Origin of the sequence: Actinoallomurus vinaceus, from assembly GCF_039542055.1 — a bacterium.
Classification (GTDB): Bacteria; Actinomycetota; Actinomycetes; order Streptosporangiales; family Streptosporangiaceae; genus Actinoallomurus; species Actinoallomurus vinaceus.
In genome coordinates, this window is record NZ_BAABHK010000008.1 from 164,825 (window position 1) to 221,275 (window position 56,451).

Consider the following 56,451-nt stretch of genomic DNA (forward strand, 5'->3'; position numbering starts at 1 on the left):
AGCGCTCGTTCGTGTCGCCGAAGACGGAGTGGCTGCGGGTCACCGCCTCCTCGCTCAGCCGGTAGGCCTCGGCGAACTGGCCGATGGCGCGCAGGTCCGTGGGGTGGCTGATCGCCATCACCAGGGTTTCCTCATGGGTCGGCCCGAGCCGCTGCTCGGCCTCTGCCAGGGCCTCCGAACCGAGTTCGAACGCTTCGCGGTAGCGGCCGATGAACCGCAGCGCGATGCTCAGGTGGCGCTTGATCGCGCACAGGTCCCACGGCTCGGCCTGAGGGTCGGCGGACCAGAGGTCCAGACATTCGCGTCCGAGGGCGTACGCGGCCGGCGCGTCGCCGGACTGGTAGAGGTAGCGCACGACGGCCCGCATGAAGTAGCGGATGTCGTGGTCGGTCGCCTGGACCGCCTCGGCGGGCCGGACGTGCGGCAGCAGCCGCGCGTACCGCGGCCAGGTGCCGGCGTCGTCGGGGTCCTTCGGGGCCGCGGCGGCGAGGAGCCGTTGCACGCTGTGCCGGAACCGCCGGCGGTCGTCCTCGCTCACCTCCTCGCGGAGCAGGGCCTGGATGAGCCGGTGGACCTGAAGCGTCTGGTTCTCCCGGTCGATCTGCACGAGCGCGTAGCGGCCGAGGGCGCCGACGGCCCTGCTGAACCGCAGCGGGTCGGAGAGGATGTCCGACAGCGGCGACTCGAGCGTGCCCCGGCCGGCGCCGAGGACGTCGCGCGGGATCGGGTCGGACCCGAAGAAGGCCAGGAGGTACAGGACCTCCACGGCGTCGGGCTGCTCTTCGCGCAGCCGGGACACCGAGAGCGTCCACGTCGCCGTCAGCGGCACGTCGTACGCCATGGGCCGGCCCTCGGCGAGGAGCTTGCCGGTCTGGTGCTGGAGCAGCTCGAGGTATTCGTCGACGGGCATGCCCGTCTCGGACTGCATCGCGCCGGCCTGGTCGAGGGCCAGCGGCAGGTCGCCGAGCGCGTCGGCGAGCGCGTTCGCGTCGCTGCCGCCGATGCCCGGAACGCGCCGGTCGAGGAAACGGCGGCTCTCCTCGCGGGAGAAGACGTCCACGGTGAGCGTGCGGACGACGTTGCTCCACGCCACGTTGCGCGACGTGATCAGAACCTCGCCCGGCCCGTCCGGGATGAACTCCATGATCGACTCGGGATCGTGGGCGTTGTCGAAGATGAGCAGCCACCGGTCGTACGGATCGCCCTTGCGCAGGGCCTCGATGACGGCCTCGGCGGCCTCCGCCACGCTGGTCTCGCTGGCCTTCGGCAGGTCGAGGTGCGGCGCGAGGCGGGCGATCGACGAGGCGATCAGCAGGGGCTGGTCCGATGGGATCCACCAGACGAGGTCGTATTCGCCCTTGAAGCGATGGGCGTACTCGATGGCGATCTGCGTCTTGCCGACACCGCCGAGCCCGTGCAGGGCCGTCGGCAGGACGGCGGTGACGCCGCTGATCCCCTGACGGAGCTGCGTCAGCGCGTCATCGCGCCCGGTGAAGTCCTTGTTGCGCGGAGGAACGCGGCCCCACACCTGGGGTCTGTCGCCCGAGGCGGTCATATTCGCTCCAGGGAAATCAGCACATCTTCATGGTAGACGGGAATGCTCTCATCTCGAGCTCCCTGGACAGTAGTCAAGGCTTCCTTCATCGGTGATGATTGCCCTGGAGTGGGAAGGGGGGATAAGGCCGCGATGGCGCAATCTCCGCGCGACGTCGAGACCGAGGTGACCGATTTGACGGATCTATCTCTGTCCGAAATCGATACACTTGAGCCGTCTTGTCGGGCTGAGTCTCTTGCTCGGATTCTGGCCGCCGACGCGGATCCGGCCGATCCGCTGTACGGTGGCCAGCCTCCCGTGGGGGTCTTCGAGGCGCCGCCCGATCCGTGGTGATGAGCATGGAATCGCCCAAGCCGCCGTTCATGCCCTCGGTTCGATGCGGGGGTCGTCATAACCGGCGCGGCGAGGCGGCGCATTCCTCTATTGTTGCTGCGGTGACAACCGTGCCGAGGTTCCGGTCATGTCCGCCGACGATTTGACGGCGTCCGATACCTGGTGCCCGTTTCCGGGTATGCGTCCTTTCCGCGTGGACGAGGATCTGCTCTTCGCCGGCCGCGCGAACGAGACCACCGCCGTCACCGATCTCTGGCGCACCGAGCGGCTGACCATTCTCCACGGGCCGCCGGGCGTCGGAAAGACCTCTCTGCTGCAGGCCGGCGTCATGCCGCGTCTCGACCGGGGCGGCGCCAACGTTCTCCCCGTGGGGCGGGTCGCCCGCGGTCCGATCGTCCCCGACGCCGCGCTTCCCGCCGGGAACCCGTTCACCCGCACCCTCCTGCGCACGCTCGCGCCGGGCGCCTCCCTCCCGGCCACCGCGGTGGGCCGGTTCCTGCGCGACGCCGTGCGACGCTCGGCACCCGCCCTCGTCGCGATCGACCAGGCCGAAGACCTCTTCCGGGGAGAGCGCGCCGACGAGCGCCGGGAGTTCCTGGCCGCCCTGGCGGCCGCCCCGGACGTGCACCTGCTGATCAGCGTCCGTGACGACCGGGTCGACGCGCTGCTGGCCGAGCTCCATCCCCTCGTACCCGCGCGATTTCAGCTGGAGGGACTCTCGCCCGCCGCGGCGTCCGACGCGATCCGGCGCCCCCTCGACCGTACGGGCCGGACCATCCCCGCCGCCGTGGCGGACGCGATGGTGGAGGACCTCACCACCGCACGCTTCGTCGACGAGGCGGGCGCCCGTACGCACCGGCGCCTGCCGGCGGTGAGCCCATGGCAGCTGCAGGCCGTCTGCGCGCGCATGTGGCGGAACCGGCCCGCGGCCGGGCGATCGCTCGTCGACTCACCACCGGACGCCGACGACGCCCTCGAGGAGGCACTCTGGGCGGCCGTCTCGGCCGTCGCCGCGACGTTCGACCGTGACGCGGCACGGCTCTGCGCCTGGATCGCGCGGACCTTCGTCTCTCCGGACGGCACGCCGCGCACCGTGGCACCCGGTGACGGCGCCGACGTTCCGCACACCCTTCTCGACGCGCTGACCGACCGTTGGGTCCTGCGGACGAGCGGCGACGCCCGCCACTACACGCCGCACGGCGACCGCATCCTGCGACCGCTCGTACGGCTGGCACGACGCGCCGACGATCTCGATCCGCCGTTCGTCGCGCCCGCCGAACGGCTGCGCGCCGCCCTCGACGCCCTCGCGGACGGCGACCCGGAACGGGCCGAACACCAGGCCCGGCAGGCCGCCGAGTCCCCGGCCCGCGACGTGGGCGTGGAGATCGACGCGCACACCGTCCTGGGCAACATCGCCTTCGCACAGGGCGACCTCGCCCAGGCCCAGGACGCCTACCAGCGTGCCGTGATGCTGCTGGAGACCCGGCGCGACCAGGCGGCGGTCGGCGTGATGCTCGCCGCGATCGGACGGGTGTCCCTGCGACGCGGCGACTCGGCGGGCGGGCTGAGCCTGCTCCGGTCCGCCGTGGCACGCATGCCCGCCGACCGCACGATGAAGACCGAACTGGCCAGAGCCCTCGCGGACGCCGGCGACCCCGCGGCGGCGGCCGCGATGCTGGGCCCCGTCATGACGGCCGCCGAAGACGACGACGCACGCATCCTGCACGGCCGGATCCGCGCCGAGTTCGGCGAACGCTTCCCCTGATCCGCCCGGTCGGCCCGCCTCCGAGGACCGGGCCGGCTTCCGTACGTCGACGTCCGAGCCCTGGCCGGTCAGGTCGGTTGTCGTGTGTCGGCGTTCGCACACTGGCTCGGCGACGGCCGGGCAGCCGATCGTCGTGTACCAGGGGTCCGCGCATCGGGCGGCCGCAAGCACCGGCCGTCGGTGTCCCCGGCAGGGGCGGGTCGGTTCTCATACGCCGACCTCGCGCACCGGCCGGCCACAGACACCTGCCGGGTGGCAGCGTCCTTACCGCCGAGACTTGTCGGGGTCAGAACAACGAAAGGTCTCGGCGACGTACGGTCGGCGGGCATGCCCGACCGGAGCAGGCTCAGCCCGCAGCTCGTGTCAGGCGGCGCGGTGGACCCGGCCGTCGGTGGCCCTGGCAGGGGTGGGTCGGTTCTTCACGCCGACCTCGCGCACCGGCCGGCCACAGACACCTGCCGGGCGGGCCGGTTCGCCTCGGCGTCCGCGTATGGGCCGAAGCGACGGCTCATGTCAGGCGGCGCGACACACCCGCCCGTCCGATGGGCTTCGCGCCCAGCCGGTGGGCAGGCGGGCGGCGTCGGTCACGATCGCTCCGGTGAGGTCCAGGCCGACGAGCCGTACCCGGCCCAGGTCCGCGTCGCCCAGCTTCGCGCCGTCCAGCCTGGCTCCCGACAGGTTCGCCCCGGCGAGCTCCGCATCATGGAGATCGGCCTCCGACAGGCGGGCGTCGCTGAGGACGGCGCCGTCGAGCTTCGCCGTGGACAGGTCGGCGTTCTCCGCGCGTACCTGGGACAGCGTCGCCCCGCTGAGTACGGCCTTCGGCAGCAGGCAACTCCGCATCGTGGCCAGTGTCAGGTCGGCCGCGCTGAGATCCGCCGAGCTCAGGTCGGCCTCCGTCAGGTCGGTGCCGCGGAACACCGCACCCGCGCCCTGAACACCGCACAGCGTCGCACCCGTCAAGGTCGCCCTGGTCAGGTCCGCGCGGGTGAGGACGGCGTCGGTCAGGTCGGCCCCGGGTGACCGGGCTCCGGTGAGGACGGCGTCGGTGAGCACGGCTCCGCGCAGCCGCGCGGAGTCCAGATGCGCCTCGCCGAGCCGGCCGCGCGTCAGGTCCGCGCCCGTCAGGTCGGCCCTGGCGAGCTCCGCACCGGACAGGTCGGCACCGGCGAGGTCGGCCCCCGCCAGAGCGGCACCGGACAGGTCGAGCCGGGCCAGATTCGCATCCCGCAACGTGATCCGGCCCTGGTCGGCCGCCGGTGTCCGGCGCGCCAGCACGGTCATCGCCGCCTGCAGATCCTGCGGGACCTCTTCGCCGCGGGCCTTGGACGTACGCCGGACGAACGCCGCGAGAACCTCCATCACCGCGGGATGGTCACGGGGCGAGTCGCGGGCGATGCGTTCCAGCGAGTAGATGGCGCCAAGCCGGATGTCGATCGCCTCGCCGCCCAGTTGATCGATGGCCTTCGCGAAACGATCCGTGAGCTGGACCGCTTCGCTCTGCTCCAGGGCGCGACGGCTGTCCTCTTGCTGCCGCTGGGCCTGGAGCGTCGCCAGCTCCAATGTCATCCGGTTGAGTTCGCTCTGCTGGCGCGCCAGGGCGAAGTTGCGTGCCGTGTAGACGAACCCGCCGGTCGCCAGCAGCCCGGCGAGGATCTGGACCAGTCGGCCGCGGGCGGCGTCGCGGGCCGCCTCGAGCTTCTCCGCTCGCTGCGCCGCAGGTACGTGACGTGCGTCGTGCTCGGCGATCGCGTCGGCGAGCGGCCAGAACAGGAAGGTCAGCAGGGCGAGGATGGCGATGACGGCCGCGAGCGCGCCGGCCACCCGCCACGCCCGCCTCTTCGGCAGCGTTCCGCTCTGAAGTCCCTTGACCACATCCCGTACGGTAAATCGGCCTATCGAGCGGGATACGTGACTTTTGACGAATAGTGCCTGGGCGGCGGCGACTTTCGCCGTTTCCAGCGGTGCGGCACATGCGCGTCCCCGTGCGGCGGCAGGCGGTGTCCAAGGTCACGCGCTCCCGTGAGCCCGCGTGGCGGTCACTCGGCGGGGACGGCGTAGCCGGGGATGGACGGCCAGCGGACCGTCATCACGACCGACTCCTCCTCGGCGTGCCAGGAGTGGTCGACGCCATGGCCCCACACGACGTAGTCGCCCGGTTCGGCCAGTACGACGTCGCCGTCGGGGAACTCCATGCGGAAGCGCCCGCTGATCAGGACGAGCAGGGCGGTGCGCTTCTCCTCGGTGGCCCACCGCGCCCGCCGGTCGCCGCGCGGGTGCACGCCCCACTTGATCTCGACGTCGTCGCTGTGCCGGATGTCGCCGATCGGCTTGAAATGCCCAAGGAGCCAGCCTCGATCGCCGGCCGCATCCACGGCGGCCCTGCCCACGTACACGTTCTCCACGGTGCGCGACCGTAGCAGCACCGTTCCTAGGGACTGAGCATGAGTTGTGCATGCTCAGCCGGACGCTCCGAACGGTGTTGAGCGTCCTGGTTGCCCGCTTTCGCTCCGTTCCCGGGCGGCACGGATCGTGTCCGTGGTCCCGTGATGCGGGGGCGGGCTTCCTCACGCCTCGGGGCACCTGGTGCGGCCTGGACGGTCCGATGCCGCTGCTCATCGCTCTGGTGAGCAGGGGGCGGTGCCGTCCGTCGCCGGATCGGGTGTCCCAGGGCGCGTCGTCCGATCGCCACCGCCGCCGCGTCGTGGCGGGTGGCCTTTTCGGTTCTTGCTGGTGAGGGGTTTTTGCCAGTGTTGGGCCCCCCATTTGCTGGTGTAGGCGGGGTCGACGGCGACGATGGTGATGCCGAGTTCGGCCGCCATCGACACCAGCCGGTTCCGTAGCTTGGCCACGGGCATGCCGGAGATCAGCTTTCGGAACCGCTTGCGGCGCCCGTGTTTCTCCCGGGTCGTGTCCGCGGTGAAGTCCAGGTCTTCGATCGCGATCGCAAGCCGGTGCCGTGCGGCCCAGTGCAGGAGGCGGGTGAGGGCGTGCCGGACCTGGGCGTCGCGGTGCTGCGTGGTGCCGGACAGGTCGTAGTCGAATCGAACGGGATTACCGACGGGGTTGCCGTGGGAATCGAGTCTCCGGGCGGCAAGGTGGTCGGCGTTGGTGTCCACGCCGATCAGCCCACCGGCCCTGGCGGCTTGCAGGGGCATGATCTTGACGGGTGGGATGGTCCAGGACGCGGTCAAATACCAGCGTCCGCGTTGCCTCATGAACGCGGTAGGCCACAGCCCGGTTGGTGCTCACCCGGTCGCGCCATTGCTCGCCCCGGTGCGGGAACGACACCCTCGCGGCCAGGACGTACCGGCCATGTGCGGCGGTGGCCAAGCGGACCAACGGCGCCGGGAGCTTGATACTGACCTCACCCTCAGGCGTGACACGGATCGTCTCATTCCCATACCGCTTCCCGGACTCGCCATCAGCGGCCAGGAACCGGCGCGCGGCCTCCCACTTTTTACGCCATTCGGCCTTGGTGAGTTCGGCGGCGTCCAGGTTGTGTCGGGTGCGCAGCAGCTTCTTGCCGCCCCGCACGATACGCACGCGCCCGGCCTGCCAGTCCGCCCGAACGGCGGCCAACCGGTTCTGCAACACGCCCAGACGGCGGGTCTTGGCGAACCACTCCTCCGCGTCGCGGTAACCACCCGGTGACCGCTTCGTGCCCTTCTCACCCACCGGCAGCGACAGCCGGTGGGTGATCGTGGCGATCCCGGCCTCCAAGCTTTGAATGTGAGCGAGCCGGCCGCGCCGTGCCAGCGCCCACTGATCATGCGTGGTCTTCGTGATCGAACCCGCCCACCGCGACGACGACTCGGCGGTCAAAGCCCGCTTCCGATCCGCCCACTGGCCGGTGTCGTGATCCAGCCCCGCCGCACACCGCGCCTTCAAATCGCGGGAGGCAAGCGAGCCCAGGTGGTCACCCACCAGCCGCAGTACCTTCACATCGGCCGGCGTGAGACCTTTCAGCCGGTCACGAATCGCCACGCCCGACGGCCCGACCGCAACGAACGGCGCGGCGAACCCATGGGCAGGACCACCGGCCGGACGGGAAACGGGACGCGCCGCTGAACGCACGTTCGAAGGTTAACGATGCTCCAACCGCAACGTCAACCAATAGTAATCACTCAGATGCGATGGGCTACCAGAGCGTTGTCATCGTGTGCAGTCGGCCCGGACCGGCCGCCGTCCGCCGGATCCGCGCGTCGAGGACGGGGTCGTCATGACGGGACTCCTTCCCCAGGAGCGCCGTTTCCGCGAATTGAGGGCGGGGCCGTCATGGCGCGTCGCCTTCCCCGGTTGTGCCGGTTCCGCGCGTTGCTGGCCGGGTCGTCACGACCGGCCTTCCGCACCGGACCCGCTGCGCCGCATGAGCGTGCCCAGCCGGGTCTGGGGACCGCCGCCGGTCTCCCACGCCACCGGCTCCCACCCGCGGGTCTCGAGCATCTCGACGCACCACAGCAGCCGCGGGAGGTTTCCGTGAAAAGGCTGGAGCGAAAGGCCGGCTTTCGGGCGAGCGGCGACGAAGACGTACCGATGTGGGCAGCCGTCGAGAAGAGTCGGATCGTGGGCGAGGTCGTCGACCTCGATGTAGCGCTGCTCGAGAACACGCTTCTGCGGATCCATCATTCCTCACCTTCGCTCGTGGCGGGCGGGTCTCTGCCCGTCAGCCGGTGTCACCGGTGTTCGAGCGGGCCGCGACGAGGTCGGCGCGCAGGCCCTCGGCGGCCGTGGCCGGCTCCTTCTGGTCGAGCGAGGTGAAGGCGGCGGCCGCGCGCTCGGTTCCGGCGATCGCCTCGTCGAAACGCTCCAGCGCGCCGAGGATGCGCGCCTCGTCGAAGTCGACGAGGGCCGTCTCCCAGGTCAGGGCGGCCGGCTCGTCCTCGGGCAGGCCGGCCAGCGCGGACCGCGCGGTCACCATGACGGCCAGGCCGTCCTCCACCCGGCCGCTCCACATCACGCACAGGGCCTGCCGGCGCAGGGCCTGCACGGTCCCGTACGGGTCACCCCCTGCCGTGGACGCCTCGGCCGCCGCGGCGAAGCGTTCGGCGGCGGTCGCGTCCTTGTCGAGGCGGCTCAGCAGGTCGCCGGCCTCGACGAGGAGGCGGGCGGCCACGGTGGGCTGCTCGGCGCGTTCGTCCTCGGCGAGGCGGGTGAAGTTGCCGGCGGCGGCGTCGAGTTCGCCGAGTTCGCGCTGGGCGTTGGCGAGGAGGTAGCGGGCCCGGCGCTGGGCGTCGGTGTCGCCGTGCGCTTCGAACAGCGGCAGCGCCTCCTCGGCGGTCTCGGCCGCCTCCAGGAACCGGCCGGTGTCGAGGTAGGCGACGCACAGGTCCTGCCGCGCGTAGGCGGCCTGGTGGTGGGAGCCCTCGGCGGTGAAGACCGCGACGGCCTCGATCAGGTCCTCGGCGGCCTGGGCGGCGTCCCCGCGCGTCAGCAGGCGACCGCCCCGGACGGCGTACGCGCTCGCGCGGAACGCCGGCATGTCGGCCGGAGCGTGGGTGACGGCCTCGGTGAGCAGCGCGTCCGCCTCGGCGGCCTCCTCTTCGTTCTCGCTCGCGGCCAGCCGCTGACCGAGGAGGAGGGCGGCCTCGGCGAGGGCGGCGCGCTGATCGCTCCGCCGGTAGCCGTCGGCGGCTCGCCGGAGCGCGGCGATGACCTCCGGCTCACGCCGGGCCGGGGCGAGGATGCGGGCGCGCGTCATCTCCAGGTCGGCGAGCTCGTCGAGGTCGTCGACCGCGGGTGCGCCGTCCAGCAGGGCGAGGGCCTCGTCGGTACGGCCGGTCTCGCCGTACGCCGCGGCCAGCCGGCCTCGGGCGGCGAGGGCCCGCCGGGGGTCGGTCGCGTTGGCGTCCAGCCACGCGACGGCGGTCTCGAGCAGGGGCAGGCCCGCGTCGGCCTGGCCGGTCTGGCAGAGCACCGCGGCGTACCTGCTGCTCGCCGCCTGGGCGCGCTCCTCGTCCCCGCCCCGCGCGTACAGGTCCGCGGACCGCCGCCACACGTCCACCGCGCCCTGCGCGTCCCCGGCGAGGAGGCGTTCGAGGCCTTCGCCGTCGACCCGGCGGCCCTGCTGGACGAGGGTGAGGTCACTGGCGATCGCGTCGACGCGCCGCCAGGCGGCGAGCGCCGGGTCGGACTCGCGCCGCCTCCAGTGCTTCTCGGCCAGGTCGAGCAGCCGGTCGACGTCGTCGATGGCCGCGAGGTCGTCCTGGCGCGGCGCCGGGGCGGCGGGCGGCGGCGTGGCGCGGCGCGCGTACGGGGTCAGCGGGAGGTGCTCGACGAGCGGTTCGGCGTCGAGCAGTTCGCGGATGAGGCGGCTCTGCTCGGGCGTGCCGTTGCGGGCGTCGAACCGCGCGGCGACGTCGAGCGCGTGCCGGGTGAGCTCCTCGCGCAGTTCGGCGGCGGGCACCTCCCCGGCGGGCCGGTCGCCGTGGGCCGGCCGGCGTACGGTGACGTCCCCGTGGCCGATCTTCGCGAGCCGCCGGAGCAGCAGCGCGCCCGCGGCGGCGAACCGCATGCCGTTGTGCGGGGTCGGGGCGCGATCGAGCCAGCCGAGGTGGCGTTCGAGGATTTCGAGGCCGCGGGCCTCGTTGCCGCTGCGCGCGCAGAACTCCAGGTGATAGGCGATCGCGGACAGCTCGGACAGCCGGTCGCGCTGGGCCCGGTACGCGCGCCGGTGCGCGTCGGCGGCCGCCTCGAGGCGGCCCGTGCGGAGGAAGACGGGGAGCAGTTCGGTGAGGATCGTCTGGGGCTGTTCGTCGCAGCCGATGTCCCCCCGCAGCAGCGGTTCGGCGAGCGCGACCGCGTCCTCGTCCCGGCCCCGCGCGGCCAGGTAGGAGACCTTCGTGCTGTGGTCACAGCCCTCGCAGTCCGACAGCGGCGTACGAGGAGCCGCGTGCCACCGGGTGTACCACTCCTCGGCGGCCTCCGCGCCGTGGATGTGCTGGGTGACCTCGGTACGGCACATGTAGACCGGCTGCAGCCCCTCGCCGGCCAGCCGGTAGCGGCGCTCCATGTCGTCGAGCACCGCGAGCGTACGGTCGAGCGGGATCTCGGGGAACTTCGTCAGCCCGGTGACGGTGGACTTGAACCCCCAGTAGAGGACATGCTCCTCGCCCCAGTCCGGGTTCCGGTCGTAGTCGCTGAGGCAGCGGGCGAACACCGCGAACGCCTTGGCGCGCTCACCGCTCTGGACGTACTCCGTGCGCAGGTGGTTGCGGATCCGGTAGGCGAGGCGGTCGTCGCCGGCGGACTCCGCCTGGCGCAGCGCCTCCTCCACCATGATGGTCCGCGCCTGGCCGTACGGCAGCTCTCCGGCGCGGCCCATCAGCTCATACGCCTGCTCAACAGTCATGAGCCCTCCTCCGGGGTGGGGTCGTGGACGGCCCAGTCGAGCAGGCCGAGGAAGGACCGGTTGAGCACGGCGGTGTCGGCGGCCCGCAGGGGGTGGTGGCCGAGTAGGAGCGCCTGGCCGTAGAGGGCCTGGACCGCCAGCTCGATGAGGCCGGTCTCGGTCAGTGCGGTGATGCGACGGGCGAGCGGGTTGCGGTGGTTGAGGACGAGCTGCGGGCGGTCGCTCGTGGACGCCATCCCCTCCAGCGCGCCCAGGACGTCGGACCACAGCGCGTCGGCGGACTCGCGCGCCTCGCGGAGCTCGGCCTGGTGACGGGCGGCCCGGCTGGTCATGTACAGCGCGGGCAGCGACGCCGGGTCGAAGTCGCGGACGACGACCTCACAGCCCAGCGAGTCGACGGCCCGCTGCGCGACGGCCAGGAAGGGGCGCAGCGCCAGCTCGGTCTCGGGGTCGAGCACACCGAAGTGGGAGGTCAGCTCCGACGAGTCGAGCGGCCGCAGGACGGCGTCGGGGTCGATGGCGGGCAGCCGTTCGATGAGGTCGGCGTCGTAGACGTAACCGCCGTTGACCAGCGGGACGCCCTGCGCGCCCGAGACGGCCGCCAGGCGCCGGAACTCGTCGAGGTCGGCGGTGTAGCGGCCGTCACGGTGCCGGGTGCGGAACTCGGCGAGCGTCATCGGACCGGCGGACGTCTCGAACTCCAGCCACCGATCGACGATCCGCAGCATGTCGTCGTCGCGCAGCGCCATCGCCTTGACGCCCAGGTGGTGCAGGCGCAGGAACGCGCGCAGCCGGGCCGGGTCGGTCTCCGACAGCCGTACGAGCCACTGCCGCACCTGCTGCCCGAGCGCGTCGCGGGTGGCGTCGAGCAGCTCGTCCTCGTACAGGGCCTCGCGCCCGGCCGTCGGCCGCAGCTCGCCGGCGTCGACCACGCAGCGGACGAAGAACGCCCAGTCGGGGAGCAGCCCCTCGACGCCCTCGGCCAGCAGCATCCGCTTGAGGTAGACGCGGTGCGCGCCCCGCGCGGTCGGCGTGACCGGCTGCGGGAGGACGTAGGCGACGCCGGTCAGCCCGGCCTCGGGGACGTCCAGGTCGATCACGTCGAACGGCGCGAACCCGAACAGGTGGCGGCAGTACTCGTCGAGCGCCGCGCGGCGGCGGCCGGGGTCGGGGTACGCCGCGCGCCACGGCGGGCCGCCGCCGGTGATGCGCCGCCCGTCGACCGTCAGCTCGACGGGGAGCAGCTCGCCGTACGTCGCGGCCAGTTCGGTGACGGTCGCGGTGGTGAGCCAGTCGTCCGCCCCACGCCGGGCCCGCAGGCTCACGGTGGTGCCCGGCTCGTCCCGGGTGCCGGGTTCGACGCGGTAGCGCCCGTCGGCGAAGCCGGTCCACCGTACGGCCTCGCCGCCACGGGCGGAGCGGGTGACGACGGTGATCTCGTCGGCGACGAGGAACGCCGACAGCAGGCCGATGCCGAACTGGCCGAGGAAGTCGTGCCGGGCGAGACCGAGCTCGTCGCGCTTGGAAGACCGGCCGATGGTCGCCAGCAGCTCGTGGACCTCCGCCTCGGTGAGGCCGATCCCGTCGTCGTGCACCCGGAGCTCGTCCCCGGTCTCGATCCGGATCCGCGCCGGCCCATCGCCGCGAGCGGTGATGGCGTCGACGCCGTTCTGCAGCAGCTCCCGCAGGTAGACGCGGGGACTGGAGTACAGGTGCCTGCTCAGCAGATCGACGACCCCGCGCAGATCGACTTGGAACGCCTGGTCCACCCCGTTGACCTCTCATCGATCGGCATTGCTGCCGATCACCCTAATGGCGGCCTATCCGGCACGCGCCCCGATATCGCGAGACGTGGCGTAGGGAGACGCGGGGCGGGTATAGGCGTGTCGGCCCCTGTCAACGGGGTGTCCGGCCCCGTCAAGGGGTGTTCGGAGCAAGGAGGCGGACATGGGGGAGCCGCACGAAGCACAGCACGCGAAGCGGGACACCGGCGGCGCGCCGCCGGTGGAGGCGGAGACGCCCGTCGAGGAAGAGGACCCGGACAGCGGACCCAGCACCGGTCCGGCCCATCCGGAGGACTTCAGCCCCGACGACTTCGAGTGAACGCCGCCCCGGCCGCGGGGACGGGGGGCGGGCGGTGAGCGGCGGGTGGGTCCAGCCGCTCTCTGCTGTGAAACCCGATCGGCCAGTCGGTCCTCGGTCTCCGCTGACCCGTGAGGCCCGCTCTTACCTGCGGCTCGGCTCGCCACCCCCTATGTGCGGTCATTCCCCGAAGGTCGGGGGCCATAGATCGGCCTGATCTATTGAATTCCTCGAAACCATCGATTGGACTGATCTGTGCTCCGGCGGCCACGCTGGTGGCCATGACCGAGCTGTCGCTGACCGACGTCCTGCGGGCCCGCCGGACCATCGAACCGCATCTGCCGCCGACTCCCCTGTGGTCCTACCCCATGCTGAACGAGGTCGTCGGCGCCACCGTGCACGTCAAGCACGAGAACACCCAGCCGACCGGCGCCTTCAAGGTGCGCGGCGGGATCACCCTGCTCGCGGGCATGCGGCCGGAGGAGCGTGAACGCGGCGTCCTGGCGTTCTCGACCGGCAACCACGCCCAGTCGATCGCCTACGCCGCACGCCTCTTCGACGTCCCGTGCGTGATCGTGATGCCGGAGAACCCCAATCCCGCCAAGGTGGGCGCGGTCCGGGCCCTCGGCGCGGACGTCGAGGTGCACGGCCGGGGGATGAGCGAGGCGCAGGAGCACGCCGAAAAGGTCGCCGACGACCGTGGGATGACGCTGATCGGCGTCGCGGAGCCGGAGCTGATCAGCGGGGTCGGCACGCTGTACCTGGAGATCTTCGAGGCGGTGCCCGATCTCGACGTGCTGTTCGTGCCCGTCGGAGGAGGCAGCGGGGCCGCCGCGGCGTCGCTCGTCGCCTCGGCGGTCGCACCGCGATGCCGGGTCATCGCGGTGCAGTCGGAGTCCTCGCCCGCCGCGCACGACTCCTGGCGGGCCGGCGCGTGCGTCACCCGGCCGAACCACACGGTCGTCGAGGGGCTGGCGACCGGACGCGGGTTCGACCTGCCGCAACAGATCATGCGTGACCGCCTGACCGACTTCGTGCTGGTGTCGGACGGGCGGATCCGGAGCGCGCAGCGGCTCCTGCTCACCCACGCGCACACCCTGGCCGAGGGAGCCGGGGCGGCGCCGCTGGCGGCGCTGCTCGCCCGCCGCGCCGAATTCACCGGGCGGCGGGTCGGGGTCGTCTGCACGGGAGGCAACGCGTCGGCCGCCGAGGTCACCGAGGTGCTGGCCGCCGCCGACCCGGCCGGATGAGCCGAATTCGGCGGCCGGAGGAGCAGGTGAACATAGCATGAACTCGCGCGGTCGACAATAGGGCCACCGCATCAGCCTGATCGGGACTCGCGGCTCATTTTTCATGCCTATCCCGAGTGTTACTTTCTGCGGAACATTCCCCGCTGAAAGCGAAGGTCGGGCGTTGAGTTTCAAGTATGTTACGGCGGGTGCGGTGGCCGTTGGCGCCTCCATGGTCGGCGTCCTGCTCGCGTCGGCGCCAGCGCAGGCATCTACTTACCCGCCCCTTGGAAAGAAGACCCTGAGTCGACCGTACTCGAAGACCTACTGCCATTATTCCAAGGAATTGAAGCGGGGGATCAACGAGAAGCTTTCGGGGACGGTCCGTTACAAGCGGAACGCATACAAGTTCAACAAGAACATCCGCGTCCGTTTCTTCGACCCGACGCTCGTGAATCCCACGGTCACCGTCACGACCACGAACAAGTGCGGCAAGGGCGCCAAGGCGGCCAAGGTCGATCGCACCGAGCTCACCCAGAAGTGGTACGACTGGAAGTGCCAGACCTCGGTTTCGGTGTTCGTCGGCTACCCCTGGTCGGTCGGGGTCAGCGGCACCATCAAGTGCGGTAAGACGAAGGCCGCGGATCGGAAGACGAACTACGGCAAGGGCTCCCACTACACGCAGTACAACTCCGGCGCGCCGGTGCGCTGGTCCTGGGGCAGTGATGGGAAGGGCATCGACAAGGGCGGCAAGATCTGCCTGAACGCCGACGCCGCCGCGGTCGCGTACATCGGCAACAGGTCCGACATGGCCTTCAGGCAACTCGACATCTGCGTGACGGCGTCGTGGGGGGCGAAGTGATCCGTCGCGTCATCGTCGCCGCGACCACGATCGCCGCGGGCGCGCTCATCGCGCCCACACCCGCGCTGGCCTCGGCCTACCCGCCGCTCGGCAAGAAGACCTTGAGCCACTCCTACTCCACCGGCTACTGCTTCACTTCCAAGCAGCTGAAGAGGTCGCTCGTCGTGCGGCTGTCGGGGCACGTGCAGTACCAGCGGAACGCATACAAGTTCAACAAGAACATCCGCGTGCGGTTCCACGACCCGACCCTGATCAATCCGAAGGTCGATGTGAAGGTCGCCAACAAGTGCGGGAAAGGCGCCAAGAAGGCCACGGTCAGCCGGACCAGGCTCGACCAGCGCTGGTACGACTGGAAGTGCAACCGGAAGATCGGCATCACGATCGGCGTCGACCACGAAAAACAGTGGGGCGTCAGCGTCTACACGACCAAACGCTGCGGAAGCACCACGGCCGCCGACCGGGCGACAACGTACGGCCGAGGGTCGCACTACGAGCAGTTCAACAGCGGCGCCCCGGTCAAGTGGCACTGGGGCAGCGATGGGAAGGGAATCGACAAGGGCGGGAAGATCTGCCTGAACGCCGACGCCGGGGTCACGGCGTACATCGGCAACACGTCCGACACGGTGAACAGGCCGGTGTCGGTGTGCGTTCCGGCGTCGTACGCGTAGAAGTGAGTCGATTCGGGCCCGGGGCGCCGGCGGTCAGCCGGTCGCCCCGGGTTCGTCCGGGGCGGCGGCCTCAAGGGCGGCGATGCGGCGGCGCGCGGCCGTGAGGCGCATGCGCCGCGAGTTGCCCCACGGACCGGTCCGATGGGACCGGGCGACCGTGCGGTAACTTCGCTTTTCGGGGCAGGGACGAGGCGGTCCGGCCCTCGTACAGGCGACGTCACCCGGGAGCAGCCCATGAACCGGCCGGTACGAATCGCGAACTGTTCCGGCTTCTACGGTGACCGGCTCACCGCCCTCGCCGAGGTGGTGCGCGGCGGCCCGGTCGACGTCGTCACGGGCGACTACCTGGCCGAGGTCACCATGCTCGTCCTCGCGAAGAACCGCCTGAAGAAGCCCACCGGCGGGTACGCCACCACGTTCCTTCGCCAGCTGGAGCCCGTGGCCGCCGAGATCGCCGAGCGCGGCATCAAGGTCGTCGTGAACGCGGGCGGCCTCGACCCGGCCGGGCTCGCCCGGGACACCCGCGCGCTGCTGGCCGAGGCCGGAGTGGACCTAACGGTCGCGCACGTCGAGGGCGATGATCTCACCGCCCGTCTGACCGAGTTGGCGGCCGAGGGTCACGACCTCGCCCACCTGGACACGGGGAAGCCGTTCACGAGCTGGGGCCATGAGCCGCTCACCGCCAACGCCTACCTCGGCGGGTTCGGCATCGCCGCGGCGCTCCGGGGCGGTGCCGACATCGTGATCACCGGCCGGGTCGCCGACGCGTCGCTCGTGACAGGGGCCGCCGCCTGGTGGTGGGGCTGGTCGCCGGACGACCACGACGCCCTCGCCGGGGCGGTCGTCGCCGGGCACGTGATCGAGTGCGGGGCCCAGGCCACCGGCGGGAACTTCTCCGGGTTCACCGCCATCCCCGACCTGCGCCACCCCGGTTTCCCGATCGCGGAGGTCGACCGCGACGGCACGAGCGTCATCACCAAGCACGAGCGCACCGGCGGAGCGGTCACGGTCGACACCGTCACGGCCCAGCTGCTGTACGAGATCGGTGCGCCGGGCTACCTCAATCCGGACGTGATCGCCCGGCTCGACACCGTTCGCCTGGCACAGGAGGGACCCGACCGGGTCCGGATCAGCGGCACGGCCGGGCAGGCCCCGCCGCCGACCACCAAGGTCGCGGTGACCGGGCTCGGCGGCTGGCGCAACGGCTGCACGTTCGTGCTGACTGGGCTGGACATCGACGCCAAGGCCGCGCTGGTCGAACGGGCCGTGCACGCGCGCCTCGACGGCGACCCCGGCATCACCGACCTGCGCTTCACCCGCATCGGACTGCCCGCGACGGATCCGGCCGACCAGATGGCCGGCTCCAGCCTCCTCCACGTCGCCGTCGACGGCGACCAGCGCAGCGCCGGACGCGCGTTCTCTGCGCTCTGCGTCGAACTCGCCCTCTCCAGCTACCCCGGGATCTACGGCATGGGCGCGCCGACGGCCGGCTCCGCGTACGGCGTGTACTGGCCGACGCTCGTCCCCCAGCGGATCCTGCGGCACACGGTCATGCACGCCGACGGACGCCAGGAGACCATCCCCGCCCCGGCGACCGTGGAGCCCGTCGAATCCGCCGGGACGGTCGCTCCCGGCGAGTACGAGTCGGGGCCGGTCGTCGAGGGGCCGCTCGGCCGCCTCGTCCATGCCCGGTCCGGCGACAAGGGCGGCAACGCCAACGTCGGGCTGTGGGTCTCCGATCCTGAGGCCTGGCCGTGGCTCGCCGCCACGATGACCGTCGACCGGCTCCAGGACCTGCTGCCCGAGACGCGCGGGCTGACCGTCGAGCGGTACGTCCTGCCGAACCTGCGCGCGGTCAACTTCGTGGTCCAGGGCCTGCTCGACGGCGGCGCGACCGAGGCGCGCCGCTTCGACACCCAGGCCAAGGCGCTCGGCGAATGGCTGCGCGCCCGCCACGTACCCCTGCCGGAGCGGCTCCTGTGACGAACACGGGCACCGAGTCCGAACGGCGCCGACAGACGGTGGCGTCGCTGGAGCTCGGTGTGCTGCTCGCCCTCGTCGGAGGGTTCCTCGACGCGTACTCCTTCATCAGCCTCGGCGGCGTCTTCGCCAACGCGCAGACCGGGAACGTCGTGCTGTTCGGCGTGGAGGCGGCCCGTGGTCACTGGGGCGCCGCCGTACGGCACATCCCGCCGATCCTGGCGTTCATGATCGGGGTGGGGGTGGCGGAGACCCTGCGCCGTCCCCGGATCGCGGCCGTCGTCCGGTGGCCGGCCAGGGCGGCGCTCGTGGTGGAGATCCTCGTCCTGGTGGTCGTCGGATTCCTGTCGCCCGTTGTCCCTCAGGACGTGGTGGTGGTCGTCATCGCGTTCGTGGCGTCGGTCCAGGTGTCGATGTTCCGGACACTGATCAACTGGACGTACAACACGACCATGACGACGGGGAACCTCCGTTCGGCGGCGCAGGCGCTGTACCTGGTGGTGGCCGACCGCGATCCCGAGGCGGCCCGGAAGGCCCGCAGCTTCGGGACGGTCATCCTCAGCTTCCTGGCCGGCGGGTTCGTCGGCGGCCTGCTGACCCTGCACATCGGGGCCCGGTCGATCTGGGTCTGCGCGGCCGTGCTCCTGCTCGCGCTGGGCCTGTTCGTCGTCGACGAGCGCCGTGCGGTCTGGGGACGGCGCCTTACCTCCCGCCGCCCGCTCACCCGCCGACGACGGTAGCCGCGGCGCGCCTACTCGTACGGGTCGCGCGGGGCGGGGACTTCGGTGAGGCTGGTGGCGCGCAGTTCGGGGACGCCGTCGGCGGAACGCTGGAACGTCCCGGTCACCGTGACCCACTGGTCGCGGATGGGGGACCTGCCCGTCGTGCCCGTGACGCGGACGATCGCCGCAACGGCGTCGGCCGCGCAGCAGGCGATCTGGTACCGCGCGATCCGGAAGCCGGTGCGGTCGTTCGCCGGAGTGACGAACCCGGTCAGCCGTACCGGCGTCGTGCCGAAGCTCGCGCCGCCGTGGTCCGCGGTGCGCTCGTCGAACTCCAGCAGCGTCATCGGCGTCGTACGGCCGGCGGGAAGCGGGTCGAAGGTGCGCCCGGAGCTGCTGACGTCGACGGCGGCGCTGCGGCCGACGCCGAAGCTGCCCAGCGCGGGCGGCGTGACGAGCAGCAGCGCCAGGACGGGCCCGAGCAGCAGCCACCCGGCGCGGTCGCCGTGGTCGTGGTCGTGACCGTGCGCGCCGCCGGTTCCGCGTCCGAATCCCAGGGCGCGGGCGACGCCGACGAGCCCGAGGCCGACGAGCAGGATTCCGGCGACGAGCAGCACATCGCCCATGCCGGTCCGGACGTACTTGGCGTACGCGCCGCTCAGCGCGAGCCGTACCATCATCGCCCCGACGAGCAGGACCGTCGTCGCGCGGGCGTCCTCCGTCACAGCAACCACCACCCGACGAGTCCGGCGCAGGTGACCGCGACCACGAACGTCGCGAGCGAGAACCGCCAGGCGAAGCGGGTGCCGAACGTCCCCGCCTGCAGCGCGAACAGCTTGACGTCCACCATCGGCCCGACGACGAGGAACGCCAGGCGCGCGGTGAGGGAGAACTGCTTGAGCCCGGCCGCGACGAAGGCGTCCGCCTCCGAGCAGAGCGCCACCACCACGGCCAGGACGCCGAGGACGAGCAGTGAGAGGGGGCCGGTGCCGGCGACGGAGTCGACGACGCTCCGAGGCACGAGGGTCTGGAGGGTGGCCGCGGTGCCCGCCCCGATGACGAGGAAACCGCCCGCCTGCAGGAAGTCGTGCTGCGCGGTCGCGAGGAACACGCTGAGCCGGGGGCCGTCCTCGCCGTGGCGCGTGCGCCTCGGGGTGATCAGGTCGTCGCGGCCCAGCGCGATCCACAGCAGCCCCATGACGACGGACGCGGCCAGGCTCGCCAGGAACCGCGCGACGACCATCGCGGGTCGGCCGGGGAACGCGACGGCCGTCGAGACCAGCACCACCGGGTTGATGGCCGGCGCCGACAGCAGGAAGGCGAACGCCGCCGCGGGCGTCACGCCGATGGAGACGAGCCGCGCGGCGACCGGGACGGACCCGCACTCGCAGCCGGGCAGCGCCGCACCGGCCACCGCGGCGGCGGGCACCGCGAGCGCGGGGCGCTTGGGCAGCAGCCGGGCGATCAGGCCGGGCGGCACGAACGCGGCGATCGTCGCGCTGACCGCGACGCCGAGTACCAGGAACGGCAGGGCCTGGACAGTGATCGCGACGAAGACGGTCGCCCAGTTCGCGACGGCCGGGTGGCCGAGCAGCCCGGTCAGCACCGGCCGCAGCACCACGGCGGCGACGATCAGCGCGGTGACCAGCGGCAGCCCGGCACCGCGCGCACGGCGGCCGGGCGGGGCCGCGTCCGCGGCGGGAGGGGCCTCCGAGGGGGAGGCGGGGGTCGGCACAGGCCGCAATCTATGCGCCCCCGCGAAACGGTCACAACACGAGGTCACGCCATGAAAACGAATTAACCTGGCGGCTTCCCGGCCGACATCGGATCATGACAAGGTACGGGCGGTATTCAGCGTCCCCCCGCCGATGACGGCGTGGTCTCGGCTCCCCGGAGGAAGCCTTGCTCCCTGCGTTTCTGCGTTCCCGCGCGACCCGTGCGGGACTGATCGCCGTCGCGCTGGGCGCGGTGGCCGCCGCGCCGCTGGCCGTCACCGGCTCGCAGCCGGCCGGCGCGGTCACCATCGCCGGCGCCCGTACGCTCTCCGACAAGGTCACCGTCGACTGGGCGGGCAAGAACCGGCCCCACGGTACGACCGACGTCCACCTGCTCGCCTGGAACGACTTCCACGGCAACCTCGAGCCCGCCGGCCTGACCATGTACGGCAAGTTCGCGGGCGGCGCGGCCTACCTGGCCAAGGCGGTGCGCGACAAGCAGGCGGCGTACGGCGCCCGCGAGGCGACCGTGATGGCCGGTGACAACATCGGCGCCAGCCCTCTGGTCAACGGGCTCTTCAACGAGGAACCGGCCACCATCATGGCCAACCTCATGAACGTCGACTACTCCTCGGTCGGCAACCACGAGTTCGACAAGGGCAAGACCGAGCTGCAGCGCGTCCAGAACGGCGGCTGCGCGCCCACCGGCTGCAAGGGCGCCCCGTACGCCGCGAAGCAGCACCACCGGTGGACGACCAAGAAGACCTACCCGGGCGCCGACTTCCAGTACCTGTCCGCCAACGTGACGGACAAGGCGACCGGCAAGACGCTGTTCCCCGCGTACGGGGTCAAGCGGTTCCCCACCACCGCCGGACGGTCCGTCAAGATCGGCTTCATCGGCGAGGTGCTCCAGGCGACGCCGACGATCGTCACCCCGACCGGCGTCGCCGGCCTCGACTTCACCGACGAGGCGGCGGCCGCGAACCGCGCCGTCAAGAAACTCGCCCGCCAGGGCGTGAAGATCCCGGTGCTGGTGATCCACCAGGGCGGGTTCCAGACGGGGACGCTGACCGCGCCGAACGGCTGCGCCGGAAACCTCGCCGGCAGTGACATCGAGGCGATCGCCAAGAAGCTGGACCCGTCCATCAAGGTGATCGTGTCCGGCCACACGCACGCCGAGTACCGCTGCACGATCACGGTGAACGGCGTCACGCGCCTCATCACCAGCGCCGCCTCGTACGGCCGCATCCTCAGCGACATCAAGCTCACGGTCGACAACCACACCGGCAAGCTGGTCGCCGCCGACGCCGCCAACTCGGTCGTCGAGAACGCCCTCAACACCCCCGGCCCGGGCGTCATCCGCAAGGACGACCCGTCCAAGGCCGACCCGCAGGTCGCCAAGGTCGTCAAGCAGTACGTCGACGCGTCCGCGCCGCTGGCCAACAAGGTCGTCGGCAAGATCCAGGGCGACCTCACCCGCGACGCCACCCCGCAGGGGGAGACCACGCTCGGCAACGTGATCGCCGACGCGCAGCTCGCCGCGACCTCCGACGCGTCCAAGGGCGGCGCGCAGCTCGCCCTGATGAACCCGGGCGGGGTCCGCGCCGACCTGAAGACCGGTGACATCGCGGGCGGTGAGGCGCCCGGCGAGGTCACGTACGGCGAGGCGTTCACGGTGCAGCCGTTCGGCAACAGCCTCGTCACCAAGACGATGACCGGGGACATGCTCCGGCGCGTCCTGGAGCAGCAGTTCGCCGGCTGCGGCGGCCAGACCACCCAGAAGGTCCTGCAGATCTCCAAGACGCTCACCTACCAGTCGAACCCCTCCGCGGCCACCTGCGCCGGCAAGGTCGGTGAGATCAAGGTGAGCGGCGCGACGGTCAGCCCGACCACGAGCTTCCGCGTCACGATGAACAACTTCCTCGCGGCCGGCGGCGACGGGTTCACCGTCTTCAACGAGGGCACGAACCCGCTCGGCGGCGCCCAGGACATCGATGCCTTCACCGCCTACCTCGGAGCCGCCGGCACCACCGGCGTCGCCGTCCCGGCGAGGGACCGCATCACCCCGCTGTCCTGACCGAACTTCGGCGCCCCGGGTGCCGTCCCCTGCCGGGACGGCACCCGGGGCTCTCGTATGTCAGGATCCGAAATCACCGAACGTCGTGTCGGTCTCGCTCGCCCACAGGGAGATCGTGCCGAACGTCTGGGTCCTCCCGGTGTTCAGGTCGGCGACGTACGCGCGGTCGCTCATGATCTCCTTCCGGCGGGGGACGATGGCGGACGCCGTGAGGAGGATCTTCGTCTCACCGGCCCACCCGACGACGTAGGCCAGCCGAGACGTCTCCTCGGGCAGGCGGAAATGCCGCCGCCCGATCTCCTTACCGGTGCGCACGTCCACCAGCACGACGGTGTCCAGCGGGGTCGGGTCGCTCAGGCCCTTCTTCTCGGGGCCGGGGAGGGCCAGCAGGGTGTGCCCGTCCGAGGCGAGCGCGTTCCCCAGCGCTTCGAAGTGCAGCTTCGGGCTGAGGGGTACGCGGCGACGAAGGCTCCCGTCCGGCCCGGCGAGCACGAGGGTCGTCCGCTTGCCGTCGTCTTCGGCGAGCGTGACCGTCGAGGCGTCCTTCCCCAGGCCGATCACCCAGCCGCCGGGCAGTTCGTGGACCTCGCCGGTCGCCGTGTCGGCCAGCAGGGCGTGCACCGGACCAACCGTGTTGAACGAGATGGCGAGCCGCCGTCCGTCACCGGAGAACATCAGCGCGGGTGCGTCCCGCTGGGAGACCCGCCGGCCGACCACGGTGACGCGACCGGACAGGAGGTCCCGTACGACGATGTGTTCGTCGGACGGCCGGTAGTAGGCGATGAGACGTCCATCCGCGCTGATCTCCAGAGGCGCCGAACCGCCGGGCGTGGAAGGCGAGGAGCCGAGCGAGTCGGCCACCAGCCACTGCTCGCCGGACCGGCTGACCACGCGCCACTGGGTGCACCCGCCGGTGCGGGCACCTCGCTGCGTTCCGCACCAGTCGAGATACGCGTACTTGACCGGCTCGATCTGGTGGCCGGGCAGCGGCTTGGGCAGCGCACCGGCGTTGAGCACCCGTTCGCCCGGTGCGACGGCGGGACCGGTGTCGCGCCCGGGGCCGCCGAGCAGCGACGCCGCGGCGACGACGGTGGCCGCGCCGACGGCCACGACCGGGGCGGTCAGGAGCCGAACCCGGCGGCGACGGCGCGCCCGCGTCACCACGCGGCCGGCCAGATCGGTCTGGGGTGCCTCTTCGGCGAGGTCGTGCAGGGCTTCGTGAAGACGGGTCATCGGGCCACCCCCGTGGGTTCGGTCTCGGAGTCGGTGAGCAGGTCGGCCAGCCCGGGCTCGAGGGTCCGCAGCCGGGAGAGCGCGCGATGGGTCTGGCTCTTGACGGTGCCGACCGAGCAGCCCAGCAGCGCGGCCGTCTCCGCCTCGGAACGGTCCTCGTAGAACCGCAGCACGATCACGGCGCGCTGCCTCGGGGCGAGCCGGCCCAGCGCCTGGCGCAGGAGGATCGCCGACACCATGCCGTCGGCGAAGTCCGGACGGCCCTCCGGCTCCGGCGGATCCGCGGTGGGCCGGTCCCGGTGTCGGCCCCTGCGCCGCCACCAGCTGATGTGCTCGTGGTAGAGGATCTTGCGCACGTACGCCTCCGGGTCGCCCGCGGCGGCCACCCGCCCCCACCGCGCTGCGACCTTCACCAGAGCGCTCTGCACCAGATCCTCGGCGAGATCACCGTCGCCGGTCAGCAGGTACGCCGTGCGCATCAGAGCCTGCTGCCGAGCGGCCACGAACTCCGGCAGCCCGTCGAATCGCGTCATTCCGCCTCCTCACCCGATACACACGCCAGGCGACCTCTGGAGGTTGGAACCCCGCGACCGTTTTCTCGGCCGGCCTCACAAGGCGGCGGTCTGACATGCCCAGATAGCCGCAAAGTCACACATAGGGTTGGCGGGGTGAGTCAAAACCACACGCCCGATGTCCATTTGCCCATGCTCACCGTGCCCCAGGCCGAACGCCTGCGTGGTCTGGCGTACGACTACTTCGCCCGGCGGGGTGGGCGTCCGGCGGTCGAGGGAGGAGCCATCGCGCATGACGGGCGGCTCAGTCCGCTGACGACGCTGGCGCAGCGGTGTCGCACCATTCCGGAGGAGCACTGGCCTGAGCTGGTCGCCGAGCACTTCACCCGGCTGGAGGGTGCGTCCCAGGGCGGGGAGGGGCGGGAGGAACTGCTGCGGCAGTCGTACCTGCGGCTGGTCTCGGGTGACGCCTTCGACGGAGACGCCGCCGACCACTTCCGCTACGCCCGGCCGGTGGCCGAGGACCTGCTCGTGGCCTTGGCCCTGAACGCGCCCACCTCCGTACGGATCCTGAGCGATGCCGACGTGACCCGCGCCGGTCTCGACGAGCTGTGGGCGGCGGGCCGGGCGAACCTGCTGGGCGAACCGGTGAAGCACATGGAGACGCGCGGGCCGTCGGGCGCGCTGCTGCACTCGGTCAGCGGCGACTCTCATTTCGTCGCGAGCAAGGCGCTCGTACTGCCCGAACTGGCCCAGGCCGTCACCGGCCGGGAACTGCCGGAGGCCGGCGCGCTCGTCGCCGTTCCGACCAGGCACCTGCTGGCCTTCCATCCGATCGTCGACGGCACCGTGGTGGACGCGGTCAACGACCTGAGCGGCTACGCCCTGGGCGCCTACCAGGACGGGCCCGGTTCTCTCACCCCGCGGCTGTACTGGTGGCACCAGGGACGCCTGGTCTGCCTCACGGTCTTCGACCACGAGAGCCGCTCCCTGTCCGTACAACCGCCGCAGGAACTGCTGGAGATGATGAAGCGGCTGCGCGGGGAACAGGGGACCTCGACCGGAAGTCCGACGGCCACCGCCCCGGACCTGGCGCGTACGGTGGACGAGTTCATCGGGCGGCTGGAGCAGGATCCGGCCAGTCTTGGTGACGCCTTCGCCGCGGCCTTGGCCCTTGCCCACGCTCGCTGCGCGGCCGACCCCGACGCCGCGATGCTGGAGAGCTGGGAGGCCTGGGTCAAGGCCATGCAGATCGGCTCCGCGATTTTCGCCACCACCCTTGCGCGGGAGGGCACCGTGCAGTGCCGGGTCGGCGACCGCGTGCTGACCCTGCCCGCCACCGGCCCCGCACCGTACGCCGACGCCCGCGCCTGGCTCGATGCCTGCTGGCTCGCCCTCGTCTGCCGCGAGCGCGACCGGCTGACGATGCTGAGCCAGGTCCCGCTGGACGACCTGCGCCGCGCCAGTGCCCTGGACGACTACGTCTTCCACTGGATCGACACCCTGCAGAGCCACTGGCTGCGCCGGCCCATGGACGACATCGTGCCCAAGCTGATCGCCACCATGGAGACGTCCCACCCGCACGCGGCGACCCGCACCCCGAGGGACTTCCTCGACCTGGTCGACTACCAGCCCGTCGCCCTCTTCCATCGGCTCATCACCGACGACAAGGCCGCCTTCGCCACTGCCCTGGCCGAGTCCCTCGTGCACCACGAGCGCTACTGGAACGGTCAACGGAGCAACGATCCGCGCAGCCGCGTGGCCCTGGGCCCGCTCGCGATGGCGTGTCTCGCCCACGACTGGGAATTCCCCGTCGACACCGCGTCGCCGTACCTGCCGAAGTACCTGGTCGACCGGGGATGGTGCGGAGAGTTTCCGACCTGAGCTCAGACGGACTGGTCGATGAGGTGGGCGTCCCAGACGGCCGCTGCCTGCTCGTGGGAGTCGACTCCGGCGAAGAAGGACTCGGCCAACCCGGATTGGTCCGACTCGTAGCGGCCGGGGACCTCGAGGAACTTGGGGCGGTAGACGGCGAAGCCCTGCGGTTGCGGCCGATAGGGGATGGCCATGGGATCAGGGCCTCTCCGCAGATCCTCGGCGAGGTCACCGTCGCCGGTCAGCAGGTACGCCGTGCGCATCAGTGCCTGCTGCCGAGCCGCCACGAACTCGGGCAACCCGTCGAATCGCGTCATTCCGCCTCCTCGTCACCCGTACACACGCCAGGCGGCGTCCGGAGGTTGGAACCCCACGGCACTTTTCTGAAGCGTTACCGCAGGTCACCCTGATTCTGATGCAGTGAAGCCGGCACTGCGAAGAGCGTCGGTGAGCAGGCTGGGGGTGTCATCTCCGCCCGATCATTTCTTGATCGAAAATGCGGCGCAATACACAACACAAAGTGTCTCTTGTGATCAAACGGTAGCGATGCAATCATGTTTCGCGCGGGGTGCTACCAAGGGGGTGGTCGCGGGCCATGGAACCGCTCCCTTTGGTCCGTCTCACCGAATTAGCGCATCGGACGGCGGGAAATCCTGACATCGCCATCGGAATGATCGACGGACCGGTCATGGCCGAGCACCCGGGCCTGCAGGGTGCGCGGATCAAAGAGACGCCCGGCGGTCACACAGTTAATTGTGTTCATCCCGGGCACCCGGCGTGCGTGCACGGCACGTTCATCGCCGGAATTCTGGTGGCGCGGCGGGGCACGGGAGCGCCGGCAATCTGCCCGAACTGTACTTTGTGCGTCCACGCCGTCTTCGCCGACCGCCCGGTGAACGGGCGGACACCGACCGCCACACCAGAGCATCTGACCGCTGGCATCCTGGCCTGTACAGCGGCCGGGGTTCGGGTCATCAATGTAAGCGCTGCCCTCTACGAGCCCCGGCCCGACCACGAACGGCGGCTGATCGACGCGCTCGACTACGCCGCACGGCGAGGCGTGCTCGTTGTCGTTGCCGCCGGGAACGACCGGGCCATTGGGAGCACGGCGCTGACCGGACACCCCTGGGTCATTCCCGTGACCGCGTACGACCGGGCGGGCCGGCCAATGGGGCAGTCGAACCTCGGTCACTCAATTGGCCACCGTGGGCTCGGCGGTCCCGGCGACCGCGTGATCAGCCTCGGGCCGGACGGTGGGCTGCTGGCGCAGAGCGGGACGAGCGCGGCGGCCCCGTTCGTCACTGGGGCGATCGCACTGCTCTGGTCGTTGTTCCCGGACGCCCCGGCCACCGAGGTCAGACTCGCCGTGACCGCCTCGAGCCGCCGCAGGACACTCGTACCGCCGCTGTTGGACGCGGCGGCGGCGTTCCAGATGATGAGCCGCAGGAGAAGGCATGTCCGACGAGAAAGAGCACCACGGCCGCAAGCCCTTCCGGGTCCGCATGCCTGGATTCGTCCGCGATGAAGACATCGGGCTCGGCCAGGCGATCAAGTACGTGACCACACGCACCGGAATCCGGCCGTGCGGGGGTTGTGAACGGCGAGCTGCCGCTCTCGACCGCTGGGTTGTGTTCTCGTCCCGAAGCGGCAAGTGAACCAGGTACGCGCACGGGCACCGAAGGAGCAGAACCGGATGGCAGACGACGTACACGCACAGCCAGTTCCCGAAAAGGCACCCTGCCCAACAGCACCGGCGCAAACCCTTGCGCCGTCCGCGATGGAGGCGATGCCCCGTCCGGCGTCGGCGGAATCGCCTCGTCGGCCTGACCTGATGGAACCGGCGGCCGGACTCGCCATGTCGGGCGGCCCCTGCCCGTCGTGCGCCAGCTCCGGGACCGCGGAGCCAGCGGACGATCACGCCGGTCCGGTCGTCGGCCTGGTGCCTCCACACGTATACGCGATTGGCCGGATCGAGGCCCGCTTCCCGCGTCTCTCGGTCGAGAAGGAGTTCGCCCAGGTGGTGGGCCGCTCCGACAGCGCCGGACAGACGGATGCGCAGCTCCTGCAGTCAGTGCTGTCCGAGCACCGCTATCTCGCCCGCATGATGTGCTGGGTGCTGCTTGTCCGCGAGATCGAGACCTACATTTTGCTCCCCGGCGACCCCGTGGACCTGCGACTGCTCGTGGATGCGATCCGGCCGGATCCAGGCCCACTCGACCTCGACGTGGTGATCGGTCGGAGGGGCCCGGTGGCTCCCCCGGACATGTGCAACGGCCTCACGGTGCCGCTGGTGGCAGTCGACCAGATCTATTCATTCGACCGAGAATCGTTCCGCAGGTCGATCCCCAAGCCCGACGCCATGTCGGACGAACAGTTCGCGGCGGTCTCGGCGCAGGTGCTGGATCTGATCCTGCAGGTCGCAGACAACGCCGGGACCACCGATGATCATCGGGCTCTCAATTACCTCGCCATGCGCTATCCCGAGATCTACGTGCGGACCGCGCGGGCTTTCGCCGAGGACTTCTCCCTCAGCGGCGTCGATGTACGCCGTTCCCCGCTCGGTGGCGCCCGCACCGTCGTGGATTGCATCTTCACCTACACCAGCCGCCGCGCGGGCTTCACCGAAAAGGCCGCCGTCTCGGTGGACGTGACCGACGAGCTTCCCTTCTTGGTGAACCGGCTGTCCACTTACTACGACCGTTTCAGCACCCAGTGAGGAGATAAGCCGATGGCCCTCCCAGGATTCACCGCCGACATCTCCGTTTATCGCAGCCGCCGCCAGTACCGCACCGTCGGCGGGACGTCGGCTTCCACCCGCCACGGCAGCGTGATGCCGCAACAGGACAACATCGAGGCCCCCGGCACGTGCTGCGGGAAGCACTGCCCAGGTCTGTGCATCTGCCAGCACGGAGTGCCTGCGTGCACAGGCGTCATCGAGCCGGAGAACCCGCTTCCCACGCTGCTGCGAGCCACCGACAGCGTGGCGACCGCGCTCGACTCCTGCCATGCGGACCAGCCTGTGGACGGGGGATACGCATTCGTCGTCTGTCCCTGCGGCTGCTGGGCGACCACCCACGACGCTGGCTGCTTCCACTGCAAAGCGGCCGTGGAGGAGCCCGCCACCGTCCTGAAGGGATGATCTATCGCCCCGCCTCAGCGACACCACGCCCGGCAAGCGGCCGGCGCGTGCCGAATGCTCGGCGAGCCTCGTCACCAGGGCAGTGGCTTGCGGTCATAGAACAGCCCGCCGGTCGGCCCGTCTTCGGGAAGAGTCGCGAGCCAGATCGGGGTGTCGGCGCCTTGTTCAGACGTCCGGTCGGTTTCCCCGTAGGCCATTCGCGTGTTCATGCGGCCCGGCGAAGCGGCATTGACGAGGATGCCGGTGCCGTCGAGTTCGGTGGCGAGCACGCGGGTGAGCGCGTTGAGACCGGCTTTGGAGACGCGGTACGAGACGTTCTTGTCGCCCATCGTGGTGAGAGAGCCGAGATGGCTTGTGATGTTCACGATCCGGCCGTAACCGCCTTTGCGCATCTCGGGGATGGCGACGGCGCAGCAGCGCCATGCACCGAGCAGGTTGGCGTCCAGGGTGGCTCGTACTTTCTCGAAGTCGGGAGCAGCGGCGGGCTGGCCCCGGTCAATGGCGATGCCGGCGTTGTTGACGAGCACGTCCAGGCAGCCCACCTGCTTGGCGACGTCGGCGAAACACCGCGCGACACTTGCGGGATCGGTGACGTCCAACTGGTGCCCACTGGCAGCGAGTCCATCGGCGGTGAGGTCGTCGGCGACCGCCTGGGCCGCTCTTTCGTCGCGAGCCGTAATGACGACGAGGAGGCCGCGTTCGGCGAGCCCGCGCGCGATCGCCAGACCGAGGCCGCGGTTGGCGCCGGTGACCACTGCGACGCGCCGGGGTGAGTAGACGGTCATTTCACGAGGAGAACGAGTTGTTCGTCGATGTCGTGACTGTCTCTTCGCGGGAGGGGCATGCCGGTACGGGCCGCGAAGACGCGGTCGGCATTTCGCTGGGACGGAGCCTGTTGGATGAGCGGAATCGCCGTGGTCAAAAGCTCTTTGGCGTGGTCGACGGCACCGAGACCAGCTTGGGCCTCGCTTCGCTTGATCAGATAGGTGGCCCGGTCACGGACTTTCGAGGGTGCTAGCTGATCGAGCGCTCGCGTGAAGTGCCGGTCAGCCGTACGGTGATCCCCTAGGTCGAGGTAGCAGATTCCGGCCTGGGCATGGAATTCGGCCTCGTCGAAGTAGGCGACCCACGGAGGATCGTCGTCGCGAGATCCCCGGCCGATCTCCGTGTCGGCTCGCGCGATCAGCCGTTCACAGGTGACCGCGTCATCGAGTGCGGCGTGAGCGCGTGCTTCCCGGAGCGCGAGCATCGACCGGACGCGGGGGGTGGTCTTGCCCGCCCCTTCGTTCGCGTTGCGCGCGAGGGCAAGGGCCTCACGGACACGACCGAAATCGTGGCATTGAAGACTCATCGACTTCAGGATGTTCGCCCCTAGCGCGCGCTGGCCAGCGGCATGAGACGCATGTACGGCGGCAACCCAGTAGCGCTGAGCGGCGGTGTGCAGCCCCGCGTCAAAGCAAGCGAAGCCGACCATGCGGCCTAGCTCGGCGGCGAGGCCGTGGAGGCGCTGGGACAGAGACGCCGTATAAGAGGAGTTTTCGAGCACCTCAGCGACCATGCCGAGCTCAGCGTCGATCAATCGCCGGGATCGCCGTCCGCCGTAGGTGGCCTCCAGCAGCCGTAGCCGCGGGAGTCCTTCTTCGACCCGATCGACGAAGTCCTCGGTGATTCGACCGCCGCGCAGCACCGAAGCGAGTTCCGCTGGCTCGATATCGAGCCAGCGTTGGGCGAATGCGATCAACGACGTGCCGGTGAGTTTCATGAAGCCGCGACGGTCCGTCACGGTGCATTCCATCGCGTCGCAGATAGCTTTCGAACTGCCTGCCTGATTCCAGGTGAAGTCCGTGCGTATCGGGTCACCGTCGGGTAGCCACTGAGGCCACGGGTAACGATCAATGCACTCCTCCGGGATGCCCAACTCAACAGCGAGCGCCCGCTGGCTGACACGGTCGGGTACGACGCCCCAATGTTCCCAACGCCATGCCTTCTCCCGTCGTCGCGCCATGTTGCCGGCACGCCTTGCTATGACGTCCACGACGTCTTGATACGTCCAGCCCATCTGGGCGCGTACGTAGCTCAAGGGATGGACGAAGACGTCCGGAGACTCTACGCGAACTCGCCTGGGCATTGGGGCCTCCTCGCAGGTCCGACTGTATCCCTTATCCGTCGTGCTTTCGGGTGAGCTGGTCGTGATCGGCGACGGAGACAACGGGGAGACTACGGGTCAGCGCCGGGCGGCGGGGAGTGCGAGAGCGATGCAGCGTAAGTTTCCTCAAGGCATCGCCTCAATGAAAGCAGACATAAGTCTATAAATAGAAAAGGATAGATGATGAGGCGAATCTGAGACAACACCTGGACTACATCTCGGCGCTGTTCCTGGGTGCTCTCGACAGCTTTTTTAGAAATCGAGGAGGCGGCCGGCGCGGACGAGCGATTCTCCGGATCCTGTGAAAGGGCGAGGTGTCCTCCTTGATGCGATGTCTCGCGATCGCGAGCACAGCGCTCTGTCGCAAAAGAACCAGAGGATCGGAGATCCGTGATGGGCGAAGAGACATCCGCCGGAGCGATCGTCCGGCATCTGCACGAGCTGAAGATTGCGCTCGAGCTTGCCGGTTACATCGCGACCGTCAACCGGCCACCGGGCATGCCGCCGTATCTGACGGCCGTCAATCCGGAGGTGTCGCGCCTTTCGGAGACGATCCGCTGCGGGCGCCGTCACCCGGACGACGAGCAGCTGTGGGTGCGCGGGAGGCGCACCGAGGCGGCGACCACTGCGATCGAGCTCTACGACCGGCTTAAGGCAGAGCATGACCCGCGCCGTGTCCTACTCCCGAAGGCTGAGCGGGAGCGTTCCGCGTGATGGCCTGTTCCGCGACGTGCGGAATAGGCCATCATGTGGAACAGGCAGGCCGCCCGGCAGGTCAGTCCTTCGGCTGCTGCCCGAGTCGGTCGACCCGACCCATCCGCTCGAAGGCCTGCGTCAGCAGGGCGACCGGGCGCTGGTCCCGGACCTCGATCTGCAGCAGGTCGGCGGTCTTCGGATCGATGATCATCCCGTACTCGACGTTGCCGCGGGTGGACTCGTCGCCGGGGCGGTCACGGTCAGGGCGACTCCGCGGCGGCCGTCTCAGACGGACTGGTCGATGAGGTGGGCGTCCCAGACGGCCGCTGCCTGCTCGTGGGAGTCGACTCCGGCGAAGAAGGACTCGGCCAACCCGGATTGGTCCGACTCGTAGCGGCCGGGGACCTCGAGGAACTTGGGGCGGTAGACGGCGAAGCCCTGCGGTTGCGGCCGATAGGGGATGGCCATCCTCATCGACTGCCGGGTCGGGAGGTATTCGACGACGTCGATGATCAATGCGTCGATCCGCCGCGCGTCGGAGCGCAGGTATCCGTCGGCGACGAGCACCGCGCCCACCCAGTCCTCACGGCCCGTTCGCAACGCCTCCTGGCCGGCCTTCGCGGCGTCGGCGATGTCATCGAACACGAGGCGATCCATGGCGCGATCGCCGTTCGTGTCCTGGTAGCCGAACAAGGGGATCAGCGCCTCTCCGTCGGAGACGCTCCAGATGCCGTGAGCGGCGAGGAATCCGGCCATGCGGGCGGTCTTCTGCATGGTCCGTCACCATACAGTTACCGGTCTCAGGCGGCGTCGGTTCCGATGAGGCGGGCGACGGCGGAGCGTACGGCGGGCCCGGCGTTGGCGGGGTCGTCGAGGTCGCCCGCGACGGCGAGGCCGTCGCGGAGCGCGAGGAGCATCAGCGCCGTCCGCTCGGGGTCCGGGTGTCCGGCGGCGATGAGCAGGTCGCGCAGCGTGTCGCGGAACCACCGGCGGAAGGTGTCGACGACCCGGCGGACCGGATGGCCGGGGTCGGGGTACTCGGCCGCCGCGTTGATGAACGCGCAGCCCCGGAAGCCAGGCTTGCAGGTGATCTCGCCGATGGCCTCGAAGACGGAGACGATCTTCTCCTCGGGGGTGGCGCCCCGCGGCACGGCGAGCTGCCGCACGCTGCTGAGCTGCTCCTCCAGGTAGGCGCAGACGAGGTCGTCCTTTGACGGGAAGTGGTGGTAGAAGGTCGCCTTCGCCACGCCCGCCTCGGCGATGATCCGGTCGATGCCGACCGCGTGGATGCCCTCGCCGTAGAACAGCGCACGCGCGGTGTCGAGGACGCGCCGCCGGGCGGGGCTCTCGCGTCGTGCGGTCGTGGTCGTCGAAGCCATGCGTTGACATTACCAGACAGATCTGTCTAGTCTTGGGTTCAAGCGAACAGACAGGTCTGTCTAGTCAGGAGAATGGGACATGAGCACGCTCTACACCGCGATCGCCACCGCGTCCGGCCGCGACGGCCGCGCGGTCAGCTCCGACAAGAAGCTCGACGTGACCCTGGCCCGCCCGGTCGAGCTGGGCGGCGACGGAGAGGGCACCAACCCCGAGCAGCTGTTCGCCGCGGGCTACTCCGCGTGCTTCGCGAGCGCGCTGAACCTCGTCGCGTCCAACAAGAAGGTCGACGTCTCCGACGCCGCCGTCACCGCCGAGGTCGGGCTCGGGCCGAACGGCAAGGGCGGCTTCGCCCTCTCGGTCACCCTGCGCGTCGAGCTGCCGGACGGCATCCCCGCCGAGACCGGCCGCGAGCTCGTCGAGGCCGCGCACCAGGTCTGCCCCTACTCCAACGCCACCCGCGGCAACATCCCGGTGGAGCTCGTCGTCGAGTAGGACGCGCGACGCGTCATCCGGTCAGGAGCGGTCGGCGGGTTCGTCGCAGCGCAGGAAGCCTCGTATCCTCCTGGCCGCGCCGGTCACGTCGCCGACCGGATGACGCATCTCGGCGTTCCGCCAGTCGAAGTAGTTGCCCGACTCGCTGACGAAGATGTACAGCGGCACGCCGGGCACGTCCGTGGTGACGGCCAGGCCGGGTAGCGACCGTCTCAGGTCCGACTCCACCCCCAGCAGGGCCAGTTCCGCGCTCAGTCTTTCGAGCAGCCGGACCTCCTCCTCGTGAGCGATCGCGTGTCGCATCGCCGAACCCCTTCCGCCTCGGACGGTCCGGACCCGGGACCGTCATCTGGCTGTACGCGGGGAACGGGGTCGAAGGTTCATCGGTTCCGGTCGGCCTTTTTCAACGGTTCGGCCGGTCAGAATCCGCCGTCCACGGTGATCACGCGTCCGTCGCGGTCGTCGGCCGTCACCGTGTACCGATCGTCGTGTGCGTCATGCCCACGCGGCGATCGGGCGTACTGGGCGGCGAACACGTGCGGGCCGGGCGGTACCGACCGGCCCGGCCGCAGCACCCACCGGTAGACGAGGGCTCCCTGCTCGTCGCCGACCGTGACGACGAAGTCGTCGCCCGGCAGCGTCGACCACGAGCCCGTGGCCCGTACGCCCTCGGTGCGCGTCACCCGCACGGTGACCTGCAGCTTCGTGAGTGGCCGGTCGCCGGTGACGGTCACGTCCTCCTGCGCCCAGTACGGGTTGCTGCCCGGGTCGAGCCGCGCGGCGACCGTCCCCGGTTTCGTCCGCCGGGACGTCGGGGGAGGCGAGGTCGCGGCGCGCGGCGTGGCCGACGGCCGGACGGCGCGGGCCGTGGGCGAGGCGGTCGCCGACGCGGACGGGGACGGCTGATCCGTCTGCACGGAACGGTGTCCGGCCGGAACGGCCGACGTGTCCGAACCGCCGGGCCGCCAGGTCACCACCGTCACCGCCACCACGGCGACACCGGCCGCGGCCATCGCGGTCGCGGCGATCGGGCGGAACCGGGACCGGCGGGCGCGGTGCGGGCGGATCGCGGCGTCGACGCGGGCCCGTATGCGGCCGCGGTCGGGCTCGTGCGCGTCCGCCTCCTCGCGGAGCGCCGAGCGCAGCCAGCCGGGAGGCTCGGTCATCGCATCTCCCCCGCTCGCCCGGCCGGGTGGGCCGGCGGCGACCGCCACGCCCCCAGGGCCTTCTCCAACTCCGCCACCCCCCGTGACGTCTGACTCTTCACCGTGCCGACCGAGACGCCCAGCACGCGGGCCGTCTCCTGTTCCGACAGGTCGAAGGCGTACCGCAGGACCACGCACGCGCGCTTGCGCATCGGGAGCCGCCGCAACGCCGCCCGTACGTCGAGGACGGCGGGGATGTCCGGATCGTCGGAACGATCGCGGAACATCGCCCCGAGCAGTCCGGTACGCGCGCGCTCCCGGACCAGCGTACGGACCCGGCTGGCGGCGAGGTTGACCACGATGCGGCGAACGTAGGCGAGCGGCTGGTCGGCCTTGCGGACCCGGCCCCACCGGTTCCACGCCGCGACGAACGCGTCGGCGGTCAGGTCGTCGGCGGCGTCCGCGTCGCCGGTGAGCAGATAGGCGAGGCGTGACAGCTCGCGATGGTGGGCTTCGAAGAACTCGTGGAACTCTGCGGCGTCGTCCTCGGACTTCACGGCGCGCTCCCGGATACCTCGGCGGAGGTCCGCTCGTCGGCCTCGGCCGCGCCGAGATTAGCAGTGTTAATGAGGTTTTTTCGTAACACGGCAACCTTTCGCCCACCGGCCGACGACTATGCCTCGGACCGATGAACCGAAGGGACCACGGTGAAGAAGCTCCTCCTCATTCCCGGCGTGCTCGTGGCCGGCGGCCTGCTGTACGCCATCCCGTCGCTCGGGCACGGATCCGTCGCCACGCCGCGGTCGGCCGACAGCCACGCGGGAACGGAGGCGGCGGCGGACGGGGTCGCCGCGCAGGCGGCGCTGCCCGGCCTGACCACGACGAAGGTCACGCTCCCGGCGGGCCTGCCCTACCTCACGCCCGGCTACAACGGGACCCCCACGTACTCCCGGGTCGCGACCGCCGTCGCCCCGGACGGCACCCTCCGCGTCGCCTGGCCGGACGGAAAGTCCGTGCACGTCACCTCGCTGACCAAGGGCCTGAAGCGGTCGGGCGCCGACACCGTCGTCCCGAACGCCGCCGAGGTCGGCGGCCTGGTCGCCCACAACGGCGGCTTCGCGTTGCTCACCCGCCGCCCGGACACGAACAAGTGGCACGAGACCGCCGCGTACCTCGTCCGCTACCAGGGCAAGAAGCAGAAGTTCGCGGCGAAGCTGACCAGCACCGGCAGCCATGACACCTCCCCGACCCTGGGCGGCGCGCTGGCCTGGAACGGCACGAAGTACGGCGCGTACTTCATCGTGCACGGCGCGGGCGGCTTCGCCGACGGACACTTCGGCGACAAGCTCGCCTATGTCACGAGCGCCGGGAAGCGGGCGTCGGGCGGCTGGTCCTGGGGCTGCAGCCACAACGAGGGCATCGCGCTGCTGCCGGAGAAGTCCGGGCCGTTCGCGTCGCTGTGCTTCGAGGACTGGCGGTCCGGCCTGTTCGTGAGCACCGGCATCGCCGCGCCCAACAACGCTCCCGTCCTGCAGCGCGAGCAGTGCTGGGCGGGCTACTGCGGCGGCGCGTTCGGCGGCTTCGTACGGTCGTCGGCGGGCCGGTACGCCGCGGTGTTCACCTCGCGCGGCGCCGCCTCGGCCAAGCCCTCCGGTGACGGCCGCGGCTACACCGTCAAGGCCAAGTGGGCGACGCACCAGGTCGCGATCCACTTCCTGAAGAACAAGTCCACGCCCACCGGCAAGACCGTCTACCTCACCGCGGACGCGAAGACCGACCACGTCAACGTGCACGCCGCCCCGTACGGGCCGAACCGGATCCTCGTCAGCTGGCAGAGCGTCGCGAACGCCTCCTGCAAGGCGGGCACCTGCACCGGCCGGTTCGCCGGCACGCACCTGCGGCTGGCCGACTACTCCGGCAAGTGGGTGAGCAAGGACACGGTCGTCAAGGCACAGATCGCCGGCGACATCGCCGTCCTGCCGAACCACGACCTCGTGTGGGCGTTCGTCAACGCCGCCCCGAACTACGCGAGCCCGCTCGGCAAGTCGCCCAAGTCCCGCACGCTGACCGTCGCCCGCCTGCCCTACAAGGGCTGACCGCGAGGCCTGCGGCCGGGGTGGCCGGCGGCCGCCGGTCTCGCCTCCGGCCAGGACGGCAGCCGCCGGTCTCGGAGCGGGCCGGGGCGCCGGCCCGTACGGCGCGCCCCTGCCGCTCCGGGGACGGCCGTCGCGTTCTGCGCCGTCTACTGACGCGAGAAATCTGCTCGGTTCAGTAGACGGCGCGAAACGAGGTGCCGCATCCCGGGGCTACGCCCCGAGCCTCAGCACCACGACGCCCTGGGCTTCCAACCGGAGTTCCCCCTCGTGCGGCGTACCCGTCAGCAGGTCGACACCGGCGTCCGGAACGGCGACGGTGACCACCTCGCCGGTGTGGTTCAGCAGGAACAGGTGATCGCCTCGGCGTACGGCCTCGACGCCCTCCGGAACCTGGGCGACGGGCCGAACGCCGGCCGTGGACGCGGCGTCGAGGATGACCTGGCGCAGCCGCGTCTCGTCGAGCCGGGTGCCGATGTACGTCGCGGTGCCCCGGCCGTGCGCGTGGCGGGTGACGGCCGGGCACGGGCCGAACGGCCCGTCCTCGAAGGTTGCGAGCACCTCGGCGCCCTCGGCGCGCATGAGGTCCTGCCACTCCGAGGCAGTGCCCGCCGACCCGTCGGACCAGCGCATCGTCAGCGTCTCCTCGACCTGCAGCGGGTTGAACTCCTCGATCCGCACGCCCAGGAGGTCCTGGAAGGCGTTCGGGTGGCGGATGTGGTCGTGCTCGTCGACGACGCCGCTGAAGTACGACATGACGAGGTGGCCGCCGTCCTCGACGAACCGGGTGATGTTCGCCGCCGCGGCGTCGGTCACCGAGTAGAGGTTCGGCACGACGAGCAGCCGGTAGCCGGACAGGTCGGCGTCGGGCGCGACCATGTCGACGGGGAGGTTCGCGCGCCACAGCGGCAGGTAGTGCGCGAGTGCCTGGTCGTGGAAGGCCACGTCCGTGGAGGGGCGGCCGCGCAGCTCCAGCGCCCACCAGCTCGGCCAGTCCCAGACCATGGCGACGTCCGCGTCGACCCGCGAGCCGGCCACGGGCGCGAGGTCGCGCAGCTCCGCTCCCAGCGCGCGGACCTCCCGCCAGATCCGCGAGTCGGTCCCGGCGTGGGGGACCATCGCGGAGAAGAACTTCTCGGCCCCGAACCGCGACGCCCGCCACTGGAAGAACATCACCGAGTCCGAGCCCCGGGCCACCGCCTGGTGCGACCGCAGCCGCAGCTGCCCCGGCGGGCGCGCCGAGTTGCGGCGGCGGGAGTTCATCGGCCCGGTCGACGACTCCATCAGGATGAACGGCCGCCCGCCGCGCAGCGACCGCATCAGGTCGAAGTTCAGCGCGGCCCGGACGTGGCCGATCGGGTCGCGGGCGTCGGGGTAGGCGTCGAGCGCAACGACGTCCTCCCCGGCCGCCCACTTCCAGTAGTCGAGCAGCTTGTAGGAGGCCATGAAGTTGGTCGTGACCGGGACGTCCGGGGTGTGGCGCCGCAGGATGTCGCGTTCGGCGGTGAAGCACTCCAGCGACGCGTCGCCGTTGAACCGCCGGAAGTCCACCACCTGCGACGGGTTGGGATCCCCGAGCACCGGGCCGGGCGGGTTGATCTCGTCCCACGAGCCGTACCGCTGGCCCCAGAACGCCGTGCCCCACGCATCGTTGAGAGCGTCGAGGTCGCCGTACCGGTCGGCGAGCCAGCGGCGGAAGTGCTCGGCCGACACCGGGCAGTGACAGCCGTCGACGCCCGGGTACTCGTTGCCCACGTGCCACAGCGCGAGCGCCGGGTGCTCGGCGTAGCGGGCGGCGAGGCGTTCGACCAGGGCGGCCGCGGCGGCGCGGTAGACCGGCGAGGAGGCGCAGTAGTGCTGGCGCGCGCCGAACGTCAGCCGGCTCCCGTCCTCCAGCCTGGGCAGCACCTCTGGATGCGCGGCGATCATCCAGGCGGGCGGCGCGGCCGTCGGCGTGGCCAGGTCCGCCGCGATGCCGTTCTCCGCCAGGAGGTCCAGGACCCGGTCGAGCCAGTCGAAGGTGTAGCGGCCCGGCTCGGGTTCCAGCGCCGACCACGAGAAGACCCCGACGGTGACGAGGTTGACCCCGGCCTCGCGCATGAGCGCGACGTCCTCGGCCCAGGTCTTCTCGGGCCACTGCTCGGGGTTGTAGTCGCCGCCGTACGCGAGTCCGCCGAGGCGTTCCCGCAGCGCGTCGATCCTCGGCACGGGGTCCTCCTCCGCCCGTACGGTCGGCCTGGAGTCGCTCAGCACGGGGTCACCTCCGGCCGTACGGTCGGCCTGCGGTCACTCAGCACGGGGTCACCTCCACCGGGACGGTCAGGACCCGGTCCGTTCCGAGCACGCGCACCGGGCCGGTCAGGGTGAACGACCCGCGCAGCGGCAGGTCCGCGCTGGACGCGCCGACCGTCACGTCGATCCGCCCGGGTTCGACGACGCGTCGCAGGTCGGCGCCGGTGAACCCGGTCCGGTCGGCGTGCACGGTGAACGTCACGCGGGCGGCCGCGCCCGGCTCCAGCCGTACCCGCGCCCAGCCGGCGAGCCAGCGCACCGGCCGTACGACCGAGGCGACGGGGTCGCCCAGGTACAGCTGCACCACCTCGGTGCCGGCGTGGTCGCCGGTGTTGCGCACCGTCGCGCTGACGCGGATCGTCCCGTCCGTCGGTGCCGAGGAATCGACCTCGAGGGCCTCGTACGAGAAGCGGGTCCAGGTCAGGCCGTGCCCGAAGGGGAACAGCGGGATCGGGTCGATCGAGCTCCAGCGGGACGGCCCGCCGGTCCGCGAGTGCAGGTACGTCGTGGGCTGGCCGCCCGGGCCGCGCGGCACGCTGACCGGCAGCCGCCCTGACGGCTCGACGCGGCCCGACAGCACGCCGGCGACGGCGGGGCCGCCCTCCTCGCCGGGGAAGAACGCCTGCACGATCGCGGCGGCCCGGTCGGCGATGTCGCCGAGGGCGTACGGGCGACCGGAGAGCATCACGATCACAGTCGGTGTACCCGTGGCGAGCACCGCGTCCGCGAGTTCGGCCTGTCGTCCGGGCAGGGCGAGGGACTCGGCGTCGCAGCCCTCGCCCGAGGTGCCCCGGCCGAACAGGTCCGCGCGGTCGCCGAGGGCGAGCACGCAGACCTCCGCCCGGCGGGCGGCGGCGACGGCGGCGGCGATGTCCGCGTCGTCGGCGACCTCGACGCCGGCACCGGCCGCCAGGTCGATCTCCGCCTCGGGAAGCTGGGCGCGGAGCGCGTCGGCAAGAGTCGGGATGTCCACGCCGAGCGGCATGCCGGGGAACCGGCCGGTCATGTGGTTGGGGAAGGAGTAGCAGCCGAGCATGGCCCGGGACTCGTCGGCGAGCGGGCCGGTCACCGCGATCCGGCGGGCCCGCAGCGGCAGGACGCCGTCGTTGGCGAGCAGCACGACGGACTGCTCGGCGATCCGCCGGGCGAGCCGCCGGTGCCCCGGCGGGTCGAAGTCGTACGGATCACCGGGCAGTTCGCCGTCCAGCGATTCCGCGTACGGCGCGCCGTCCGCCGCGCCGTCGTGCGACGCCGCGTGCGGTGCGTTGGCCACTGCGCCGTCGGGCGACTCCGCGTACGGGGCGGCGCCTCCTCTGCCGTCGAGCGACTCCGGGGGCGGCGCGAGCTCCGCTCCGCCGTCGAGCAGGCCGAGCGCGCACTTGAGCGTGAGGACGCGGGACACCGCGCGGTCCAGGTGTTCGACGGGGACCGCGCCGCGCCGCACCATCTCTACCAGGGGCGCGCCGTAGCAGCGGACCGTGGGCAGCTCGACGTCGACGCCGGCCCGCAGGGCGAGGGCGGCCGCCTCGCCGGGGGAGCCGGCGACGCCGTGCATCTCCTCCAGGAACGAGATCGCGAAGTAGTCGGCCACGACGACGCCCGTGAAGCCGAGCTCGTCGCGGAGCAGGCCGGTCAGCAGCCGCTCGTCGGCGGCCGCCGGGATCCCGTCGACGTCGGCGTAGGACTGCATCACCGAGCGCGCCCCGCCCTCGCGGAGCGCGATCACGAACGGTTCGAGGACGACGTCGGCGAACTCGCGGGGACCGAGTGCGGCGGACGCCATGTTGCGGCCCGCCCGGGACGAGGCGTACCCGGCGAAGTGCTTCAGCGTCGCCACGATTCCGGAACGTTCCAACCCGCGGACGTACGCGGCGCCGACGAGACCGACGAGATACGGGTCCTCCCCGATCGTCTCCTCGGTCCGGCCCCACCGGGGGTCACGCGTCACGTCGAGGACGGGGGCGAGGCCCTGGTGGACGCCGACCCGCCGCATGCTGCCGGCGATGGCGGCGGCCATCTCCTCGACCAGACCGGGGTCGAACGTCGCCCCCCAGGCCAGGGGGGACGGGAAGACCGTCGCCGAGAGGGTCATGAAGCCGGTCAGGCACTCCTCGTGGGCGATGGCCGGAATGCCGAACCGGTTGCCGGCGGCGACCCGGGCCTGCAGCTCGCGCAGCCGTGCCGCGCCCTCCGCGGGGGGTACCGGCGCCGTGCCGAACACCCGAGTGAGCTGGCCGAGTCCGGCCGTGATGACCTCATCGAGCGGCGGCGGCTCGCCGAAGTCGTCCGGGAGCGGGGCCACCTCCTCTCCGGGGCGGGCGGACACGGTCCAGTAGCCGACGAGCTGGGCGGCCTTCTCCTCGACGGTCATCCGGCCGAGCAGGTCGGCGACCCGCTCGGCGGCCGGCAGCCGGGGATCGCGCCAGGGCTCGGCCGGTCGAGCGGCGCCGGGAAGGACCCCCTCTCCGGCGGCTCCCGTCCCGGTAACCGACCCGGCGGCTCCGTTCTCGGTCACCTCTCCGGCGGTTCCGGCGTCGGTCGACTCTGCCGCGGCTCCGGTCTCGGCCATCTCTCGTGCGGCTCGCGTCTCGGCCATATGTCGTGGGGCTCCCGTCTGCCGGTCGAAGGTCGTGTGGGCGGGGGCGTGTCCCGTGGGCCTCGCGCTCCCACCGCATCGAGGCCCACGGGGCACGCGTCCTTAGGCGCCGGGGGGCGGCGCGGTGGAGAGGCGGACGCGCAGCTCGGTGGCGAGCTCCACGCGGGGACTGACCAGCGGCTCGCCGTCGAGCTGCTGGAAGATGCTCCGTGCCGCGGTCCGCCCCATCTCCTCCAGCGGCTGGCGGACCGTCGTCAGAGGTGGGGAGAGCCACTGGCACAGCGGAAGGTCGTCGAACCCGACGACGCTGAGGCCGTCCGGTACGCGCAGGTCGGACTGCCGGGCCGCCTCGTAGACGCCCATGGCCTGCTCGTCGTTGCCGGCGAAGACGGCGGTCGGGCGGTCCTCCAGCGCGAGCAGGTCGAGCGCCGCGCGGAAGGCCCCTTCGTGCCGGAAACCGCCGTACCGGATCAGCCGCCGGTCGACCTCGATCCCGGCGCGCTCCAGCGCGGTGCGGTAACCGTCGATCCGCGCCTGCGTGCAGAGCATGTCCGGGGGGCCGCCGATCACCGCGATCCGCCGGTGCCCGAGTGAGATCAGGTGTTCGGTCGCCGCCCGGCCGCCCGCCCAGTCGGTCGTGCCGACGCTCGCCAGGCCGGAGTCCGGTGGCTCGATCGGGTCGATGACGACGAGGCCGACGCCGGTGCGTTCGATCTGTTCGCGCTGGTCCGGGGTCATGCGGCAGGACACCATGATCACTCCGTCGCTGCCGTGCAGCGCGATGAGGGAGGTCCAGCTCGACGGCCGGGCGTCGTCGCCGCGGACGAGCGAGACGACCGTGCCGACGCCGCGCTCGGCGCACTCCGCCTCGACACCCCGCAGGATCTCCACGGCCCACGGGCTGTCCAGCCCGTTGATGACGACGTCGATGAGGCCGGACCGGCGCGCCCGCCGGCCGCCCGGGGCCAGGTAGTTGTGGGCCTTCAGCAGGTCGGTGATCCGCTCGCGGGTCGCGGGTGCGACGTCGGTGCGGCCGTTGAGGACCTTGGACACCGTCGCCGGGGAGACGCCCGCCTCGGACGCGATGAAGGCGAGCGTGGGACGAGCGGTGGCGCCGCTCACTCCGCCATCCATGGACGTGTCACGATGCACTCCTTCGCCGCTCGGCCGGTGTGAACGGTATCGCAAACTTTCGAAGGTGCCTAGGCCCATTTAGCTCGGCAAATGCTGGCCTAAGAAAGATGCTCGCGAAGGGTTGACCGCTGTGAAGCGCTTTCTTAAGGTACGGCAGCAACCGGTTTATCGACATGTTTTCGAAACAGTAGCGACACGCCGTCGCAACGCCCGTCACTGCCGTACCCCACGCAAGGAGGACCGATGGGCGACACACCGCTCTCGCGCCGCACCTTCCTCTCGGCCGCCGGAGTCGCCGGGATCGCCGGCCTGGCCGGCCCTCTTCTCAGCGCCTGCGGAACGTCCGGGCCCGCCGGGGGCAAGGGGGGCGGCAAGACCCTCCAGGTCTGGGTCCTGCAGGACGCGGGGCAGAACCCCATCCAGCAGGCGGCGCTCGACGACTTCAACAAGTCCTCGAAGACCAAGCTGAAGCTGGTGCCCATCGCCACCTCCGGCGGCGCGGACTACACCGACAAGCTCCGCATCGGCATGGGCTCGCCGAACCCGCCGGACCTGATCTTCAACTGGGGCACCGGCAGCATCCAGGACTACGCCCAGGGCGGCCGGCTCGTCGACCTCAGCTCGCAGCTCGCCAGCGACCCGACCTGGAAGAACTCCTTCCTGCCGTCGGTGCTCGATGCCGGGAAGGCGGCCGGGAAGTACTACGGCATCCCGCTGCGCGGCATGCAGCCCGTGCTGGTCTTCTACAACAAGACGCTCTTCGCCCAGCACGGCCAGCAACCCCCGGCGACCTACGACGACCTGCTCAAGCTCGTCACGTACTTCGACTCGAAGAAGATCCAGCCGTTCGCGCTCGGCCACGTCGACGCCTGGCCCAACCTCATGTGGCTGGAGTACCTCGTCGACCGCATCGGCGGGCCGACGGTCTTCCAGGGCATCCTCCAGAACGTCCTCGCAGGGAAGCCCGGCGGCTGGGGGCAGCCGGCGATGCTCGACTCCCTGCGGCGGATCCAGGACCTCGTCGACCGGCGGGCGTTCGGCACCAACTTCGCGTCGGTCAACTACGTCAACGACGGCGCCGGGCTGCTGTTCGCCAAGGGCAAGGCCGCGATGCACCTGATGGGCACCTGGGAGATGTCCAACCAGGTCGACAAGCACCCGGACTTCGCCAAGAAGGACCTGAGCTTCGCGCCGTTCCCCACGGTGGCCGGGGGCAAGGGCGACGCGAACAGCGTCGTCGGCAACCCCACCAACTACTTCTCGATCAGCAGCAAGTCCGCGGACATCGCCGGTGCCACCGCCTTCCTCAAGAAGGAGATGGCCAACCCGATGTACGTCGACAAACTGATCAAGGCGGGTGACGTGCCGGCCGTCAGCGGTCTGGAGTCGCGGCTGTCCGCCTCGCCCAATCCGGAGTTCGCCAAGTACGTGTACCAGATGGTGCAGAAGGCTCCCAGCTTCACGCTGTCCTGGGACCAGGCGCTGCCGCACAAGTTCACCGACCCGCTCCACACCGGCCTGCAGAAGGTCTTCCTCAAGAAGATGACCCCCGAGCAGTTCGTCCAGGCCATGGACGCGGTCAAGTGACAGCGGCACGCGCCGCCGTCGAGGGTACGGACCGGGCGGCGCGGCCGGGTGCGCTGTGGATCGTCCCCGCCGCGCTGTTCTTCGGAGTGTTCGCCGGGGTGCCCCTGCTCCTGACCGCCGTTCTGTCCTTCACCGAGTGGAACGGCCTCGGCACGCCCCACTTCAACGGCCTGGCCAACTGGCACCGCGTGGTGTCGGACGACGCGGTCTGGGAGTCCTTGCGGGTCAGCCTGGTCTTCATGGTGCTGTGCTGGCTGGTGCAGACCCCGCTGTCCCTGCTGCTCGGCGTGTGGGCGGCGGGCCGGGAGCTGAACCGCGCGGTGCTGTCGTCGATCTTCTTCCTGCCGCTGCTGATGTCGACCGCCGCGGTCGCCATCACCTGGCGGGTGCTGCTCGATCCGAACTTCGGGCTCGCCGCGACGATTGGGCCGTACATCGGCTTCCCGGACGGGAACATCGTGGGCAGCCAGCGCGGGGCCGTGGCGGCCATCGTCGTCGTCATCGCCTGGCAGTTCGTGCCGTTCCACACCCTGCTGTACCAGGGCGCGGCGCGGCAGATCCCGCAGATGCTGTACGACGCGGCGCTCATCGACGGCGCGAGTCGCGTCCGGCAGTTCTGGCACATCACGCTGCCGCAGCTCAGGAACACGATCGTCACGTCGTCGGTGCTGATGCTGGTCGGGTCGCTGACCTACTTCGAGACCATTCTGATCGTCACCAACGGCGGGCCGGGCACCGCGACGATGGTCCTGCCGCAGCGCATGTACCTCAGCGGCTTCCAGAGCTTCCAGATGGGGTACGCGAGCGTGATCGCGCTGGTCCTCGCCGCGCTCGGCACGGCGCTGTCGCTGCTCATCGTCCGCTTCTCCGGCTTCGGGAAGATGCACAGCACGCTGGAGGGGATCTGACGCCATGGCGGTACTCCGGCAAGAGAGGCCCGTGCCGGTCGCGTCCGGCCGGCACCGCGGCCGTACGCGGCGGCGCCTACGGCGGCCGAACTGGGCGGCCGGGGCGGCGGCCCTGGTGTGGCTCCTGTTCGTGGGCGTGCCGATCTACCTCATGGTCAAGGACAGCATCCAGCCCATCGACGCCTACCTCAACGGTGGCCCGCTGTCCCTGCCGCACAGCCTGACCCTCGACAACTTCGGCCAGGTCTTCGACAGCGGGTACGCCCGCTACCTGGTCAACACGGGGGTCGTCACGGTGGCGAGCGTCGCGCTGACCGTGCTGCTCGCCTTCCCCGCGGCATACGCGATCGTGCGGTCGCACAGCCGGATCGTCTCCGGGACCTTCCGTATCTTCCTTGCCGGGCTGGCGATCCCCGCGCAGGCCACGATCATCCCCGTCTATCTGATGATCACCCGGATGCACCTGTACGACTCGCCGACCGCGATCATCCTGCCGACCGTGGCGTTCGGCCTGCCGCTCAGCGTGCTGGTGCTGTCATCGGCACTGCGCGACGTGCCCCGTGAGCTGTATGAGGCGATGACCATCGACGGCGGCGGGTCGTTCCGGCTGATGTGGAGCCTCGCGCTGCCCCTCAGCCGGGCGTCGCTCACCACCATCTCGGTCTACAGCGCGCTCAACGCCTGGAACGGCTTCCTGTTCCCCCTCATCCTCACCCAGTCCCCCGAGCAGCGCGTCCAGACGCTGGGCCTGTTCAACTTCCAGAACGAGTTCGGCTCCAAGGTGCCCGAGCTGATGGCCGCCGTGATGCTGTCGGCCCTCCCCATCTTCATCGTCTACCTGTTCGCGCGTCGTTGGCTCATCGCCGGCCTGGCCGGCGTGGGCGGAAAGTAGCTCTTTTCCCATGCGCAGATCGCTTGCCCTAGCCCTCACCGTGGCGACCGTGTGCTCCCTCTCCCTTCCGGCGGGCGCCCAGGCCGCGCCGTCGAGCCGCGTCGACTTCCATGCGAAGCTGCAGCCGATCGACGGGTTCGGGTTCTCCGAGGCGTTCCAGCGGGCCGCCGTCATCCACGGGCTGCAGGGGCTCTCCGCGCCTAAGCAGAAGGAGGTCGTCGACCTGCTGTTCGGCCGGAAGGCCGGCGCGGGCGCGTCCATCCTCCGGCTCGGCATCGGCTCGTCCGCCGACGACGTGTACGACCACATGCACTCGATCGAGCCCGCCGACCCGGGCGGCCCGGACGCGCCGCCGAAGTACATCTGGGACGGCAACGACGGCGGCCAGGTCTGGCTCGCGAAGCAGGCGAGGTCGTACGGCGTGCAGCGGTTCTACGCGGACGCTTGGAGCGCTCCAGGCTTCATGAAGGACAACGGCACCGACGCGAACGGCGGCATCCTCTGCGGTCTGCAGGGAACGAACTGCGCGAGCGGCGACTGGCGGAAGGCGTACGCGAACTACCTCGTCCAGTACGCGAAGTTCTACCGGAAGGAGGGCATCAAGATCACCGACCTGGGTTTCACCAACGAGCCGGACATCACCGTCTCGTACGCCTCGATGCGGTTCACCTCCGCGCAGGCCGTGGAGTTCGTCAAGGTGCTCGGCCCGGTCGCCAAGAAGGCCGGGGTGAACCTGTCCTGCTGCGACCACACCGGCTGGGACGGTCAGAAGGAGTACACCAAGGCCATCGAGGCCGACCCGCAGGCCGCCAAGTGGGTCACGACCATCACCGGCCATGCCTACTCCAGCCCGGTGACCTCGCCTCAGCCGACCAGCCGCCACGCATGGCTGTCGGAGTGGGGTCCCGGCGGCAGCACCTGGAACGAGAACTGGGACGACGGCAGCGAGTACTCCGGCTTCGCGATCGCGGAGAACATCCACCGGACCATGACGGACGGCGACGCGAGCGCGTACGTCTACTGGCTCGGCGCCTCCGTCGGGGCGACCCGCGCGCTCATCCAGCTCGACGGCGACGCGTACCACGTGTCCAAGCGGTTCTGGGCGTTCGCCGCGTACAGCCGGTTCATCCGCCCAGGCGCGACCCGGACCGCCGTCACCGCGTCCGACCCGGCGCTGAAGATCTCGGCCTACCGCAACGCCGACGGCACGAAGGTCCTCGAGATCCTCAACACCGGCACCGCCAGGACCACCACGGACCTGAGTCTCGACTCGGGCGCCGGACGCGCCCAGGCGTACCTCACCGACCAGGACCACTCGGTGTCGCCCGTGGCCGCCGCGCGCGCCCACGGCCACGACCTGTCGGTGGACCTCGCCCCCCGCTCGCTGACCACGGTCGTCCTCAAGTGATCCGGGCCGCGATCGTCGGTGCCGGAGGGATCGCGGGCATCTGTCACGTCCCCGCGCTGCGGGCGGAGGCGCACCGCGCCGAGATCGTCGCGGCCGTGGACATCGACGCCGCCCGGGTCAAGGACTTCTGTGCCGAGCACGGCATCCCCGCCGCCTACACCGACCTGGAGGCGATGCTCGCCGAGGCCCGCCCCGACCTCGTACACGTCTGCACGCCGCCGCACCTGCACGCCGCGCAGGTCGCGGCGTGCCTGCGGGCGGGCGCGTGGGTGCTGTGCGAGAAGCCGCCGTGCCTCTCGCTCGCCGAGTACGACGCGATGGCCGCCGCCGAACGCGACGGCGGCCCGTACGCGGCCGTCGTCTACCAGCACCGCTTCGGCTCGGGCGCCCGTCACCTGCGCCACCTCATCGCCGAGGGCGAGCTGGGCCGGCCGCTCGTCGCGGTGTGCCTGACGACCTGGTACCGCGACCACGCGTACTTCGACGTGCCGTGGCGCGGCCGGTGGGACACCGAGGGCGGCGGGCCGACCATGGGCCACGGCATCCACCAGATGGACCTGCTCCTCGCGACGCTCGGCGACTGGGCCGAAGTGCGCGCCATGGCCGGACGGCTCGACCGGGACGTCGACACCGAGGACGTGTCCCTGGCGTCCGTGCGGTTCGAGAACGGCGCGCTGGCGTCGATCGTCAACAGCGTGCTCTCGCCGCGCGAGGAGAGCCGGCTGCGCTTCGACCTCACCGAGGCGACCGTCGAGCTGTCGCACCTGTACGGCTACGAGAACGCGGACTGGACCTACACCCCGGCGCCGCACGTCACCGACGAGGCGCGGATCGCCACGTGGCGGACGCCCGAGGCCGACGTCCCGAGCTCGCACACCGCGCTGCTCGCCGACCTGCTCGACGCGTACGAGCGCGGCGAACGCCCGGAGACCAGCGGCGCGGGCGGCCGGCAGACCCTGGAGCTCATCGCCGCGTTGTACAAGTCGGCGCTCACCGGCCGCCCCGTACGCCGGGGTGAGATCGACGACACGGACCCCTTCTATCGGGAGATGAACGGCGGGATGGACCTGTGAGGATCGAGCACATCGGCGACCACACCCTGGCCGTGCACGAGCGGGGCGTGGAGCTCTTCCAGTACGTCTACCGGCCGGACATGCCGCCCTTCGAGGGGCCGAAGCCGTACCTGCACCCGGTCCGGACGCTCGCCGGGGACGTCGTGACCGCGTACCGGCCGCACGACCACCGCTGGCACAAGGGCGTCCAGATGACGGTGTCGCACCTGTCCGGCGAGAACTTCTGGGGCGGCGGCAGCTACGTCCGCGACCAGGGCTACGTCGACCTGCCGAACATCGGCGTCATGCGGCACGAGGAGTTCACCGAGGCCGACGGCGGGCGGATCGCGGAGCGGCTCACCTGGCACACCCAGGCGGGCGAGCACTGGGTGTACGAGCTGCGCGAGCTGACCGTCCGCGATGTCGAGGACGACTCGTGGGCCCTGGAGTTCGCCACCGAGCTGACCAACGTACGGGGGGAGGCGCTCGTCTTCGGCAGCCCCACGACGAACGGCCGTCCCGCGGCCGGGTACAGCGGCCTGTTCTGGCGCGGCCCGCGCGCCTTCACCGACGGGGAGATCGTCGCCGCGGAGGGCCAGGGTGGCCCGGGGATGATGGGCCGGCCCGCGGCCTGGCTCGCTTACGTCGGCCGGCACGACGAGGTCGACCGCGCCTCCACGCTGATGTTCTTCGACGACCCGGAGTACGGCAGCGACTGGTTCGTCCGGAACACACCGTTCCCGGCGGTCAACCCCTCGCTCGCCTTCGCCGAGGAGTTCGCGCTGCCGCCGGGCGAGACGCTGCGCGTGCGGTACCGGATCGTCGTCGCCGACGGCGCGTGGGACCGCACCCGCCTGGACGCCTACGCGAAGGACCACCCGTGGTGAGCCCGCTGCCCGGCGCCGTCGGGGTCTCCGGCCTGCGCGTGTACGACTGGCCGGCCGCCGACGGGCTGTGCGGCGGGTCCCCGCACGTCCACCTGACGTGCGCGGAGGCGTACGTCGTGGTGGCGGGCGAGGGCAGCGTCCAGACGCTGACCGGCGACGGGTTCGCCGAGACCCCGCTGCGACCGGGAACGGTCGCCTGGTTCACGCCCGGGACGATCCACCGGCTCATCAACGGCGACGGCGGGCTGCACATCGTCGTCATCATGCAGAACAGCGGCCTGCCCGAGGCCGGCGACGCCGTCTTCACCTTCCCGCCGGAGATCCTCGCCGACCCGGAGGCGTACGGGTGGGCCGCCGCACTGCGTCCCGATCGGGAGGTCGCGGCGCGACGCCGCCGCGACCTGGCCCTGGAGGGCTTCGCCGTGCTGCGCGAGCGGCTGTCCGGCGGCGATCCGACGGCGCTGCACGACTTCTACCGCTCCGCCGTACGGCTCAAGGAGAAGTTGTTCGGGGAGTGGGAGGAGCGCTGGCGGACCGGTGCGCTGGCCGAGGCCGAGCGGACCGGCGAGCACCTGAGCCGCCTCCGAGACGGCGACATCGGCCACCTGACCGAGGCCGCCGTCCACCGGCTGGAGCCACCGCCCGAGCGCGCCTTCGGCATGTGCGGCCGCCTCGACACGTACCCGCTCGAATGACGCCTCATCAGGCCGTACGTCGCGACTCGCTCGGCTGACATCTCACCAGGCCGCGCTGGCGACTTCCTCCTCGGACGAGTAGCCGTTCTGGACCTTTCCTCGACTCATGATGATGAGCGTCCCGGACCCGTTCCCGCATCGAGTGCTGTTCCTGCTGATGAGGAGTCCGTTGGGGCTGGAGGTCAGCGTGTGCACCGGCCCGCAGCCCGGCAGGGTCGCGAGGATCCTCGTGAAACGACCATCGACGTATTCGGCCAGCACCGCCTTCGCCCGCCCCGATGACCTGGCGCCGTCCACCGCGGCGATGACGGTGTGACGGTCGCCGGACGACACGGCGAACGCGAGGGTGCCGCCGATCTTCCCCGCCCCGGAGACCAGGACCCGAGTGGCGAGCAGGTCGGATCCGGGCGCGGTCGTGTCGAGGGCACGTACCTGAGCCGTACGGCCTGTCACGCGCGCGGTGAAGATCAGCGTGGCGTTGTCCGCGGACCAGGACACGCCCCAGTTCCACTCCGCATCGGGCTTTTTGGAGGCACTCGCATCCTGGGCCTTGGGCAGGGTCCACTCACGACGCGCTCCGGTGCGCAGGTCGAGCATGCCGACGACGATCGGCTGGACGGTGGCGGGGGCCCCGGGGACGACGGTGATGTTTCGGATGGTGTAGGCCAGACGCCGGCCGTCGGGGGAGAGTGCGAGTTCCCGCACGAGCCCGGGAACCGACCAGTGCGGCGCGGACTCCACCACCGTACGACCGTCCGCGGTCAGCCGCACCGTTCTGATCCGGGTGGGGCCGGACAAGCCTTTCTCCGGCTGGGACACCAGATACGTGCCAGGACGCGGGCCCCTCGTCACCGCCGGGCCGTACCCGTCGATCCCCTCGCCGTGCGGTCGGCCGGTACGGGAGTCGACCACCTCCAGGACGCCACCGGACATGGCCAGCAGGTACGGAGACGCGGTCGCCGGAGTGGACGGTACCGGCCTCGAGCGCCGGGGCAAGATGACGAGGACCAAGGAGACGGCGAGGACCACCGCGGCGGCGGCCGTGAGCGGTGCGATCACGTTGAGCCGGAGCCGAGGGCGAACCGGCAGCCGGAGCGGCCTGGGCTCCTCCGGCCCCCAGGTGTCCGCGACGGCGCAGGCATCGCGGATCCGGTCTTCCAACCCCTTCATGACTGCTCTCCCAGGGTCTTACCGAGGGCGGCGAGCGCCCGCGACGTCGTGGACGAAACGGTTCCTCGGCTGACGCCCAGGGTGCGGGCGATCTCAGCCTCCGGCAGATCCGCGTAAAAGCGCAGATACAACACCTCACGCTGCCGTCGTGGCAGCCGCGCGATCGCCTCGAGCAGCGTCCGGCGCTCCTCACCGACCATGACGGCCGACTCGGCCGACCAGGCCGGAGGAGGATGACCCACGCCGAATCTGCGGGCCACCGCCCTCCGCCGCAGGACCGACCGGCAGCGGTTCAGCACCGCCGAGCGCGTGTACGTCACCGGGTCGCGTATCGATGACCAGCGGCGATGGAGTTCGAGGAAGGCGTCGTGTACGACGTCTTCGGCCGTTGCCTGGTCACCGACCATGAGCATGCCGAGACGGATCAGGCCGGGCGCATGCTCGCGGTACAGCGCGGTGACCGCGCCCGCGGACTCTGGTGACCCGCGTTCGAGGATGAGGGCTTGACGATTCACGGGACAGAGACGCCTGCGACGCGGAAATGCTGAGCCGTCCCCGAAAATTCTCCGGACATCCGGGGACCGTAGCCGAACGCGCGGGCCGCTTCCGGCTCGTTTCGCGGCCGAGCCTTTCATCTGCTTTCACCGGGCAGCGGACGAACCCGCAGGTCGCGCCGCCGGCCGCGCGGCCGTCGTTGACCCCGCCGAGAGCGCGAATCGATCCTGAGGTGGCGCTCCCACCGCGCCGAACTCCCGCGGGATATCCGTGTCCGGATCCGCGGGCGGATCGAAGGGAAACGGTGTCGTGAGAAAGCGACGGAAAAGCGCGCTCGCCGCGGCCCTTGGCATGGTGTCCATCCTGGTCATGAGCGTGTTCACGGGGCCCTCGGCGTGGGCGCACGGAGCGTTCATGCAGCCGGGCGCCCGTACGTTCCTGTGCTGGAAGGACGGGCTCACCTCGACCGGGGAGATCAAACCGAAGAACCCGGCGTGCGCGGCCGCCGTCGACCAGAGCGGGGCCAACTCCCTCTACAACTGGTTCGCCGTGCTGCGCTCCGACGGCGCCGGCCGTACGCGCGGATTCGTCCCCGACGGGCAGCTGTGCAGCGGCGGCAACACCAACTACTCCGGGTTCGACCTGCCGAACGCCAACTGGCCGGTCACGCACCTGACCAGCGGTGCGAACTTCAATTTCCGCTACAACAAGTGGGCGGCGCACCCCGGCTGGTTCTACCTCTACGTCACGAAGGACGGCTGGGACCCGACCAAGCCGCTCACCTGGGACGAGATGGAGACCGACCCGTTCCTCGTCGCCGACCACCCGGCGGACACCGGCCCGACGGGCAGCGTCGACGGCTACTACTACTGGTCGGGCAACCTGCCGGCGAACAAGACCGGACGCCACATCATCTACTCCGTCTGGAAGCGCTCGGACAGCAACGAGACGTTCTACGGCTGCTCCGACGTGGTCTTCGACGGCGGCAACGGTGAGGTGACCGGCGTCGGCGACACCAGCGGCGGCGGTGGCGGCACGACCGTCCCGTGCACGGCGACGTTCAAGACCATCAGCAGCTGGTCCGGTGGCTACCAGGCCGAAGTGACGGTCAGCAACCCCGGCACCACCACGCTGAACGGCTGGACGGTGAGCTGGATCGTCCCGAGCGGCCAGACCATCAACAGCCTGTGGAACGGCACGCTCACCATGAACGGCGACCTCGCGACCGTACGGAACGTCGATTACAACCGGAATGTCGCGGTCGGCGCGTCGACCACGTTCGGACTGGTCGCGAACGGGACGGCGAGCACGCCCTCACTCAGCTGTACGAGCCCCTAGAAACGGCCTGCCGCGGCGCGGGGGACATCGACCCTGATCTCCCCCGCGCCGCGTCATGAGCATCGGCAGACCCTTGCACATGAGGAGGAATCCACCATGCCGTCGCCACTCCGGCCGAGACTCGCGGCCGTCCTGGCGCTGTCACTCGGCGCGCTCCTGGCCGTCACCGCGCTGGTGGTGCGGCCGGCGTCCGCCGCGTCCACACTGAACCAGCTCGCCAAGGCGCAGGGCAGGTACTTCGGCTCGGCGACCGACAACCCCGAGCTGTCCGACACGGCGTACACCGCGATCCTGGGCAGTGACGAGTTCGGCGCGATCACGCCCGGCAACTCGATGAAGTGGGACGCCACCGAGCCGTCGCAGGGGCAGTTCAGCTACGCGGGCGGCGACGCGGTGGTGAACTTCGCCAAGGCGCACAACCAGATCGTCCGCGGGCACACGCTGCTGTGGCACAACCAGCTGCCGGGCTGGCTCACCAGCGGCAACTGGACGGCCGCGCAGCTCACCTCGATCCTGCAGAACCACATCGCCAACGTCGCCGGCCACTACAAGGGCCAGGTCTACTCCTGGGACGTGGTCAACGAGCCGTTCAACGACGACGGCACCTACCGGTCGGACCTCTGGTACAACACGCTCGGCACCGACTACATCGCCACCGCGCTGAAGGCGGCCCGCGCCGCCGACCCGAACGCCAAGCTCTACATCAACGACTACAACATCGACGGCCTCGGCGCGAAGAGCGACGCGATGTACAACCTGGTCAAGTCGCTGAAGGCACAGGGCGTACCGATCGACGGCGTCGGCTTCCAGGGGCACCTGGCGATCCAGTACGGCTTCCCGACGAACATGGCCCAGAACCTCCAGCGCTTCGCCGACCTCGGCGTCGACGTCGCCATCACCGAGCTGGACGTCCGCATGGTGCTGCCCACGGACGCGACCAAGGTCGCCACGCAGGCGCAGTACTACACGAACGTCGTCAAGGCGTGCCTCGCGGTGTCCCGCTGCGTCGGCATCACGATCTGGGACTACACCGACAAGTACTCCTGGATCCCCGGCGTCTTCAGCGGCCAGGGCTCGGCCCTGCCCTGGGACGAGAACCTCGCCAAGAAACCGGACGTGTACGGCGCCATCAACACCGCGCTCGGCGGCTCCGGCGGCGGTGGGACGACCCCGCCCCCGGCCACCGGCTGCAAGGTCGCCTACTCGGCCAACGACTGGGGCTCGGGCTTCACCGCCACCATCACCATCACCAACGGAAGCTCGGCCATCAACGGCTGGACGCTGAAGTACTCCTACGCCGGGAACCAGACGCTGAGCCAGGGCTGGAGCGGCACCTGGTCGCAGTCCGGCAAGGACGTCACCGTCACCAACGCGAGCTGGAACGGCACCCTCGCCGCCGGCGCGTCCACCTCGGTCGGCGCCAACTTCACCTACACCGGCGCCAACACCGCCCCGACCGCCTTCACGGTCAACGGCACCACCTGCACCTGACGGCCGGCGGCGTCACCCGGGGCCTCGTGTTCGGAGCACCGAGGCCCCGGGCGATCCAGCGTCGATGAGTCGTTAATCAGCACCGTTCCGTCGGTCCTCCACGGCACATACTTGCGTTATTTTTTGTTGCCCATCCGTTATGAGAGGTTTCTGCCCATCCGTAACGTGAAGTTGCGATCATGCTCGGACGACCCCAAATCAGGGGTCATTCCGGGACATATCCCCCCATGTTCCCGGGTCCAGGCATGCGGAAGACCTCATGGAGGCATGCATGAGAACGGTGCTACGCCGTACCGCGCTGTCAGTTTCGGCGCTCACCCTCACCACCGCCGGAACCCTGTCCATCGTGAGCCCGGCCAACGCCGCCGCGAACTTCACCATTCCTGGCGTCTGCGGCAGCAGTTACTACCAGGTGTACAGCCAGACGGAGAGCGGCTACGACAAGTCTTCGGACGGCTGGGGCACTGTCGTCTACATCAAGATCGGCTACAGCCCCGTCACCGGCAAGAACTGCGCCTTCATCCAAAAGTCCACCACGAACTACTCCTATGGCCAGGAGTCGGGCCTCTCGATCGCCCTGCGAAGGCAGAAGGACGGGGCGTACGACTACGACGGCGGCAGCTACAAGTACTTCGCCGGGCCGGTGAAGCTGTCGGCCCCGAACCAGTGCGTGAGCGCCGACGGCTGGGACGACTGGGCGGGCCACTGGTCAACCGGCTGGCACGCCTGCGACTGAGCATGTCCAGACGTGGCGTGCCGGGCGGCCGAACGGCCAATGCCCGGCACGCCACGGTCCGACACGGCTCAACTCAACGGCGCCACCTGCGCCTGAGCGGCGGGTCAGACCGGATCCTCCAGGGACTCAGTGCACGGAGTCCCTGGAGGATCCCGGTCGGCATCACCAGGTGCAGGCACCGGCCGTGTCACCGACGTCGACTCCGGCGGCGACCTGGCCGAGCACCTGGCGGCTCAGCGCGGGGCCTCCCTCGTAGTCGCGGACGGTGAGCACGCGCCCCCCACCGAGGTCCACGGCGACGGCGGTGCCGCCGTCCGGTTCTCCGGTGGTCGAGACGGCGGCGACAGGGTACGACCGAGCGGGCCGTCCACCGACCCGCAACGGCGTCCCCTGGGAGGGGAGACGTCCTGCGCCGACTTCGGCGGTGATCACCCGCAACGCGCTCATCGCCATGAGTTCCGCGCGACAGCCCGAGTCGGTCCTGCTCACGACGACATGGTCCGTGGCGTACCCCGTCGGCAGCCAGGTCACCCGCAACGGCGGGACGACCGTCGCCCGGTCGTCCGGGCCGATCGACCGGGCCACGCGCAGCGCGTCGGCGCAGGGGCCAATGAAGCCGTTCATGGTCACCGACAGCACCGCCTTGGCGGTGGGCTGCCAAGCGATCATGCATTGCCCCGAGGTGTCATGCCAACGCCGGGCCTCGTGCCCGTTCACGTC

The 56,451-nt window shown here is 70.7% G+C and carries 53 protein-coding genes (2 of these 53 only partly in view); 26 read left to right on the top strand and 27 right to left on the bottom strand.

The genetic code is table 11. The features are described from left to right. Positions 1 to 1,555, bottom strand: partial view of an FxSxx-COOH system tetratricopeptide repeat protein gene (gene fxsT, locus ABEA24_RS27385; RefSeq protein ID WP_345434001.1) — the 5' portion only. The gene continues 947 nt to the left of window position 1, outside the view; 1,555 of the gene's 2,502 nt are visible here — the first part of the coding sequence; it begins with the start codon at positions 1,553 to 1,555; its stop codon lies off the left edge, out of view. 132 nt (positions 1,556 to 1,687) lie between these two features. Between fxsT and ABEA24_RS27390 the strand changes: the two genes are divergently transcribed. Both ABEA24_RS27390 and ABEA24_RS27395 read left to right on the top strand, forming a co-directional pair. Then, positions 1,688 to 1,888: a hypothetical protein gene (locus ABEA24_RS27390; RefSeq protein WP_345434002.1), complete on the top strand. Its 201-nt coding sequence runs from the start codon at positions 1,688 to 1,690 to the stop codon at positions 1,886 to 1,888. 178 nt (positions 1,889 to 2,066) lie between these two features. Beyond that, positions 2,067 to 3,653, top strand: a complete 1,587-nt coding sequence (locus ABEA24_RS27395) for an nSTAND1 domain-containing NTPase (protein WP_345434003.1) — start codon at positions 2,067 to 2,069, stop codon at positions 3,651 to 3,653. A 513-nt stretch (positions 3,654 to 4,166) separates the two neighbouring features. Here ABEA24_RS27395 and ABEA24_RS27400 read toward each other — a convergent pair. The 7 genes from ABEA24_RS27400 to ABEA24_RS27430 form a co-directional block, all read right to left on the bottom strand. After that, positions 4,167 to 5,528, bottom strand: a complete 1,362-nt coding sequence (locus tag ABEA24_RS27400; RefSeq protein ID WP_345434004.1) for a pentapeptide repeat-containing protein — start codon at positions 5,526 to 5,528, stop codon at positions 4,167 to 4,169. A 164-nt stretch (positions 5,529 to 5,692) separates the two neighbouring features. Continuing rightward, the gene (locus tag ABEA24_RS27405) at positions 5,693 to 6,058 is read right to left on the bottom strand and encodes a cupin domain-containing protein (RefSeq protein ID WP_345434005.1); all 366 of its coding nucleotides are present in this window, start codon (positions 6,056 to 6,058) and stop codon (positions 5,693 to 5,695) included. Between the two features lie 210 nt (positions 6,059 to 6,268). Next, on the bottom strand, positions 6,269 to 6,772 hold the full coding sequence (locus tag ABEA24_RS27410; RefSeq protein ID WP_345434006.1) for an IS200/IS605 family accessory protein TnpB-related protein: 504 nt from the start codon (positions 6,770 to 6,772) through the stop codon (positions 6,269 to 6,271). Continuing rightward, entirely contained in the window at positions 6,708 to 7,730 is a 1,023-nt protein-coding gene (locus tag ABEA24_RS27415; RefSeq protein ID WP_345434007.1) for a hypothetical protein, read from the bottom strand. Before ABEA24_RS27415 ends, ABEA24_RS27410 begins: the two co-directional genes overlap by 65 nt. 255 nt (positions 7,731 to 7,985) lie before the next feature. Beyond that, on the bottom strand, positions 7,986 to 8,279 hold the full coding sequence (locus ABEA24_RS27420; protein ID WP_345434008.1) for a hypothetical protein: 294 nt from the start codon (positions 8,277 to 8,279) through the stop codon (positions 7,986 to 7,988). A 40-nt stretch (positions 8,280 to 8,319) separates the two neighbouring features. Beyond that, complete coding sequence (locus tag ABEA24_RS27425) at positions 8,320 to 11,004, bottom strand: hypothetical protein (protein ID WP_345434009.1); 2,685 nt, start codon at positions 11,002 to 11,004, stop codon at positions 8,320 to 8,322. Further along, positions 11,001 to 12,773, bottom strand: a complete 1,773-nt coding sequence (locus ABEA24_RS27430) for an HSP90 family protein (protein ID WP_345434010.1) — start codon at positions 12,771 to 12,773, stop codon at positions 11,001 to 11,003. The genes ABEA24_RS27425 and ABEA24_RS27430 overlap by 4 nt, the downstream gene beginning before the upstream one ends. A 178-nt stretch (positions 12,774 to 12,951) precedes the next feature. On the opposite strand from ABEA24_RS27430, the gene ABEA24_RS27435 reads away from it, so the two are divergent. The 6 genes from ABEA24_RS27435 to ABEA24_RS27460 all read left to right on the top strand — a co-directional run bounded on the left by ABEA24_RS27435 (position 12,952) and on the right by ABEA24_RS27460 (position 18,565). Further along, entirely contained in the window at positions 12,952 to 13,107 is a 156-nt protein-coding gene (locus tag ABEA24_RS27435) for a hypothetical protein (RefSeq protein ID WP_345434011.1), read from the top strand. Between the two features lie 260 nt (positions 13,108 to 13,367). Beyond that, complete coding sequence (locus ABEA24_RS27440) at positions 13,368 to 14,336, top strand: threonine ammonia-lyase (RefSeq protein ID WP_345434012.1); 969 nt, start codon at positions 13,368 to 13,370, stop codon at positions 14,334 to 14,336. 193 nt (positions 14,337 to 14,529) lie between these two features. Then, a complete protein-coding gene (locus ABEA24_RS27445; RefSeq protein ID WP_345434013.1) occupies positions 14,530 to 15,177 on the top strand; it encodes a hypothetical protein in 648 nt (215 codons plus the stop codon). After that, positions 15,174 to 15,845, top strand: a complete 672-nt coding sequence (locus tag ABEA24_RS27450; RefSeq protein ID WP_345434014.1) for a hypothetical protein — start codon at positions 15,174 to 15,176, stop codon at positions 15,843 to 15,845. The genes ABEA24_RS27445 and ABEA24_RS27450 overlap by 4 nt, the downstream gene beginning before the upstream one ends. A 234-nt stretch (positions 15,846 to 16,079) precedes the next feature. After that, positions 16,080 to 17,828: an acyclic terpene utilization AtuA family protein gene (locus ABEA24_RS27455; RefSeq protein WP_345434015.1), complete on the top strand. Its 1,749-nt coding sequence runs from the start codon at positions 16,080 to 16,082 to the stop codon at positions 17,826 to 17,828. Continuing rightward, positions 17,825 to 18,565, top strand: a complete 741-nt coding sequence (locus ABEA24_RS27460) for a YoaK family protein (RefSeq protein ID WP_345434016.1) — start codon at positions 17,825 to 17,827, stop codon at positions 18,563 to 18,565. Before ABEA24_RS27455 ends, ABEA24_RS27460 begins: the two co-directional genes overlap by 4 nt. An 11-nt stretch (positions 18,566 to 18,576) precedes the next feature. On the opposite strand, the gene ABEA24_RS27465 is transcribed toward ABEA24_RS27460, so the two are convergent. Both ABEA24_RS27465 and ABEA24_RS27470 read right to left on the bottom strand, forming a co-directional pair. After that, entirely contained in the window at positions 18,577 to 19,272 is a 696-nt protein-coding gene (locus ABEA24_RS27465) for a TIGR03943 family putative permease subunit (RefSeq protein WP_345434017.1), read from the bottom strand. Further along, complete coding sequence (locus ABEA24_RS27470; protein WP_345434018.1) at positions 19,269 to 20,282, bottom strand: permease; 1,014 nt, start codon at positions 20,280 to 20,282, stop codon at positions 19,269 to 19,271. The genes ABEA24_RS27465 and ABEA24_RS27470 overlap by 4 nt, the downstream gene beginning before the upstream one ends. Before the next feature lie 167 nt (positions 20,283 to 20,449). Between ABEA24_RS27470 and ABEA24_RS27475 the strand changes: the two genes are divergently transcribed. Then, the gene (locus tag ABEA24_RS27475; protein ID WP_345434019.1) at positions 20,450 to 22,339 is read left to right on the top strand and encodes a bifunctional metallophosphatase/5'-nucleotidase; all 1,890 of its coding nucleotides are present in this window, start codon (positions 20,450 to 20,452) and stop codon (positions 22,337 to 22,339) included. A gap of 60 nt (positions 22,340 to 22,399) precedes the next feature. Here the strand turns inward: ABEA24_RS27475 and ABEA24_RS27480 are convergent, their stop codons facing one another. Together ABEA24_RS27480 and ABEA24_RS27485 are read right to left on the bottom strand one after the other, a co-directional pair. Continuing rightward, positions 22,400 to 23,572, bottom strand: a complete 1,173-nt coding sequence (locus ABEA24_RS27480) for a hypothetical protein (RefSeq protein ID WP_345434020.1) — start codon at positions 23,570 to 23,572, stop codon at positions 22,400 to 22,402. After that, complete coding sequence (locus ABEA24_RS27485) at positions 23,569 to 24,105, bottom strand: SigE family RNA polymerase sigma factor (protein WP_345434021.1); 537 nt, start codon at positions 24,103 to 24,105, stop codon at positions 23,569 to 23,571. Before ABEA24_RS27485 ends, ABEA24_RS27480 begins: the two co-directional genes overlap by 4 nt. A gap of 171 nt (positions 24,106 to 24,276) precedes the next feature. Between ABEA24_RS27485 and ABEA24_RS27490 the strand changes: the two genes are divergently transcribed. Then, positions 24,277 to 25,968, top strand: coding sequence for an immunity 49 family protein (locus ABEA24_RS27490; protein WP_345434022.1), 1,692 nt, complete (start codon positions 24,277 to 24,279; stop codon positions 25,966 to 25,968). A gap of 2 nt (positions 25,969 to 25,970) precedes the next feature. Here the strand turns inward: ABEA24_RS27490 and ABEA24_RS27495 are convergent, their stop codons facing one another. Continuing rightward, positions 25,971 to 26,276, bottom strand: coding sequence for a hypothetical protein (locus tag ABEA24_RS27495; protein WP_345434023.1), 306 nt, complete (start codon positions 26,274 to 26,276; stop codon positions 25,971 to 25,973). A gap of 278 nt (positions 26,277 to 26,554) precedes the next feature. On the opposite strand from ABEA24_RS27495, the gene ABEA24_RS27500 reads away from it, so the two are divergent. The 3 genes from ABEA24_RS27500 to ABEA24_RS27510 all read left to right on the top strand — a co-directional run bounded on the left by ABEA24_RS27500 (position 26,555) and on the right by ABEA24_RS27510 (position 29,098). Further along, positions 26,555 to 27,484, top strand: a complete 930-nt coding sequence (locus ABEA24_RS27500) for a S8 family serine peptidase (RefSeq protein ID WP_345434024.1) — start codon at positions 26,555 to 26,557, stop codon at positions 27,482 to 27,484. Between the two features lie 168 nt (positions 27,485 to 27,652). Beyond that, on the top strand, positions 27,653 to 28,675 hold the full coding sequence (locus ABEA24_RS27505; RefSeq protein WP_345434025.1) for a cyanobactin maturation protease PatG family protein: 1,023 nt from the start codon (positions 27,653 to 27,655) through the stop codon (positions 28,673 to 28,675). A 12-nt stretch (positions 28,676 to 28,687) separates the two neighbouring features. Next, the gene (locus ABEA24_RS27510) at positions 28,688 to 29,098 is read left to right on the top strand and encodes a hypothetical protein (RefSeq protein WP_345434026.1); all 411 of its coding nucleotides are present in this window, start codon (positions 28,688 to 28,690) and stop codon (positions 29,096 to 29,098) included. 71 nt (positions 29,099 to 29,169) lie between these two features. Here the strand turns inward: ABEA24_RS27510 and ABEA24_RS27515 are convergent, their stop codons facing one another. Next, positions 29,170 to 29,853 carry an SDR family oxidoreductase gene (locus tag ABEA24_RS27515; protein ID WP_345434027.1) on the bottom strand — a complete coding sequence of 228 codons (684 nt, stop codon included), beginning with the start codon at positions 29,851 to 29,853 and terminating at the stop codon, positions 29,170 to 29,172. Between the two features lie 26 nt (positions 29,854 to 29,879). After that, the gene (locus tag ABEA24_RS27520) at positions 29,880 to 31,226 is read right to left on the bottom strand and encodes an NsdA family TPR-like regulatory protein (RefSeq protein WP_486303926.1); all 1,347 of its coding nucleotides are present in this window, start codon (positions 31,224 to 31,226) and stop codon (positions 29,880 to 29,882) included. 408 nt (positions 31,227 to 31,634) lie between these two features. Between ABEA24_RS27520 and ABEA24_RS27525 the strand changes: the two genes are divergently transcribed. Further along, entirely contained in the window at positions 31,635 to 31,958 is a 324-nt protein-coding gene (locus ABEA24_RS27525) for a hypothetical protein (RefSeq protein ID WP_345434029.1), read from the top strand. A gap of 61 nt (positions 31,959 to 32,019) precedes the next feature. Here ABEA24_RS27525 and ABEA24_RS27530 read toward each other — a convergent pair whose 3' ends face one another. The 3 genes from ABEA24_RS27530 to ABEA24_RS27540 all read right to left on the bottom strand — a co-directional run bounded on the left by ABEA24_RS27530 (position 32,020) and on the right by ABEA24_RS27540 (position 33,319). After that, positions 32,020 to 32,151 carry a hypothetical protein gene (locus tag ABEA24_RS27530; protein WP_345434030.1) on the bottom strand — a complete coding sequence of 44 codons (132 nt, stop codon included), beginning with the start codon at positions 32,149 to 32,151 and terminating at the stop codon, positions 32,020 to 32,022. A 74-nt stretch (positions 32,152 to 32,225) separates the two neighbouring features. Further along, positions 32,226 to 32,714 (bottom strand): hypothetical protein, encoded by a 489-nt coding sequence (locus ABEA24_RS27535; RefSeq protein WP_345434031.1) that lies wholly within the window; start codon positions 32,712 to 32,714, stop codon positions 32,226 to 32,228. Positions 32,715 to 32,740: 26 nt separating this feature from the next. Beyond that, complete coding sequence (locus tag ABEA24_RS27540; RefSeq protein WP_345434032.1) at positions 32,741 to 33,319, bottom strand: TetR/AcrR family transcriptional regulator; 579 nt, start codon at positions 33,317 to 33,319, stop codon at positions 32,741 to 32,743. A 79-nt stretch (positions 33,320 to 33,398) separates the two neighbouring features. Here ABEA24_RS27540 and ABEA24_RS27545 point away from each other — a divergent pair, with 79 nt between their 5' ends. Then, the gene (locus ABEA24_RS27545) at positions 33,399 to 33,812 is read left to right on the top strand and encodes an organic hydroperoxide resistance protein (protein ID WP_345434033.1); all 414 of its coding nucleotides are present in this window, start codon (positions 33,399 to 33,401) and stop codon (positions 33,810 to 33,812) included. Between the two features lie 21 nt (positions 33,813 to 33,833). On the opposite strand, the gene ABEA24_RS27550 is transcribed toward ABEA24_RS27545, so the two are convergent. The 3 genes from ABEA24_RS27550 to ABEA24_RS27560 form a co-directional block, all read right to left on the bottom strand. Beyond that, positions 33,834 to 34,115, bottom strand: a complete 282-nt coding sequence (locus ABEA24_RS27550; RefSeq protein ID WP_345434034.1) for a hypothetical protein — start codon at positions 34,113 to 34,115, stop codon at positions 33,834 to 33,836. A gap of 116 nt (positions 34,116 to 34,231) precedes the next feature. Continuing rightward, complete coding sequence (locus ABEA24_RS27555) at positions 34,232 to 34,978, bottom strand: hypothetical protein (RefSeq protein ID WP_345434035.1); 747 nt, start codon at positions 34,976 to 34,978, stop codon at positions 34,232 to 34,234. After that, entirely contained in the window at positions 34,975 to 35,514 is a 540-nt protein-coding gene (locus ABEA24_RS27560) for a SigE family RNA polymerase sigma factor (protein ID WP_345434036.1), read from the bottom strand. Before ABEA24_RS27560 ends, ABEA24_RS27555 begins: the two co-directional genes overlap by 4 nt. A gap of 150 nt (positions 35,515 to 35,664) precedes the next feature. Here ABEA24_RS27560 and ABEA24_RS27565 point away from each other — a divergent pair, with 150 nt between their 5' ends. Next, on the top strand, positions 35,665 to 37,053 hold the full coding sequence (locus ABEA24_RS27565; RefSeq protein ID WP_345434037.1) for a hypothetical protein: 1,389 nt from the start codon (positions 35,665 to 35,667) through the stop codon (positions 37,051 to 37,053). 210 nt (positions 37,054 to 37,263) lie between these two features. Here ABEA24_RS27565 and ABEA24_RS27570 read toward each other — a convergent pair whose 3' ends face one another. The 3 genes from ABEA24_RS27570 to ABEA24_RS27580 all read right to left on the bottom strand — a co-directional run bounded on the left by ABEA24_RS27570 (position 37,264) and on the right by ABEA24_RS27580 (position 43,060). Beyond that, a complete protein-coding gene (locus ABEA24_RS27570) occupies positions 37,264 to 39,303 on the bottom strand; it encodes a beta-galactosidase (protein ID WP_345434038.1) in 2,040 nt (679 codons plus the stop codon). A gap of 37 nt (positions 39,304 to 39,340) precedes the next feature. Further along, complete coding sequence (locus ABEA24_RS27575) at positions 39,341 to 41,938, bottom strand: beta-xylosidase/alpha-l-arabinosidase (protein WP_425551241.1); 2,598 nt, start codon at positions 41,936 to 41,938, stop codon at positions 39,341 to 39,343. A 102-nt stretch (positions 41,939 to 42,040) separates the two neighbouring features. Then, positions 42,041 to 43,060, bottom strand: coding sequence for a LacI family DNA-binding transcriptional regulator (locus ABEA24_RS27580; RefSeq protein WP_345434039.1), 1,020 nt, complete (start codon positions 43,058 to 43,060; stop codon positions 42,041 to 42,043). A 255-nt stretch (positions 43,061 to 43,315) separates the two neighbouring features. Between ABEA24_RS27580 and ABEA24_RS27585 the strand changes: the two genes are divergently transcribed. The 7 genes from ABEA24_RS27585 to ABEA24_RS27615 are packed head-to-tail and all read left to right on the top strand — an operon-like array spanning position 43,316 to position 50,501. Continuing rightward, positions 43,316 to 44,659 (top strand): ABC transporter substrate-binding protein, encoded by a 1,344-nt coding sequence (locus tag ABEA24_RS27585; RefSeq protein WP_345434040.1) that lies wholly within the window; start codon positions 43,316 to 43,318, stop codon positions 44,657 to 44,659. After that, a complete protein-coding gene (locus ABEA24_RS27590) occupies positions 44,656 to 45,567 on the top strand; it encodes a carbohydrate ABC transporter permease (protein WP_345434041.1) in 912 nt (303 codons plus the stop codon). Before ABEA24_RS27585 ends, ABEA24_RS27590 begins: the two co-directional genes overlap by 4 nt. 31 nt (positions 45,568 to 45,598) lie before the next feature. Further along, a complete protein-coding gene (locus tag ABEA24_RS27595) occupies positions 45,599 to 46,459 on the top strand; it encodes a carbohydrate ABC transporter permease (RefSeq protein ID WP_345434042.1) in 861 nt (286 codons plus the stop codon). Between the two features lie 10 nt (positions 46,460 to 46,469). Beyond that, positions 46,470 to 47,867 (top strand): glycoside hydrolase family 30 protein, encoded by a 1,398-nt coding sequence (locus ABEA24_RS27600; RefSeq protein WP_345434043.1) that lies wholly within the window; start codon positions 46,470 to 46,472, stop codon positions 47,865 to 47,867. Further along, positions 47,864 to 48,940: a Gfo/Idh/MocA family protein gene (locus tag ABEA24_RS27605; protein ID WP_425551242.1), complete on the top strand. Its 1,077-nt coding sequence runs from the start codon at positions 47,864 to 47,866 to the stop codon at positions 48,938 to 48,940. Before ABEA24_RS27600 ends, ABEA24_RS27605 begins: the two co-directional genes overlap by 4 nt. Next, positions 48,937 to 49,806, top strand: a complete 870-nt coding sequence (locus tag ABEA24_RS27610; protein ID WP_345434044.1) for a DUF6807 domain-containing protein — start codon at positions 48,937 to 48,939, stop codon at positions 49,804 to 49,806. Before ABEA24_RS27605 ends, ABEA24_RS27610 begins: the two co-directional genes overlap by 4 nt. Beyond that, positions 49,800 to 50,501: a cupin domain-containing protein gene (locus tag ABEA24_RS27615; protein ID WP_345434045.1), complete on the top strand. Its 702-nt coding sequence runs from the start codon at positions 49,800 to 49,802 to the stop codon at positions 50,499 to 50,501. Before ABEA24_RS27610 ends, ABEA24_RS27615 begins: the two co-directional genes overlap by 7 nt. A 42-nt stretch (positions 50,502 to 50,543) precedes the next feature. Here ABEA24_RS27615 and ABEA24_RS27620 read toward each other — a convergent pair whose 3' ends face one another. Continuing rightward, complete coding sequence (locus tag ABEA24_RS27620; RefSeq protein ID WP_345434046.1) at positions 50,544 to 51,671, bottom strand: hypothetical protein; 1,128 nt, start codon at positions 51,669 to 51,671, stop codon at positions 50,544 to 50,546. After that, positions 51,668 to 52,186: an RNA polymerase sigma factor gene (locus ABEA24_RS27625; protein WP_345434047.1), complete on the bottom strand. Its 519-nt coding sequence runs from the start codon at positions 52,184 to 52,186 to the stop codon at positions 51,668 to 51,670. Before ABEA24_RS27625 ends, ABEA24_RS27620 begins: the two co-directional genes overlap by 4 nt. Before the next feature lie 289 nt (positions 52,187 to 52,475). Between ABEA24_RS27625 and ABEA24_RS27630 the strand changes: the two genes are divergently transcribed. The 3 genes from ABEA24_RS27630 (at position 52,476) to ABEA24_RS27640 (ending at position 55,731) form a co-directional block, all read left to right on the top strand. Then, positions 52,476 to 53,504 carry a lytic polysaccharide monooxygenase auxiliary activity family 9 protein gene (locus ABEA24_RS27630; RefSeq protein WP_345434048.1) on the top strand — a complete coding sequence of 343 codons (1,029 nt, stop codon included), beginning with the start codon at positions 52,476 to 52,478 and terminating at the stop codon, positions 53,502 to 53,504. Positions 53,505 to 53,600: 96 nt separating this feature from the next. Continuing rightward, complete coding sequence (locus ABEA24_RS27635) at positions 53,601 to 54,995, top strand: glycoside hydrolase family 10 protein (protein ID WP_345434049.1); 1,395 nt, start codon at positions 53,601 to 53,603, stop codon at positions 54,993 to 54,995. A gap of 271 nt (positions 54,996 to 55,266) precedes the next feature. Beyond that, positions 55,267 to 55,731 carry a hypothetical protein gene (locus tag ABEA24_RS27640; RefSeq protein WP_345434050.1) on the top strand — a complete coding sequence of 155 codons (465 nt, stop codon included), beginning with the start codon at positions 55,267 to 55,269 and terminating at the stop codon, positions 55,729 to 55,731. Between the two features lie 162 nt (positions 55,732 to 55,893). On the opposite strand, the gene ABEA24_RS27645 is transcribed toward ABEA24_RS27640, so the two are convergent. Next, positions 55,894 to 56,451: the 3' portion of a hypothetical protein gene (locus tag ABEA24_RS27645; RefSeq protein WP_345434051.1), read on the bottom strand. 483 nt of this gene lie beyond the right edge of the window; 558 of the gene's 1,041 nt are visible here — the last part of the coding sequence; its start codon lies beyond the right edge, outside the window; its stop codon occupies positions 55,894 to 55,896.

Excerpts from the sequence above, each read along its gene's own strand:
- ABEA24_RS27390 (WP_345434002.1), top strand. The coding sequence starts at position 1,688 with ATGGCGCAATCTCCGCGCGACGTCGAGACCGAGGTGACCGATTTGACG.
- ABEA24_RS27395 (WP_345434003.1), top strand. The coding sequence starts at position 2,067 with ATGCGTCCTTTCCGCGTGGACGAGGATCTGCTCTTCGCCGGCCGCGCG.
- ABEA24_RS27420 (WP_345434008.1), bottom strand. The coding sequence starts at position 8,279 with ATGGATCCGCAGAAGCGTGTTCTCGAGCAGCGCTACATCGAGGTCGAC.
- ABEA24_RS27425 (WP_345434009.1), bottom strand. The coding sequence starts at position 11,004 with ATGACTGTTGAGCAGGCGTATGAGCTGATGGGCCGCGCCGGAGAGCTG.
- ABEA24_RS27435 (WP_345434011.1), top strand. The coding sequence starts at position 12,952 with ATGGGGGAGCCGCACGAAGCACAGCACGCGAAGCGGGACACCGGCGGC.
- ABEA24_RS27440 (WP_345434012.1), top strand. The coding sequence starts at position 13,368 with ATGACCGAGCTGTCGCTGACCGACGTCCTGCGGGCCCGCCGGACCATC.
- ABEA24_RS27455 (WP_345434015.1), top strand. The coding sequence starts at position 16,080 with ATGAACCGGCCGGTACGAATCGCGAACTGTTCCGGCTTCTACGGTGAC.
- ABEA24_RS27480 (WP_345434020.1), bottom strand. The coding sequence starts at position 23,572 with ATGACCCGTCTTCACGAAGCCCTGCACGACCTCGCCGAAGAGGCACCC.
- ABEA24_RS27485 (WP_345434021.1), bottom strand. The coding sequence starts at position 24,105 with ATGACGCGATTCGACGGGCTGCCGGAGTTCGTGGCCGCTCGGCAGCAG.
- ABEA24_RS27490 (WP_345434022.1), top strand. The coding sequence starts at position 24,277 with ATGCTCACCGTGCCCCAGGCCGAACGCCTGCGTGGTCTGGCGTACGAC.
- ABEA24_RS27495 (WP_345434023.1), bottom strand. The coding sequence starts at position 26,276 with ATGACGCGATTCGACGGGTTGCCCGAGTTCGTGGCGGCTCGGCAGCAG.
- ABEA24_RS27500 (WP_345434024.1), top strand. The coding sequence starts at position 26,555 with ATGGAACCGCTCCCTTTGGTCCGTCTCACCGAATTAGCGCATCGGACG.
- ABEA24_RS27505 (WP_345434025.1), top strand. The coding sequence starts at position 27,653 with ATGGCAGACGACGTACACGCACAGCCAGTTCCCGAAAAGGCACCCTGC.
- ABEA24_RS27510 (WP_345434026.1), top strand. The coding sequence starts at position 28,688 with ATGGCCCTCCCAGGATTCACCGCCGACATCTCCGTTTATCGCAGCCGC.
- ABEA24_RS27520 (WP_486303926.1), bottom strand. The coding sequence starts at position 31,226 with ATGCCCAGGCGAGTTCGCGTAGAGTCTCCGGACGTCTTCGTCCATCCC.
- ABEA24_RS27530 (WP_345434030.1), bottom strand. The coding sequence starts at position 32,151 with ATGATCATCGATCCGAAGACCGCCGACCTGCTGCAGATCGAGGTCCGG.
- ABEA24_RS27535 (WP_345434031.1), bottom strand. The coding sequence starts at position 32,714 with ATGCAGAAGACCGCCCGCATGGCCGGATTCCTCGCCGCTCACGGCATC.
- ABEA24_RS27540 (WP_345434032.1), bottom strand. The coding sequence starts at position 33,319 with ATGGCTTCGACGACCACGACCGCACGACGCGAGAGCCCCGCCCGGCGG.
- ABEA24_RS27545 (WP_345434033.1), top strand. The coding sequence starts at position 33,399 with ATGAGCACGCTCTACACCGCGATCGCCACCGCGTCCGGCCGCGACGGC.
- ABEA24_RS27550 (WP_345434034.1), bottom strand. The coding sequence starts at position 34,115 with ATGCGACACGCGATCGCTCACGAGGAGGAGGTCCGGCTGCTCGAAAGA.
- ABEA24_RS27555 (WP_345434035.1), bottom strand. The coding sequence starts at position 34,978 with ATGACCGAGCCTCCCGGCTGGCTGCGCTCGGCGCTCCGCGAGGAGGCG.
- ABEA24_RS27575 (WP_425551241.1), bottom strand. The coding sequence starts at position 41,938 with ATGGCCGAGACGCGAGCCGCACGAGAGATGGCCGAGACCGGAGCCGCG.
- ABEA24_RS27585 (WP_345434040.1), top strand. The coding sequence starts at position 43,316 with ATGGGCGACACACCGCTCTCGCGCCGCACCTTCCTCTCGGCCGCCGGA.
- ABEA24_RS27600 (WP_345434043.1), top strand. The coding sequence starts at position 46,470 with ATGCGCAGATCGCTTGCCCTAGCCCTCACCGTGGCGACCGTGTGCTCC.
- ABEA24_RS27620 (WP_345434046.1), bottom strand. The coding sequence starts at position 51,671 with ATGAAGGGGTTGGAAGACCGGATCCGCGATGCCTGCGCCGTCGCGGAC.
- ABEA24_RS27635 (WP_345434049.1), top strand. The coding sequence starts at position 53,601 with ATGCCGTCGCCACTCCGGCCGAGACTCGCGGCCGTCCTGGCGCTGTCA.
- ABEA24_RS27640 (WP_345434050.1), top strand. The coding sequence starts at position 55,267 with ATGAGAACGGTGCTACGCCGTACCGCGCTGTCAGTTTCGGCGCTCACC.